This is a genomic window from Curtobacterium sp. PsM8, assembly GCF_030433875.1.
In the GTDB taxonomy this organism is placed as follows: domain Bacteria; phylum Actinomycetota; class Actinomycetes; order Actinomycetales; family Microbacteriaceae; genus Curtobacterium.
This window is the reverse complement of the sequence record NZ_JARUXD010000008.1, coordinates 1-56,075: the sequence shown is the minus strand read 5'-3', so window position 1 is coordinate 56,075 and position 56,075 is coordinate 1. Positions and strand designations below refer to the sequence as shown.

General features: G+C 68.2%; 57 protein-coding genes and 1 tRNA gene. 28 read left to right on the top strand and 30 right to left on the bottom strand.

All coding sequences use genetic code 11. The features are described from left to right. Positions 1-8: 8 nt before the first annotated feature. The 3 genes from QCD68_RS03150 to QCD68_RS03140 all read right to left on the bottom strand — a co-directional run bounded on the left by QCD68_RS03150 (position 9) and on the right by QCD68_RS03140 (position 2,444). Positions 9-950: an acetamidase/formamidase family protein gene (locus QCD68_RS03150; protein WP_301221988.1), complete on the bottom strand. Its 942-nt coding sequence runs from the start codon at positions 948-950 to the stop codon at positions 9-11. Positions 951-1,020: 70 nt separating this feature from the next. Continuing rightward, a complete protein-coding gene (locus tag QCD68_RS03145) occupies positions 1,021-1,290 on the bottom strand; it encodes a hypothetical protein (RefSeq protein WP_221852497.1) in 270 nt (89 codons plus the stop codon). A gap of 11 nt (positions 1,291-1,301) precedes the next feature. Then, positions 1,302-2,444 (bottom strand): inorganic phosphate transporter, encoded by a 1,143-nt coding sequence (locus QCD68_RS03140; protein WP_290157667.1) that lies wholly within the window; start codon positions 2,442-2,444, stop codon positions 1,302-1,304. Between the two features lie 79 nt (positions 2,445-2,523). Between QCD68_RS03140 and QCD68_RS03135 the strand changes: the two genes are divergently transcribed. The 3 genes from QCD68_RS03135 to QCD68_RS03125 all read left to right on the top strand — a co-directional run bounded on the left by QCD68_RS03135 (position 2,524) and on the right by QCD68_RS03125 (position 5,059). Next, positions 2,524-3,396: an alpha/beta hydrolase gene (locus QCD68_RS03135; protein ID WP_301221987.1), complete on the top strand. Its 873-nt coding sequence runs from the start codon at positions 2,524-2,526 to the stop codon at positions 3,394-3,396. Between the two features lie 71 nt (positions 3,397-3,467). Continuing rightward, entirely contained in the window at positions 3,468-4,517 is a 1,050-nt protein-coding gene (locus QCD68_RS03130) for a lipoate--protein ligase family protein (RefSeq protein WP_111074952.1), read from the top strand. 215 nt (positions 4,518-4,732) lie between these two features. Then, entirely contained in the window at positions 4,733-5,059 is a 327-nt protein-coding gene (locus QCD68_RS03125) for a hypothetical protein (RefSeq protein ID WP_111074953.1), read from the top strand. Between the two features lie 61 nt (positions 5,060-5,120). On the opposite strand, the gene QCD68_RS03120 is transcribed toward QCD68_RS03125, so the two are convergent. The 10 genes from QCD68_RS03120 to QCD68_RS03075 form a co-directional block, all read right to left on the bottom strand. Next, positions 5,121-5,405 (bottom strand): GNAT family N-acetyltransferase, encoded by a 285-nt coding sequence (locus QCD68_RS03120; protein WP_290157671.1) that lies wholly within the window; start codon positions 5,403-5,405, stop codon positions 5,121-5,123. Between the two features lie 104 nt (positions 5,406-5,509). Beyond that, entirely contained in the window at positions 5,510-7,933 is a 2,424-nt protein-coding gene (locus tag QCD68_RS03115) for an MDR family MFS transporter (protein ID WP_301221986.1), read from the bottom strand. A 146-nt stretch (positions 7,934-8,079) separates the two neighbouring features. Then, positions 8,080-8,973, bottom strand: coding sequence for a hypothetical protein (locus QCD68_RS03110; RefSeq protein WP_301221985.1), 894 nt, complete (start codon positions 8,971-8,973; stop codon positions 8,080-8,082). A gap of 32 nt (positions 8,974-9,005) precedes the next feature. Continuing rightward, a complete protein-coding gene (gene pgm, locus QCD68_RS03105; protein WP_290157674.1) occupies positions 9,006-10,625 on the bottom strand; it encodes a phosphoglucomutase (alpha-D-glucose-1,6-bisphosphate-dependent) in 1,620 nt (539 codons plus the stop codon). Positions 10,626-10,865: 240 nt separating this feature from the next. Beyond that, positions 10,866-11,114 carry a hypothetical protein gene (locus QCD68_RS03100; RefSeq protein WP_301221984.1) on the bottom strand — a complete coding sequence of 83 codons (249 nt, stop codon included), beginning with the start codon at positions 11,112-11,114 and terminating at the stop codon, positions 10,866-10,868. A gap of 121 nt (positions 11,115-11,235) precedes the next feature. After that, on the bottom strand, positions 11,236-11,904 hold the full coding sequence (locus QCD68_RS03095) for a class I SAM-dependent methyltransferase (protein WP_301221983.1): 669 nt from the start codon (positions 11,902-11,904) through the stop codon (positions 11,236-11,238). Next, complete coding sequence (locus tag QCD68_RS03090) at positions 11,901-12,539, bottom strand: TIGR04282 family arsenosugar biosynthesis glycosyltransferase (RefSeq protein WP_301221982.1); 639 nt, start codon at positions 12,537-12,539, stop codon at positions 11,901-11,903. The genes QCD68_RS03095 and QCD68_RS03090 overlap by 4 nt, the downstream gene beginning before the upstream one ends. Next, on the bottom strand, positions 12,536-13,291 hold the full coding sequence (locus QCD68_RS03085) for a glycosyltransferase family 2 protein (protein WP_367316824.1): 756 nt from the start codon (positions 13,289-13,291) through the stop codon (positions 12,536-12,538). Before QCD68_RS03085 ends, QCD68_RS03090 begins: the two co-directional genes overlap by 4 nt. A 288-nt stretch (positions 13,292-13,579) precedes the next feature. Next, positions 13,580-14,650, bottom strand: coding sequence for an NAD-dependent epimerase/dehydratase family protein (locus QCD68_RS03080; RefSeq protein WP_301221981.1), 1,071 nt, complete (start codon positions 14,648-14,650; stop codon positions 13,580-13,582). Then, positions 14,647-15,537, bottom strand: coding sequence for an MTAP family purine nucleoside phosphorylase (locus QCD68_RS03075; RefSeq protein ID WP_301221980.1), 891 nt, complete (start codon positions 15,535-15,537; stop codon positions 14,647-14,649). The genes QCD68_RS03080 and QCD68_RS03075 overlap by 4 nt, the downstream gene beginning before the upstream one ends. A 121-nt stretch (positions 15,538-15,658) precedes the next feature. On the opposite strand from QCD68_RS03075, the gene QCD68_RS03070 reads away from it, so the two are divergent. From QCD68_RS03070 to QCD68_RS03035, 8 genes are all read left to right on the top strand, one after another. Beyond that, on the top strand, positions 15,659-16,915 hold the full coding sequence (locus QCD68_RS03070; protein WP_301221979.1) for a molybdopterin molybdotransferase MoeA: 1,257 nt from the start codon (positions 15,659-15,661) through the stop codon (positions 16,913-16,915). Then, positions 16,912-17,382, top strand: coding sequence for a cyclic pyranopterin monophosphate synthase MoaC (gene moaC / locus QCD68_RS03065; RefSeq protein WP_301221978.1), 471 nt, complete (start codon positions 16,912-16,914; stop codon positions 17,380-17,382). Before QCD68_RS03070 ends, moaC begins: the two co-directional genes overlap by 4 nt. Continuing rightward, positions 17,379-17,894 carry a MogA/MoaB family molybdenum cofactor biosynthesis protein gene (locus tag QCD68_RS03060; protein ID WP_301221977.1) on the top strand — a complete coding sequence of 172 codons (516 nt, stop codon included), beginning with the start codon at positions 17,379-17,381 and terminating at the stop codon, positions 17,892-17,894. Before moaC ends, QCD68_RS03060 begins: the two co-directional genes overlap by 4 nt. Further along, on the top strand, positions 17,891-18,328 hold the full coding sequence (locus tag QCD68_RS03055; RefSeq protein WP_111074966.1) for a molybdenum cofactor biosynthesis protein MoaE: 438 nt from the start codon (positions 17,891-17,893) through the stop codon (positions 18,326-18,328). The genes QCD68_RS03060 and QCD68_RS03055 overlap by 4 nt, the downstream gene beginning before the upstream one ends. Before the next feature lie 50 nt (positions 18,329-18,378). Next, positions 18,379-19,017, top strand: a complete 639-nt coding sequence (locus tag QCD68_RS03050) for a hypothetical protein (protein WP_301221976.1) — start codon at positions 18,379-18,381, stop codon at positions 19,015-19,017. A 91-nt stretch (positions 19,018-19,108) separates the two neighbouring features. Then, the gene (locus tag QCD68_RS03045; protein ID WP_301221975.1) at positions 19,109-19,507 is read left to right on the top strand and encodes a PLD nuclease N-terminal domain-containing protein; all 399 of its coding nucleotides are present in this window, start codon (positions 19,109-19,111) and stop codon (positions 19,505-19,507) included. Beyond that, entirely contained in the window at positions 19,504-20,166 is a 663-nt protein-coding gene (locus QCD68_RS03040) for a hypothetical protein (protein ID WP_301221974.1), read from the top strand. Before QCD68_RS03045 ends, QCD68_RS03040 begins: the two co-directional genes overlap by 4 nt. Before the next feature lie 517 nt (positions 20,167-20,683). Continuing rightward, entirely contained in the window at positions 20,684-22,537 is a 1,854-nt protein-coding gene (locus QCD68_RS03035; protein WP_111076452.1) for an ABC-F family ATP-binding cassette domain-containing protein, read from the top strand. A gap of 54 nt (positions 22,538-22,591) precedes the next feature. Here the strand turns inward: QCD68_RS03035 and QCD68_RS03030 are convergent, their stop codons facing one another. Next, positions 22,592-23,086, bottom strand: coding sequence for a MarR family winged helix-turn-helix transcriptional regulator (locus tag QCD68_RS03030; protein WP_111076453.1), 495 nt, complete (start codon positions 23,084-23,086; stop codon positions 22,592-22,594). A 79-nt stretch (positions 23,087-23,165) separates the two neighbouring features. On the opposite strand from QCD68_RS03030, the gene QCD68_RS03025 reads away from it, so the two are divergent. Further along, positions 23,166-23,237, top strand: a tRNA-Gln gene (locus tag QCD68_RS03025). Between the two features lie 266 nt (positions 23,238-23,503). On the opposite strand, the gene QCD68_RS03020 is transcribed toward QCD68_RS03025, so the two are convergent. Both QCD68_RS03020 and QCD68_RS03015 read right to left on the bottom strand, forming a co-directional pair. Continuing rightward, on the bottom strand, positions 23,504-25,324 hold the full coding sequence (locus QCD68_RS03020) for a hypothetical protein (protein ID WP_301221973.1): 1,821 nt from the start codon (positions 25,322-25,324) through the stop codon (positions 23,504-23,506). Beyond that, positions 25,321-26,214 (bottom strand): site-specific integrase, encoded by an 894-nt coding sequence (locus QCD68_RS03015; RefSeq protein WP_301221972.1) that lies wholly within the window; start codon positions 26,212-26,214, stop codon positions 25,321-25,323. Before QCD68_RS03015 ends, QCD68_RS03020 begins: the two co-directional genes overlap by 4 nt. Before the next feature lie 453 nt (positions 26,215-26,667). On the opposite strand from QCD68_RS03015, the gene QCD68_RS03010 reads away from it, so the two are divergent. Then, entirely contained in the window at positions 26,668-27,237 is a 570-nt protein-coding gene (locus QCD68_RS03010) for a helicase associated domain-containing protein (protein ID WP_301221971.1), read from the top strand. Positions 27,238-27,252: 15 nt separating this feature from the next. Here the strand turns inward: QCD68_RS03010 and QCD68_RS03005 are convergent, their stop codons facing one another. After that, positions 27,253-28,110: a hypothetical protein gene (locus QCD68_RS03005; RefSeq protein ID WP_301221970.1), complete on the bottom strand. Its 858-nt coding sequence runs from the start codon at positions 28,108-28,110 to the stop codon at positions 27,253-27,255. 442 nt (positions 28,111-28,552) lie between these two features. On the opposite strand from QCD68_RS03005, the gene QCD68_RS03000 reads away from it, so the two are divergent. From QCD68_RS03000 to QCD68_RS02975, 7 genes are all read left to right on the top strand, one after another. Further along, on the top strand, positions 28,553-28,966 hold the full coding sequence (locus QCD68_RS03000) for a hypothetical protein (protein ID WP_301221969.1): 414 nt from the start codon (positions 28,553-28,555) through the stop codon (positions 28,964-28,966). A gap of 110 nt (positions 28,967-29,076) precedes the next feature. Further along, positions 29,077-29,643, top strand: coding sequence for a hypothetical protein (locus QCD68_RS02995; RefSeq protein WP_301221968.1), 567 nt, complete (start codon positions 29,077-29,079; stop codon positions 29,641-29,643). 1,051 nt (positions 29,644-30,694) lie between these two features. Further along, positions 30,695-30,997 (top strand): LacI family DNA-binding transcriptional regulator, encoded by a 303-nt coding sequence (locus QCD68_RS17475; RefSeq protein ID WP_367316823.1) that lies wholly within the window; start codon positions 30,695-30,697, stop codon positions 30,995-30,997. Between the two features lie 315 nt (positions 30,998-31,312). Beyond that, complete coding sequence (locus QCD68_RS02990; RefSeq protein ID WP_301221967.1) at positions 31,313-31,882, top strand: hypothetical protein; 570 nt, start codon at positions 31,313-31,315, stop codon at positions 31,880-31,882. Between the two features lie 35 nt (positions 31,883-31,917). Next, positions 31,918-32,652, top strand: coding sequence for a hypothetical protein (locus QCD68_RS02985; protein ID WP_301221966.1), 735 nt, complete (start codon positions 31,918-31,920; stop codon positions 32,650-32,652). Then, positions 32,649-33,266: a hypothetical protein gene (locus tag QCD68_RS02980; RefSeq protein WP_301221965.1), complete on the top strand. Its 618-nt coding sequence runs from the start codon at positions 32,649-32,651 to the stop codon at positions 33,264-33,266. The genes QCD68_RS02985 and QCD68_RS02980 overlap by 4 nt, the downstream gene beginning before the upstream one ends. A gap of 750 nt (positions 33,267-34,016) precedes the next feature. Further along, complete coding sequence (locus QCD68_RS02975) at positions 34,017-35,540, top strand: SIR2 family protein (protein ID WP_301221964.1); 1,524 nt, start codon at positions 34,017-34,019, stop codon at positions 35,538-35,540. Between the two features lie 506 nt (positions 35,541-36,046). Here QCD68_RS02975 and QCD68_RS02970 read toward each other — a convergent pair. From QCD68_RS02970 to QCD68_RS02945, 6 genes are read right to left on the bottom strand one after another with little or no spacing between them, the layout of a single operon-like run. Further along, entirely contained in the window at positions 36,047-37,075 is a 1,029-nt protein-coding gene (locus QCD68_RS02970) for a hypothetical protein (RefSeq protein WP_301221963.1), read from the bottom strand. Continuing rightward, complete coding sequence (locus QCD68_RS02965) at positions 37,075-37,320, bottom strand: hypothetical protein (protein ID WP_301221962.1); 246 nt, start codon at positions 37,318-37,320, stop codon at positions 37,075-37,077. Before QCD68_RS02965 ends, QCD68_RS02970 begins: the two co-directional genes overlap by 1 nt. Next, the gene (locus QCD68_RS02960; protein ID WP_301221961.1) at positions 37,317-38,168 is read right to left on the bottom strand and encodes an antitoxin VbhA family protein; all 852 of its coding nucleotides are present in this window, start codon (positions 38,166-38,168) and stop codon (positions 37,317-37,319) included. Before QCD68_RS02960 ends, QCD68_RS02965 begins: the two co-directional genes overlap by 4 nt. Positions 38,169-38,224: 56 nt before the next feature. Continuing rightward, the gene (locus QCD68_RS02955; protein WP_301221960.1) at positions 38,225-38,506 is read right to left on the bottom strand and encodes a hypothetical protein; all 282 of its coding nucleotides are present in this window, start codon (positions 38,504-38,506) and stop codon (positions 38,225-38,227) included. A gap of 10 nt (positions 38,507-38,516) precedes the next feature. Next, the gene (locus tag QCD68_RS02950) at positions 38,517-39,530 is read right to left on the bottom strand and encodes a hypothetical protein (protein ID WP_301221959.1); all 1,014 of its coding nucleotides are present in this window, start codon (positions 39,528-39,530) and stop codon (positions 38,517-38,519) included. After that, entirely contained in the window at positions 39,523-40,158 is a 636-nt protein-coding gene (locus QCD68_RS02945) for a hypothetical protein (protein ID WP_301221958.1), read from the bottom strand. Before QCD68_RS02945 ends, QCD68_RS02950 begins: the two co-directional genes overlap by 8 nt. A 408-nt stretch (positions 40,159-40,566) precedes the next feature. Between QCD68_RS02945 and QCD68_RS02940 the strand changes: the two genes are divergently transcribed. Further along, on the top strand, positions 40,567-40,725 hold the full coding sequence (locus QCD68_RS02940; protein WP_301221957.1) for a hypothetical protein: 159 nt from the start codon (positions 40,567-40,569) through the stop codon (positions 40,723-40,725). 8 nt (positions 40,726-40,733) lie between these two features. Here QCD68_RS02940 and QCD68_RS02935 read toward each other — a convergent pair whose 3' ends face one another. Further along, positions 40,734-42,860, bottom strand: coding sequence for a DEAD/DEAH box helicase (locus QCD68_RS02935; RefSeq protein ID WP_301221956.1), 2,127 nt, complete (start codon positions 42,858-42,860; stop codon positions 40,734-40,736). Positions 42,861-43,264: 404 nt separating this feature from the next. Then, the gene (locus QCD68_RS02930; RefSeq protein ID WP_301221955.1) at positions 43,265-44,206 is read right to left on the bottom strand and encodes a HamA C-terminal domain-containing protein; all 942 of its coding nucleotides are present in this window, start codon (positions 44,204-44,206) and stop codon (positions 43,265-43,267) included. Between the two features lie 107 nt (positions 44,207-44,313). On the opposite strand from QCD68_RS02930, the gene QCD68_RS02925 reads away from it, so the two are divergent. Further along, positions 44,314-45,018 carry a DCL family protein gene (locus tag QCD68_RS02925; protein ID WP_301221954.1) on the top strand — a complete coding sequence of 235 codons (705 nt, stop codon included), beginning with the start codon at positions 44,314-44,316 and terminating at the stop codon, positions 45,016-45,018. Between the two features lie 220 nt (positions 45,019-45,238). Here QCD68_RS02925 and QCD68_RS02920 read toward each other — a convergent pair whose 3' ends face one another. The 3 genes from QCD68_RS02920 to QCD68_RS02910 all read right to left on the bottom strand — a co-directional run bounded on the left by QCD68_RS02920 (position 45,239) and on the right by QCD68_RS02910 (position 48,365). Further along, positions 45,239-45,610, bottom strand: a complete 372-nt coding sequence (locus QCD68_RS02920) for a hypothetical protein (RefSeq protein WP_301221953.1) — start codon at positions 45,608-45,610, stop codon at positions 45,239-45,241. A 179-nt stretch (positions 45,611-45,789) separates the two neighbouring features. Then, positions 45,790-47,310 (bottom strand): SulP family inorganic anion transporter, encoded by a 1,521-nt coding sequence (locus tag QCD68_RS02915; protein ID WP_301221952.1) that lies wholly within the window; start codon positions 47,308-47,310, stop codon positions 45,790-45,792. A gap of 485 nt (positions 47,311-47,795) precedes the next feature. Then, the gene (locus QCD68_RS02910; RefSeq protein WP_301221951.1) at positions 47,796-48,365 is read right to left on the bottom strand and encodes a TetR/AcrR family transcriptional regulator; all 570 of its coding nucleotides are present in this window, start codon (positions 48,363-48,365) and stop codon (positions 47,796-47,798) included. Positions 48,366-48,480: 115 nt separating this feature from the next. Here QCD68_RS02910 and QCD68_RS02905 point away from each other — a divergent pair, with 115 nt between their 5' ends. Further along, positions 48,481-49,146, top strand: a complete 666-nt coding sequence (locus QCD68_RS02905; RefSeq protein ID WP_301221950.1) for an SDR family NAD(P)-dependent oxidoreductase — start codon at positions 48,481-48,483, stop codon at positions 49,144-49,146. Between the two features lie 10 nt (positions 49,147-49,156). Here QCD68_RS02905 and QCD68_RS02900 read toward each other — a convergent pair whose 3' ends face one another. Next, complete coding sequence (locus QCD68_RS02900; protein WP_301221949.1) at positions 49,157-49,792, bottom strand: hypothetical protein; 636 nt, start codon at positions 49,790-49,792, stop codon at positions 49,157-49,159. Positions 49,793-49,870: 78 nt separating this feature from the next. Between QCD68_RS02900 and QCD68_RS02895 the strand changes: the two genes are divergently transcribed. Together QCD68_RS02895 and QCD68_RS02890 are read left to right on the top strand one after the other, a co-directional pair. Beyond that, positions 49,871-50,986, top strand: a complete 1,116-nt coding sequence (locus QCD68_RS02895; protein ID WP_301221948.1) for a hypothetical protein — start codon at positions 49,871-49,873, stop codon at positions 50,984-50,986. 127 nt (positions 50,987-51,113) lie between these two features. Next, a complete protein-coding gene (locus tag QCD68_RS02890) occupies positions 51,114-52,154 on the top strand; it encodes an amidohydrolase family protein (protein WP_301221947.1) in 1,041 nt (346 codons plus the stop codon). A gap of 89 nt (positions 52,155-52,243) precedes the next feature. Here the strand turns inward: QCD68_RS02890 and QCD68_RS02885 are convergent, their stop codons facing one another. Further along, positions 52,244-53,599 (bottom strand): hypothetical protein, encoded by a 1,356-nt coding sequence (locus QCD68_RS02885; RefSeq protein ID WP_301221946.1) that lies wholly within the window; start codon positions 53,597-53,599, stop codon positions 52,244-52,246. A 171-nt stretch (positions 53,600-53,770) separates the two neighbouring features. On the opposite strand from QCD68_RS02885, the gene QCD68_RS02880 reads away from it, so the two are divergent. From QCD68_RS02880 to QCD68_RS02870, 3 genes are all read left to right on the top strand, one after another. Next, complete coding sequence (locus QCD68_RS02880; protein WP_301221945.1) at positions 53,771-55,030, top strand: FAD-dependent monooxygenase; 1,260 nt, start codon at positions 53,771-53,773, stop codon at positions 55,028-55,030. Positions 55,031-55,064: 34 nt separating this feature from the next. After that, complete coding sequence (locus QCD68_RS02875; protein ID WP_301221943.1) at positions 55,065-55,532, top strand: MarR family winged helix-turn-helix transcriptional regulator; 468 nt, start codon at positions 55,065-55,067, stop codon at positions 55,530-55,532. A gap of 119 nt (positions 55,533-55,651) precedes the next feature. Then, positions 55,652-56,075: fatty acid desaturase family protein (locus QCD68_RS02870; RefSeq protein WP_301221942.1), on the top strand; the 424-nt coding region annotated here is incomplete at its 3' end.

The window sequence follows — 56,075 nt, the reverse complement described above, 5'->3', positions numbered from 1 at the left end:
CGCCCGCGTCAGCCCGCCGCCCGCGTCAGGATCGCGTCGTGCGGGAGGAGCGCGTGCACACCCCAGGTGCGGTTCGCGACCTGGGTGACCCGCATGCTGACGGCGACGCTCGCCATGCCGAGCGCCTCGCCGCGCGTGAGGCCGTACGTGCCGGCGATCCAGTCGACCATCCGGTCGAGCGCCGTCGTCGTCGCCGCGTTGAGGTCGGCGTCGAACCCGAACGTGATGCGTCCCGCCGGGGTGTCGGCGTGGATGCCGTCGACCGGGGCCTCGTCGAGCAGGGTCAGCGTCATGGTGGTCGTCATGCCGCACTCGACGGCGGTGCCGGAGACCTCGCCGTCGCCCTGGGCCGCGTGACCGTCACCGATCGAGAGCAGCGCCTCCGGGACGGTGACCGGCAGGTACAGGGTGGCCCCGGCGACGAGCTCGCGGCAGTCGATGTTGCCGCCGCCGAGCGGCCGCGGGGGGATCGTCGAGTGCTCACCCATCGCCTGAGGCGGCAGTCCGACCAAGCCCAGGAACGGAGCGGTCCGCACACCGAGACCGAGCTGATTGTGCGCCGTGCCCGCGGTCGGGTCGACGTCCCAGAGCAGCGGGCCCCGCGTGGACGGGTCGGCCAGACCGAGGGCACGGTTCAGCGGGGTGTCGACGCCGCCCGAGCCGGTGTAGCCCCAGTCGTCCGGCACCAGCTCGTCGAACCGGACCGCGAGCACCTGCCCGGGCCGGGCGCCGGCGACGGCGATCGGACCGAGCAGGCAGTGGCCGCGGCGGGAGGCGATGAGCGTCGGGGCCTCGGCTCCCGGCTCCGACAGGCGTTCGGTGTACCCGGCGGCGCTGAGGGTGTGGACCGTGACGGTGTCGCCCGGTTCGACGGTCAGCACCGGTGCTCGCTCGGCGGTCAGGACGTCGACGGCGGTGTCGGAGGTGGTCTCGATGCGGTGGTGGGTCACCGGGCGATCATCCCAGGCGCGGCTCCGGGCGGGTGGAGCCGGACGCCGGACGCGGAGCCGGACGTCGGCGTCAGTGGAACTGGGGGATCGTCATCCAGATGCCGTACAGGACCGCCGCGATGCACAGCGCGAAGCAGACCCCCGCGCCCAGGTACGCGACCGGCGGCGTCGTGCCGGTCCGCTGTGTCTCCTCGGAGTACTGCGTCTTCTCGCCCGCGGCATCAGCGGGTTGACCGGTGCCGAGCAGTCGCAGCCCCAGCGTGTAGAGCAGCACCACGCCGACGGCGGCGACGAAGCCGACCCCCGCGACGGTGCCGATGGCGGTGAAGTCGATGTCCATCGGTGTCCCTCTCAGTTCCCGGCGGCCACGGGCTCGCGCTCCGCGGTGCCCTCGTGGACGTCGTCCGCGCTGATCGGCTTGCGCCGGGCGAGGACGTAGAACGTGAGTCCGCCGGCCAGGGCCAGCAGTGCCACTACGACCAGGCCGATCGACGAGGTCGAGGCCAGCCAGGTCGCGAGTCCGCCGACGACCGCGGCCGACGGCAGCGTGATGACCCACGCGATGACGATCTTGCCGACGACGCCCCAATGCACGTCCGCCAGCTTCTTGCCGAGGCCCGACCCGATGACCGACCCGCTCGTCACGTGCGTGGTCGACAGCGCGAAGCCCAGGTGCGAGGAGACCAGGATCGTCGCGGCCGAACTGGTCTCCGCCGCGAAGCCCTGCGGGGACTGCACGTCCGAGATCTTCTTGCCGACGGTCTGCATGATGCGCCAGCCGCCCATGTAGGTGCCCAGGGCGATCGCGAGACCGCAGGCCAGGATCACCCAGAGCTCCGGACCGGTACCGGCGCCCTGGTAGCCCGCGGCGATCAGGGTCAGCGTGATGACGCCCATCGTCTTCTGCGCGTCGTTCGTGCCGTGCGCCAGGGACACCAGCGACGCGGAGATCGTCTGCCCGTGCCGGAAGCCCGTCGCGGCACCGTGCGTGGTTGCGTTCTTGGTCAGGCGGTAGGCGAAGTACGTCGCGACGAGGGCGATCACGCCCGCGATGACGGGGGAGAGCAGTGCCGGCAGCACGACCTTCGACACCACCGTGGTCCAGTCGACCGAGTTCAGCCCGGCCCCGATGATCGACGCCCCGATCAGCCCGCCGAACAGCGCGTGCGTGGACGACGACGGCAGCCCGAAGTACCAGGTCGCCAGGTTCCAGAGCACCGCCCCGACCAGTCCCGCGAAGATCATCGTCGGCGAGATGTGGATGCCGTCCTGACCCTCGCGGATGATCCCCTGCGAGACGGTCTTCGCCACCTCGGTGGACAGGAACGCACCGACCAGGTTGAGCACGGCGGAGATGATGACGGCGGTGCGGGGCTTGAGGGCACCCGTGGCCACCGAGGTGGCCATGGCGTTCGCGGTGTCGTGGAACCCGTTCGTGAAGTCGAACACGAGGGCCACCACGATCACCAACACGACTGTGACGAGGACGTCCATGCGCGAGACGCTATGCCCCGGGGAGGCGACCCCGGGTGAACGCCGGGTGAACAGGTCCGGGGTCTGCCAGGATGCTGCCGTGCCCACGTTCTCCGCCGCCCGCGGCGACTCCTCGTTCGTCGACGCCCACGGTGTCGAGATCGTCTACTCGACCTGGCGTGCCGGCAAGCCGCGGGGCGTCGTGCAGATCGCCCACGGTGTCGGGGAGCACGGCCTCCGGTACGAGCCGCTCGCGCAGGACCTGGTCCGCGCGGGGTGGACCGTGCAGGTGAACGACCACCGCGGGCACGGCCGCACCGGCCTGGGGCAGTGGGACGGCGACCACACCAAGCTCGGTCGTCTCGGGCCGGGCGGGCTCCGGGCGGCCATCGCGGCCGTCGAGCAGATGACCGCGGTCGCGAAGGCCGACGACCCCGGCCTGCCCGTCGTGCTGCTCGGCCACTCGTGGGGCTCCCTGATGGCGCAGCGGATCGTGAACACCTCGTCCGAGCAGTACGCCGGCGTGGTCCTGTCGGGCAGTGCGCTCCGCGTCCCCGGGCTGATGAACGGCGGCGACCTCAACCGGCGGCACGCAGCGTCCGGCCCGACGAAGCACGAGTGGCTCACCCGGGACCGCGCCGTCATCGAGGCGATCGGGCTCGACCCGCTGGTCGTCGAGGCGGACGTCGTCGGCCTGTTCGGGCTGCCCGACACCCTGCGGCTGCTCGGCCTGCCGCGCCGACGGATCCCGAACGACCTGCCGGTGCTGCTGCAGGTCGGCTCGGACGACTCCCTCGGCGGGCCCCGCTCGGTCGAGCTGCTCGCCCGCGCGTACCGGCGGCGTGGGCGGCTCTCCGACGTCACCGTGCAGGTCTACGACGGGGCGCGGCACGAGGTCTACAAGGAGACGAACCGGGACGAGGTGGTCGCCGACCTCGTCGCGTGGCTCGACCGGGCCGTCCCGCGGCGCTGAGCACGGTCGCGCCTGTCGGACGGGAGGCACGTGTCGGGCCCGCCACGGGCCTCCCGGAATAGGGTGGCGGCATGCACGGTGAGTACAAGGTCCCCGGAGGCAAGCTGGTCGTCGTCGACCTGGAGGTCGTCGACGGCAAGATCGACCAGTTCCGCCTGGCCGGTGACTTCTTCCTCGAGCCCGACGACGCGCTGCCGCTGATCGACCAGGCCGTCGACGGCCTGCGCGCCGACACCGACGCGGCCGGCATCGCCGCCGCCGTCCGGCACGCACTGCCCGAGGACGCCGTCCTGCTCGGCTTCACGCCCGAGTCCGTCGGGGTCGCGGTCCGCCGCGCGCTGTCGCGGGCCTCGTCGTGGCGGGACTACGAGTGGCAGGTGATCCACGAGGGGCCGATCAGCCCGAACGAGCACCTGGCTCTCGACCAGGTCCTCACCGAGGAGGTCGGAGCCGGACGCCGCGGGCCGACGCTGCGGATCTGGGAGTGGGACCAGCCGGCCGTCGTGATCGGGTCGTTCCAGTCGCTGAAGAACGAGGTCGACCCGGCCGGTGCCGAGAAGTACGGCGTGCAGGTCGTCCGCCGCATCTCCGGCGGCGGCGCGATGTTCATGGACGCCGGCGCGATCATCTCGTACTCGCTGTACGTGCCGACCGAACTCGTGCAGGGCATGACGTTCGCCGACTCGTACGCGTACCTGGACGAGTGGGTGATCGAGGCGCTGAAGTCCCTCGGCATCGATGCGTACTACCAGCCGCTCAACGACATCACCTCGACCAAGGGCAAGATCGGCGGCGCCGCGCAGAAACGCCTGGGCACCGGGTCGCTGCTGCACCACGCCACCATGAGCTACGACATGGACGGCGAGAAGATGGTCGAGGTCCTCCGGATCGGTCGCGAGAAGATGAGCGACAAGGGGACGACGAGCGCTGCGAAGCGGGTCGACCCGCTGCGGTCGCAGACCGGGCTGAGCCGGGCGGAGATCATCGACCGGCTCGTCGGCACGTTCACGACGCTGTACGGCGCGACCGAGGGGCACGTGACGGACGCCGAGCGGCAGAAGGCGCAGGAGCTCGTCGACACGAAGTTCGCGACGCGGGAGTGGCTCGAGCGGGTGCCCTGAGCGTGGGGCCGCGGCTGCGCGGGCTGCCGCTGCGGCTGCGCCTGCGCCTGCGCCCGCCGAGTTTCGCGCTGGGCGACAGGGCTCGGGCGCGAGGAGGCGCGCGGTGTCGCTGGGCACGAATCTCGGTGCGGGCAGTGCGGTGCCGTCCGTGCGGATCACGAGGATCAGCCGCGCGGCGGATGTCCTCCGCCGGACGGCCACGTAACGTCGCTGCCGTGAACTGGTTGATCTTCCTGGGGGCGGTGGCCGCTGCGGTCGTCGTGATGTGGATCGCCGACCGCGTGGGCTGGATCGACCTGTCGAACAAGTCCACACGCGGGGGCGGATCCGGTGGCGTCGTGTCGATGATGGACGAGGTGTTCGCGCCGACCCGACACGAGACGCAAGCCGAGTACGAGCGGCAGGCGCGCCTCCCGCGAGAGGCGCCGACGCCGTCACGCGACGACCACGACCTGCTCAGCGGCACCGTGCTCATCCGGGTGCCGTCGGCGCGGGCCGGCAGCGGCGCGCACCGGGCCGGCACGCACGACCGCTCGTACTGAGACGTCGCGCGACCCGACGGGCGTCGCCGGCGGAGGCCGTCGGGCGCGATCCCGACGCTGCTCAGCGCGTGAGCAGGTCCTGGTGGTCCGGGTGCCGGTCCAGCCACGCGGCGACGTAGCTGCACTCGGCGACGACCCGGCGGTCAGAGTTCGCCCGCACGTCGTCCAGGGCGTGCTCGACGAGGATCGAGGCGTGCCCGCCACCCCGGTGTTCCGGGTCGACCTCGGTGTGCACGAAGTGGATCGCGTCGCCGTCGACCTCGTAGGCGGCGAGGCCGATGACGGTGCCGTCCTCGACGAGGGAGTACTGGTTCTGGTCGGTGTCGTTGCGGACTTCGAGACTCATCCTCCGGACGCTACGCCCGACACCTCCCGCAACACGCAATGTGGGCGGCTGCACACCGCGGAGTACCGCTGCGTGCAACCGCCCACGTTGCGTTCCGCGAGGGGCTAGCCGGCCGTGTGCCGACCGTGCGGGTGCTCGTCGGCCGGCGGTTCGGTGTCGCCGGCGGCGTGGGCGCCGTGCTGCGTCCGGATCGCACCGGTCGCTGCGGGAGGCTCGTCCACCGGTGTCGACGACGAGTGCGCTCCGTGGGTGGACGCGTGGGGCAGGAGTGCCCGGGTGTCGTCCGTCGACGTCGCGCTGGTGGTCGACGTCGCACTCGTGGTCGTCGTCGGCAGGACCGAGACCGTCGAGCCACCGGCCGAGCGGGCCGAGCGCGGCTGCGCGGGCACGTCCGGCAAGGTCGGCACGATCGACATCGACCCGGTGTCCGGCGAGACGAGCGAGCCGGAACCGGTCGCCGCCTGCTGGGCGTCGACGGTCAGACGGTCGTCATCGGCAGTCTTCCGCGCGGCATCGGCCTGCTCCTGCAGCGCCGAGGTCTTGCGGAGCGGCGGCACCTTGAAGAACCAGGTCAGGACGAAGGCCAGCAGGATGACCGCGAGGCCGACCCAGTAGACCGTGACCGCCGAGTCGCTGAACCCGACCAGGAACGGACGGCTCAGACGCTTGTCGGAACCGTTGAGGAACGACGTGTCGTTGGTGGACGACGTGCTCGTCGAGGTGCCGCCCTTGCCGTCGCGCAGCTGGTCGACGAGCTTCGGCGCGACCGTGTCGACGATGTTGCTGCGCTGCGAGGCGTTCGAGTAGTCGACCTGCAGGGTGCCGTCGACGACATCCGCGCCGACCTTGGCGGCCGCGGTCTGCAGCGCCTTCTGCTCGGCGTCGCCCTTCGCATCGGCGACCTGCTGGGCGATGACCGTGTCGGCGGCCGCGGCGGGGATGGTGCCCGCGTCGACCTGCTGCTGCACGGCGGCGGTCACCTGCTTCGTCACGGCCTGGTCGGCTGCCTGCTTCGCCTGCACGGCGCCCTGGTCGAGGCCGTCCTGGACGTTCTTCTTGATCGGGGTGACGATCGGGTCCCAGATCTGGTTCATCACGCCCTTGTTCGCCTCGGCGTTCGCCACCGCGGGGTTCAGGGCGGCGTTCAGGGCGCTCTTCAGGTCGGACTCGTTCTGCAGCGCACCGGTGATGTTCGTCGGCATCAGGCTGAACAGCACCGACAGCAGCACCGCGGTGCCCATCGTGCCGCCGATCTGACGGAAGAACGTGGCGGCACTGGTGGCGACGCCGATGTCCCGCGGGGAGACGGAGTTCTGCGCGGCGAGGGTCAGCGTCTGCATGAGCTGACCGAGCCCGAGACCGATGAGGAACATGCCGGTCATCAGGAACCAGAGCGGGCGGTCCGCAGTGAGGAAGGTCAGGACCGTGTAACCGACGGCGGTGAAGGCCGTACCGGTGACCGGGAAGATCCGGTACTTGCCGGTGCGGGACACGATCTGACCGGACGCGATCGACGAGATCATCAGGCCGAGGACCATCGGGAGCATCGCGAACCCGGACTCGGTCGGCGTCACGCCCTTGACGATCTGCAGGTACAGCGGGATGGTCAGCATCGCGCCGAACATGCCGAAGCCGATGAGCACCGACAGCACCGCCGCCATCGAGAACACGTGTGAGCTGAAGAGCTTCAGCGGCAGGATCGCGTCGTCGCCCATCGCCCGCTCGACGATGACGAACGCGATCAGCCCGAGCGCACCCACCCCGTAGCAGGCCAAGGCACCGGGGGAGCCCCAACCCCACTCACGACCCTGCTCCGCGATGAGGAGCAGGGGCACGAGCGTCACGATGACGAGGGACGCCCCCCACCAGTCGATGCGGGGCTTGCGGCGCTCGCCGTACTTCGGCAGGTGCAGGAAGGTCAGCACCATGAACAGCGCGATGATGCCGATCGGGACGTTGATCAGGAAGACCCAGCGCCATCCGGAGATGAAGAGGAGCTCGTTCGCGCCGGCGAAGACACCGCCGACGAGCGGGCCGATGACGGACGAGATGCCGAAGACGGCCAGGAAGTAGCCCTGGTACTTGGCGCGCTCACGCGGCGCGAGCATGTCGCCCATGATCGCGAGCGGCAGGGACATCAGGCCACCCGCGCCGAGGCCCTGCAGGGCACGGAACCCGGCGAGCATGAGCATCGACGTCGAGAACGACGCGGCGAGCGAGCCGAGGATGAAGATCGCGATCGCCGTGATGAACAGCGGGCGTCGACCGAAGAGGTCGGACAGCTTGCCGTAGATGGGCGTCGTGATCGTCGAGGCGATGAGGTACCCGGTGGTGACCCACGCCTGCTGGTCGAGACCGTGCAGGTCGTCGCCGATGGTGCGGATCGCCGTGCCCACGATCGTCTGGTCGAGGGCGCCCAGGAACATACCGGCCATCAGGCCGTAGATCACGAGCAGGATCTGGCGGTGGTTCATCACGACGTTCGACGTCGTCGTGGGGGCCGCGGGTGCGGTCGCGGTCTGTGTCATGTGCGGGACTCCCGAAGATTTTGCGCTGCGTGCAAAGTTACAACTCGGGCAACGGCAGCGCGCACCGGGAACGCGTTCCTGTGGAGATCGGCAGCCGTCCACAGCGTGATGTGGGGCAGACCTCCGGGGTGGCCGGCGGGGACCCGTCAGGCGACGGCTTGCTCCAGGGCCTCTTGGAACCGCTCGTCGACCTCGATGCGGAGTTCGCCGGTCTCCTGGTCGAACGACGAGACGGTGGACACCTGGTCGTGGCGGGAGAACAGCAGGTCCGGGCTGAGGAGCCCACCGGGCAGCCCGGCGTCCTCGTCGCCGAGGATCCGCACGAGCAGGCCGGCGAGCGTCTGGATCGCCTGCAGGCTGTCCGCGTCACGGATCGGGACGGCGAGCAGCAGGTGCCGGTGCGGGACGGCGAACACGGTGCCGAACGGGGCGGCACCGAACAGGGCGGGCAGGTTGACGGCCTTCGACGCGGTGAACAGCGACTCGCCCTCGACGAGGTGCACGCCCGGCGCGAGCTCGGCGTTCGCGTCCACCGGTTCGGCGTCCGTGTTGAAGCGGGCCATCGCCCAGAGTTCGTCCGCACCGATCGCGAGCTTCGGCAGCGTCTGCGTCGCCAGGGTGCTCACCATCGTCGGGTAGTCGACGCAGAGCCCGAGGACGAGCCCCGGGGCGAACGGTCGCGCGTACGTCAGGTCGGTCGGGTCGGAGCCGTCCTCCGCGAGCAGGCGGAGCCGGACGCGGTCCCGCAGCTCGTCGGCGCTCAGTTCTTCGGGTGTCGGCTCACGGTGCGCCTGCAGCATCCGGTCGAAGTGGGCCCGGACGATGGCCGTCCGGCGCTCGTCGTTCTCGCCGCGGACCTGGGCTGCGAGGTTCGCGAGCAGGTAGACCTGCCCGTCCGCCCCGAGCAGACGCACGTGTGCAGGGTCGTCGCCCGGCCCGTCCACCGTCGTCTCGACACCGCGCTCCGCCAGCGTGCGCTGCGCGAGCACGACGAGGGGCAGCGACTCCGACACCGGCTTCTTCCGTCCGAACAACGCCATGCTGCTCAGCCTTCCATGGAACCGAGCGCCTGTCAGGACCCGAGGGCGGCGTCGACGATCTCCTTGGCTTCGCGCTGGACCTGCTCGAGGTGCGCCTGCCCGACGAAGCTCTCGGCGTAGATCTTGTAGACGTCCTCGGTACCGGAGGGGCGAGCGGCGAACCAGGCCTTGTCCGTGACGACCTTGACACCACCGACGGCGGCGTCGTTGCCCGGCGCCTTCGACAGCTTCGCGGTGATCGGGTCGCCCGCCAGGGTCTCGGCGGTGATGGCGTCGCCGTCGAGCTTCGACAGGCGGGCCTTCTGCTCCTTGCTGGCGGCGGCGTCGACGCGCTGGTACACCGGGTCGCCGAAGCGCTCGGTGAGTTCGGCGTACAGCTGCGACGGGGTCTTGCCCGTGACGGCGACGATCTCGGACGCCAGGAGCGCCAGGATGATGCCGTCCTTGTCGGTCGTCCAGGCGGTGCCGTCCATGCGCAGGAACGACGCCCCCGCGGACTCTTCACCGCCGAAGGCCACCGAGCCGTCGATCAGCCCGGGGACGAACCACTTGAAGCCGACCGGGACCTCCCACAGACGACGGCCCAGGGACTCGGCGACGCGGTCGATGATGCTCGACGACACCAGGGTCTTGCCGATCGCGGCGTCGTCGCGCCACTGCGGACGGTGCGCGTAGAGGTACTCGATCGCGACGGCGAGGTAGTGGTTCGGGTTCATCAGACCGCCGTCGGGCGTGACGATGCCGTGCCGGTCGGAGTCGGCGTCGTTGCCCGTCAGGACGTCGAAGTCGTCCTTGCGGGCCACGACCGACGCCATCGCCGAGGGGCTCGACGGGTCCATCCGGATCTTGCCGTCCCAGTCCAGCGTCATGAACGACCAGGTCGGGTCGACGTCCGGGTTCACGACGGTGAGGTCCAGGCCGTAGTGGTCGCGGATGAGGTTCCAGTACGGCAGCGAGGCACCACCGAGCGGGTCGGCGCCGATCTTCACCCCCGCACGTTTGATCGCGGCGATGTCGATGATGTTCTCGAGGTCGGCGACGTAGTTGTGCAGGAAGTCGTAGCCGTCGTGGGTGGCGTGTTCGGCGCGCTGCACCTCGGCGTTGCCGCCCGCGATGATCGCGTTGGCACGGTCGGCGATCCACGAGGTGGCGTCGCTGTCGGCGGGACCGCCGTGCGGGGGGTTGTACTTGAAGCCGCCGTCGCGGGGCGGGTTGTGGCTCGGGGTGATGACGATGCCGTCGGCGGTGTCGTCGTGTCCGGCGGTGTTGTAGGCGATGATCGCGTGGCTCAGCGCCGGCGTGGGGACGTACCCGTTGTCGGCGTCGGCGAGGACGTGGACGCCGTTGGCGGCCAGGACCTCGAGCGCGGTGCGTTCGGCCGGACCGGACAGCGCGTGGGTGTCGCGGCCGATGAAGAGCGGGCCGTCGGTGCCCTGCGCGGTGCGGTACTCCACGATCGCCTGCGTGATGGCGGCGATGTGCGTGTCGTTGAACGCACTGTCGAGCGAGGAGCCGCGGTGCCCCGAGGTGCCGAACACGACCTTCTGCTCGGGGTTCGTGACGTCCGGGACCCGGTCGTAGTACGCCGCGGTGAGCGCATCGAGGTCGACGAGGTCGTCTGCGGTCGCTGGGGTTCCGGCACGGTCGTTCATGACCCCATCCTGGCATCGCCGTGGTGGATGCGCTCACGGTTGTGGAGAACCGTGCGGAGCCGTTGCGGGGAACCACGCGGGGGACTGCCGGAACGAACGCGAGCGGCCGCCTTCCTCGGGCTGGGGGGGGGGGAGCCGAGGAGTGCGACCGCTCGCGGTCTGGTTGCTCGCCGCGCAGGCGAGCCGTTCTGGGGGCGGGCCGAGGCGACTTGCCGACGGGAGCTGAGCCTCCCGACTGGTTCAGGCCGTGCGGAACGACCCGGTCGCGGTGCGGACGGACCCGGTGACGGTCCGCGTGCTCGAGGTCGCCGTGCTCGGACGACGGAACTCGGTGTCGACGAACCGACCGATGTGTCCGGCGGGGACGCCCGTGTAGGTGCCGGTCTCCGCGTCGACGCGCATCGCACGGCCGGTCGAGGTGTAGGTGCCGAGCTCGTCGTGCTGACGGAGTCCGCTGACGAAGGTCCCGCCGAGGGGGAAGGTGCTCATGGTGCTCTCCTCGCTGTCGTGCCGAGGCGCCGCGACCATCGAGCCGACGGGTCCGCGACACCATCGACTGCTGCGCACCACTCTACGTCGTTCTCTTGCATCATGCAAAAGAAGACAGGAGTCAGGCGATGAGCTCGCAGAAGTGCCGGCCGCCGTCGGTCCAGCTCTGGCGGGCGGTGAGCCCAGCCGTGGCGGCGTGGGCGTGCAGGGCGGCGAGCCCGACCTCGGCCCACGGGAACGCGGAGCTCGCGTGGCCGTCGGCGTCCGTCACGGTGGCGACGTAGGTGCGGTCGGCGTCGCCGTCGCGGTTCGTCTCGACGACGACACGGCCGCCGTCCCGGACGATCTGGGCAGCACGGGCGAGCAGGGCGACCGGGTCACCGCCGATGCCGATGTTGCCGTCGATGATGAGCGCGGTGTCCCAGTGGCCCTCGTCCGGCACCGGCTCGAAGACCGATCCCTGGACGGCCCGACCGCCGGAGCGGTTGGCGATCGCGACCGCTTCGGCCGAGACGTCGACACCAAGTGCCGGCAGCCCCATCCGCAGTGCCGCGACGAGCATGCGCCCCGGCCCGCAGCCGAGGTCGATGACCGGACCGTCGGCGCCCTCGAGCAGGGACCGGTCGACCCGGTCCGCCGCCGCGCTCCAGCGTCCGACGTCCATCGTGACGACCTCGCCCGGACGCTCGGGGTCGGTGAGCCGGAGTCGGCCGTCCGAGCGCAGGGCCCGTGCGTACGGTTCGTCGCCGCCGGCCCCGAAGGCCTGCAGGGTGCTCGTCGTGTCGGTCATCGGACACCTCCGGTGGTCGTCGTGGTCTCGTCGGCCAGGGCCGCCGCGAACCGCGTGGTGGGGGCGAGCGCTGCGACGCGCTCGGCGTCGGGCAGCGTGTCGACGTCGAGCAGTTCGGCCAGGAGGCCCGTGTCGAGCCCGGCGGACCGCAACCGTTCGAGCTGCACGGCGCCGGTGTCGTCCTGGGACATCGGGACGCCACGGATCAGGTCGCCGGTCGGCTCGCGCATGAACAGCGACCAGAAGCCCCCGTCTTCCGCCGGACCGAACCACGCGTCACGCTCGGCGCTGTCGAACACGGGGGCGAGGGCGTCGACCGAGACCTGCGGGGTGTCCATGCCGACCAGCAGCAGGGGCTCCTGCACGGTGTCGAACAGGAAGCCCAGGCGCTCGTCGAGTCCGCCGCCGGGCTGGTGCAGGACGTCGAAGCCGTCCGCGCCGTCGGGCAGGACGTCGCCGTCGTAGAAGAGGACCCGGCGTGCTGCCGGCAGCGCCGACACCGTGGCGAGCGTGTCCGCGAGGCTGGCGGCGGCGACCCTGGCAGCACCCTCAGGGGTCAAGGCCGGGGTCAGGCGTGTCTTCACCTTGCCGGGCAGGCACTCCTTGGCGACGACGGCCACCGTGATGCCGGTCACGAGCGGGCCTCGGCGGTGGTGGGTTCCGCAGCCGCGGAGGTGGCGGCGACCCGCTGGCGGACCGACACGGGTGCGACGGTCCGGGTGCGGGCCTCCCGTCGGTAGGCGCGGAGCAGACGTGACATGTCCTTGACGGCGTTGACGGTGCCGCGGAGCGTGCCGGTGACCTTGCTGTCGCCGATGCGCTGCGCGTAGCCGATGTCCGACTCGTCGACGCGCCAGCCGGCGGCGTGTGCGGCGAGGACCATCTCGAGCGGGTAGCCGCTGCGGCGGTCGCGGAGGTCGAGGGCCACGAGGTCCTCGCGACGCATCACGCGCATCGGGCCCAGGTCGGTCAGTCGGTAGCCGGTCGCGCGGCGCATCAGGACGGCGAGGACGCGGTTCGCGAAGCGTGCGTGCGGTGCCCAGGCGCCGCGGCTGGTGGGGACGCGGCGACCGAGAGCCAGGTCGACCCGGCCGTCCGCGACGCGCTGGACGAGGGCGGGGAGCTCAGCCGGGTCCATCGACGCGTCGGCGTCGCAGAAGGCCACGTAGTCGGCGGTCGCCGCGGCGACACCGGCCGCGCAGGCGGAACCGAATCCGCGGACCGGCTCGGTGACGACGAGGGCGCCGTGCGCACGGGCGACGTCGGCCGAACCGTCGGTGGAGCCGTTGTCGACGACCACGGCCCGGTACCCCTCGGGGAGGCGGCCGATGACGGACGGCAGCGCGTCCGCCTCGTCGAGGCAGGGGAGGATCACGTCGACGCTCATGGAGACCATTCGGTGCGGGTGCTCCGAGCGATGGGTCGCGGTGGTCGCCTCGTCAGTCGGGCGCGTCGGTTCCGGCCCGACGGCGTCCGCTGCGGGGTGTTGTGTCATGCACCCAACCCAACACGAGGTTGCTGACCGGGGTACGTGTCGGCGCGTCCGGCTGGCCGTTCTCCGCACCGTGGCGGTGGTCGCGACCGGGTGTCGGACGGGAGGCGTGCCCCGAGTGGGGGACGCGCCTCCCGTCCCGCGCGTGGCCGGGTCCGACCGGTGTGGCCGTGGGGCGTCCGGTCAGCGCACCGCGGCGCGGAGCGGGGCCGTCGCGAAGTCGCGCATGCCCGCGGCGAAGTCGACCTGCGCGTGCCAGCCGAGCTCCTCGGCGATGCGGGCCGAGGACGCGGTCACGTGGCGGACGTCGCCCAGGCGGTACTCACCCGTGACGACCGGCTGCGGACCGTCCGGACCGGCGATCGCGGCCGCCATCTCGCCGATCGTGTGGACCGTGCCGGAACCGACGTTGAACGCCCGGAACGACTCGGCCGGGGCGGACTCGGTCGCGGCGATCGCCGCGAGGTTCGCACCCGCGACGTCGTCGACGTGCACGAAGTCGCGACGTTGCGCGCCGTCCTCGAACACCCGGGGGGCCTCGCCGCGGGCCAGGGCCGAGCGGAACAGTGACGCGACGCCCGCGTAGGGCGTGTTCGCCGGCATGCCCGGGCCGTAGACGTTGTGGTAGCGGAGCGCGACCGCGCGACCGCCGGTGGCGCGGGTCCACGACGAGGCGAGCTGCTCCTGCGCCACCTTCGTCTGCGCGTAGACGTTCCGCGGGTCGAGGGCGGCCGACTCGTCGATCAGGCCCGGCAGCAGCGGACGGCCGTCGGGGCCGATCGGGTCGAACTGCCCGGCGTCCAGGTCCTCGCGGCGACGGGCCGGCGGGCGCAGGGGTTCGCCGTCCGCGGTCGTGTACGCGCCCTCGCCGTAGACGACCATCGAGCTGGCGACCACGAGGCGGCCGAGGTCCAGCCGGTCCATCGCGGCCAGCACGTGCGCGGTGCCGGCGTCGTTGCTCGACACGTAGTCGGGCGCGTCCTGGAAGTCGACACCGAGCCCGACCTTCGCTGCCTGGTGGCAGACCACGTCGACCTGGTGCAGCGCGGCATCGAGCGCCACCCGGTCGCGGACGTCGCCGTGCACCAGCTCGATGCCGGCGGTGCGGTGGGCGGTGACCACGGCCTCCGGATCGCCGTGCACGTCGGTACGCAGGGAGTCGAGGACGCGGACCTCGTACCCGGCGGCCAGGGCCTGCCGGACGATCGTCGAGCCGATGAACCCGGCGCCGCCGGTGACGAGCAGGCGGGTCACGGGCGGAGCTCCAGCACGCGGGCGGAGGCGCTCGCCGGCACGAGCTCACGCGGGGCGTAGTCGTCGGGGATCGCGGCCACGATCGAGCCGATCGCGCGGACGATCACCTCGTTCGCGCGGGCCAGGCGGTCCATCACGGCCTGGTGGGTGACCGGGGCGTCGGTGCTGGTTGTGCTGGCGGTGCTGGTGCTGGTGCCGGTGCTCGTGTTGGTGCTCGTGGTCTCGTCGGTGGCCGGGGCGAGGCCCGCGTCGGCGTCGGTGACGAACGACAGGTTGACCGTGCCGATGCCGAGCTCGGCGGCCAGCGGCACCTCGGGGGACATCGTCATGTTGATCGTGTGGCCGCCGGCTTCGCGCATCCACACGGACTCGGCGCGGCTCGAGAACCGCGGGCCCTGGATGACGACGCACGTGCCGGTCGGGCGGAACGGCACGTCGAGCGCGGCGATGGCGTCGATCGCCGCACGACGGAGCACCGGGTCGAACGGATCGGCGAAGGAGAGGTGCTGCACCTCGTCCTCGAAGTACGTGTCGGCGCGGCCCCAGGTCCGGTCGATCAGCTGGTCCGTCACCACGAAGGTGCCGGGGGCGTAGTCGGGGTGCAGGCCGCCGACGGCGCTCGAGGACACCACGGCCCGGACGCCGAGTGAGCGCAGCGCCCAGAGGTTCGCGCGGTGCTCGATGCGGTGCGGGGCGACCGAGTGCGCGCGGCCGTGGCGCGTCAGGAACGCGACCCGGCGGCCGGACATCGTGCCGACGCTGATCGGGCTCGAGGTCGCACCGAAGGGCGTCGGGACGTCGATCTCGTCGGCGGTGCCGGGCTCGAACAGCTCGTACAGGCCGGATCCACCGATCACACCGATCGTTGCCGTCTTCTCGTTGTCCACAGGTCCTCCGGTCGTCCTCGGCGCTGGTCGGCGCCGTCGTTACGCTACAGATGCAGGCCAGGAACGGCCCGCGAGCGGTGCGTCGTCCGATGCGCCGCGTCAGGACCATTCGGAGGCGCGCGTGCGAACGATCGGTCAGCACCGGGAAGCAGTCCAGGCGCTCGTCGAGCCGGCCCTGCCGGGTGGGCGGGGAGACGCCGAGTCAGTGCCGGTCGTCGACCTGGCCGTGGCGTCCGGCGCCGGACGCGGGTACCGGGTGCTCGCGGCCTCCGTGCCCGCACCGACCCCGCTGCCCGCGTTCGACAACAGCCAGATGGACGGGTTCGCCGTCCGCGCTGCCGACGCCGGTACCACCCTGCGCGTCGTCGCTCCGATCCCCGCTGGCCTCGTGCCCCCACCCCTCGAGCCGGGTACCGCAGCCCCGATCATGACCGGGGCGCGGATCCCGGACGGTGCCGATGCCGTCTTCCCCGTGGAGTCGACCCCCGCCGGTGCCTTCCCCGCCGCGCTCGACGCCGAGGTCGTGCCGGTGCCGGACGACCTGGTCGCGGGCACGTTCGTCCGCGTCGCCGGTTCGGACCTCCGCGCCGGGTCGGCCATCGCCCGCGCCGGACAGGCCGTCACCCCCGCCGTCCTGGGCGCCCTCGCCGGGGCGGGGGTCGCCACCGTCGACGTGTTCCGTCGTCCGCGGGTGCTCGTCGTGTCGACCGGCAGCGAACTGCTCCACGACGGCGGTGCCGCCGCGGCCGGTGACCTCCGCGCCGGGGCGGCCATCGGCGACGCGAACGGTGTCGCACTGTCCGCCGCGCTCGCCGAGGTCGGCGTCGAGACCCGTCGCGTCCGGGTGCCCGACGACGCCGAACGGTTCGTCGAGGCGCTCGACCAGGCCGTGGGGGAGTGGGCGGACCTCGTCCTCACCACGGGCGGCATCAGTGCCGGAGCGTACGAGGTGGTCCGCCAGGCGCTCGAGCCGCGGGGGCTCCAGGTGACACCGGTCGCGATGCAGCCGGGCGGTCCGCAGGCCCTCGGCAGCGTGACGATCGCCGGTCGGTCGGTGCCCGTCGTCGCCTTCCCGGGCAACCCCGTCTCGGCGCTGGTGTCGTTCGAGGTGTTCCTGCGCCCGGTGCTCGCCCGCGCCGCCGGACTGCCCGAGGGCCGTCCCAGTGCCGACCTGCCGAGTGCCGACGCCGCGACCTCGCCCGCAGGCAAGCACCAGGTCCGGCGCGGGACCATCGTGGACGGCCGTGTGCAGTTCGTCGGCGGGCCGAGCTCGCACCTGCTCTGGCACTACGCGGAAGCCACGCACCTCGTCCACGTCCCGGTCGGCACCAGCCAGGTCGACCCGGGCGACGTCCTGACCGTCTGGAGCATCCGATGACCGACCTGTCCCACGTCCGCGCCGACGGCAGCGCGCACATGGTGGACGTCTCCGACAAGGACGTCACCGCACGCTCCGCCACCGCCACCGCGACGCTCGTCACCCGACCGGACGTCGTCGCCCGGATCCTCGACGGCTCGCTGCCCAAGGGCGAGGTGATCGGCACCGCCCGCATCGCGGCGATCATGGCGGTGAAGAAGACCGCCGACCTCATCCCGCTCTGTCACCCGCTGCCGATCGCCGGGGTCGAGGTCGACATCACCGGCACCGGGGACCGCGTCGTCGTCAACGTGTCCGTCCGCACGACCTCACGCACCGGCGTCGAGATGGAGGCCCTGACCGGCGCCAGCGTCGCCGCCCTCACCGTGTACGACATGGTCAAGGCCGTCGATCGTGCAGCGTCGATCACGGACGTCCGCGTCCTCGAGAAGCACGGCGGACGTTCCGGCGACTGGATCGCGTCATGACCCTCGACACTCCGGACCGCGGTCGCGCCGCCGTCCTCGTGGTCTCCACCTCGGCCGCCACCGACCCCGCGCTCGACCGCACCGGACCCGTCATCGCCGAGTGGCTCCGCACCCGCGGGTTCACCGTCGGCGACCCGGCGATCGTCCCCGACGGCGGCCCCGTCGCCGACACCCTCACCGCAGCCGTCAGCGGTGGTGCCCGCGTCGTCATCACCACGGGCGGCACCGGCGTCACCCCGACCGACCGCACCCCCGAAGCCGTCGCGCCGCTGCTCGACCTGGAACTCCCCGGCATCGTCGAGGAGATCCGCCGCCGCGGTCTGGCCGGTGCCGGACCCACGGCACTCCTCAGCCGCGGAGTCGCCGGGGTCGTCGGCGGTCGGGCGTTCGTCGTCACGCTGCCCGGGTCCCGCGGCGGGGTCGCCGACGGGCTGGCCGTGCTCGACGGGCTCCTCGACCACCTGCTCGCCCAACTGCACGGCGACGGGCACGCCCCGCGGAGCGCCCCGTGAGCGGCACCGCAGCCGAACGGGTCGTCGTGGCCGACGTCGTCGACCGGGACATCACCGTCGACGAGGTGTCGGCGGTCGTCGCCTCGGACCAGGACGGAGCCGTCGTCACCTTCGCCGGGGTCGTCCGCGACCACGACGGCGGCAAGGGGGTCACCGCCCTCGAGTACGAACGGCACCCGAGCGCCGGTGACGTCATCGCCTCGGTCGCCCGCAGCATCGCGGAACAGCACCCCGAGGTCCGCATCGCCGTGCTGCACCGTGTGGGCGCCCTCGGCATCGGGGACGTCGCGCTCGCCGCGGCCGTGGCATCGGGACACCGGGCCGAGGCGTTCGCGGCCTGCGGTGCCCTGGTCGACCTCGTGAAGGAGCAGGTGCCTATCTGGAAGCACCAGCGCTTCACCGACGGGTCGGACGAGTGGGTCGCGGCCCTCTGACCGTGGGTGATGCGTCCTCTGAGGTCGCGGACGGTGTTCGATCGGGAGACGTGAGCATCGACCAAGACCTGGTGTCCCGACGATGGGCGGCGGCTGCCCACGACGCGGAAGCGGTGCTCGCGGACGAGGGCTCGCTCCTCCGGGTCAGTGCGTGGTCGCGGTGGAGTCTGTGCCTCGGCGTCCTGGCACTGCTCGTCGTGACGGTCGGGTTCGTCGTCCTGCCCCGCGGAGACGACGACACCCTCCACGTAGTCGCCGGACTGTCGGTGGTGGTCGTGGCCCTGGGCGTCGTGGTCGTCCGCACGATCCAGGGGAACCGGGTCCGCGGACGCCTGGGCATGGCGTACCCGACGGTGACGACGGTGTTGACCAGCCGGGAACGCCAGGCCGTGCAGCGAGCGGTCACCGGTCGGACCCCGGTACCGGCCGATCGGCGTCGGGTCGTCCGCGCGGTTGCCCTGCTCCGTGCGGACCTCCTGCGCGTCGAACAGCCGCTCTGGTACGCGACGGTCTGGAGTGCCCTCGTCCTGGCAGCCGGGTCCTCGGACTTCCCGCTCGGTGCGTTGTACGCGGTGTCCGCCGTCCTCGTCATCGTCGGAGCCGGGGTCGTCGGGGCCGATGTGTTCCGGGTGCGCCGGGTGCTCCGAGCCGGGCCGACTCGGAAGGACGCCCCCGGCTCCGCCGCGTGAGCCCGTCCGCGGGAGCGACAGGTGCGTGCCAGCTCGGACCGCGACGGTGGGAGTAGCGGGAGGACACAGCGGGCCCATAGGATCCGAGGCCATGGGAATCCTGCTGTCCGGCGTGAGCGTCGTCCTGCTCGTGTTCGCGTTGATCGACATCATCACGCGGACCGACAGCGAGGTGCGTGGGCTGCCGAAGGTCGCGTGGATCATCCTCGTGATCCTGCTGCCCGTCGTCGGCAGCATCGTCTGGTTCACGATCGGGCACGACTGGGCTGCCGGCCCGCGGAACCACGGCCGGTACCTCGAGCCCGCGCGTCACGAGGACCGGTACGCCACCCTCGGCGCCGCGAAGAGCGCGCACGGGGACAAGCGTGTCTCGAGCACCGAGCAGGAACTCGCCGAGCTCGAGCGAGAGATCGAGTACTGGGAAGCGCAGGCGCGCCTGAAGCGGGCGAAGGACGCGGCCGGCGAAGGCGACCCGACCGCGGCGACGTGAGTCGGGCCTCCCGGCCGGACGCCTGGGCCGACGTCCCGCCGCTCTCGTTCGACGACCGGCGTTGGGAGTTCGTCGACCAGCGCTCCGCCTTCCTGGCGGACGGTGCCGAACCGCGGGAGGTGCAGCGCAGCGGAGCACGTCTCCGCAGCCGGTTGGTCGCGGCGGCCGCACTGATCGTGCTCGCCGGTGCGCTCGGGTGGTTGCTGGCCGTGCAGACGACGACGCCGGCTCGGCAGCCGTCGGACACGTCGTCCCTGATCGGCACCGGCGCCTTCGTGCTGGCACTGGTCGTCTGGGCGGTCGGGGTCGTGCGGATCAGCCGCGCACGCTCGTGGCGGACGATGTGGTCCGATCCGCTTTCCGGGATGACGATGCGGGAGCGACGCGGGATCGAGCGGGTCCTCAGCGGTCGCGCGCCGGCTGAGCCGCACCGCATCCGGGTGCTCCGACGGCTGGCACAGCTGCGGCTGGTGCAGAGCGAGTGGACCCTCTGGTTCACCGCGGGGTGGGTGCCGCTGGCGGTGGGGCAGTCCCTCGCGGCGGGCAACGGCGTCATGCTCTGGTTCGAAGCCGTCCTCGCGCTCGTGTTCGGGGTGATGTTCGTCGTCGTGACGAGGCAGCGGGAGCGGTGGCGGGCGTTCCTCGAGCGGACGGCGTGAGCGGCGCCTCCAGGCCGGGCTGACGGGAGGCGCGGGCTCGCGCTCCTGGGCACCCTGGCTCGCGGGCTCGGCCGCGGGGCGGACCCGGCGCGGGTCGGACGTGGCGCCGGCCGGACCCGCCCAACGACATCCGGCTCGCGCCACGGGATCAGCCGGTTCGAGCGGGATCCCGTTGCGCTCAGCCAGCCGGAACCGGCGGAGCCCCGTGCGCCCCCGCGCCCCCCGGGCGACCGCCGGGGCACGGCGACGGCTGAGCCCGGCGGACCCGGGGCGGCCCGGACCGGGTGCCGCCCGAGCCGGCGCGAACCGGACCCGCACAACCGCATCCGGCTTGCACCGTGGAATCCCGTGGTGCGAAGGAGATCCCGTTGGGTGCAGCCGATCGGAACCGGCCGCGCGCCCGCCGGCCCGCCTGCCCGACGGCAGCGCCGCCGCCCCGCTCAGCGCCGTCCCCACGCGCTCCGCCGCCCGCACCCCCTGGCACCCCGCACCCCCGCGACCCGCCTACCCTGGTCAGGTGGCTCATCTCCTCGGCGCCGAGAACGTGCATCTCGAGTTCCCCACCCGTGTCGTCTTCGACAGCGTGACCATCGGCCTCGACGAGGGCGACCGGATCGGCGTCGTCGGCCGTAACGGCGACGGCAAGTCGACGCTGCTCGCGCTCCTCGCACAGCGCCTCGAACCGGACGACGGCCGCGTCACGCACCGACGCGGGGTGACGATCGGCTACCTCGACCAGCGCGACATCCTGCCCGAGGGCATGACCGTCGGGCAGGTCGTCGTCGGTGACCTCGCCGAGCACGAGTGGGCCGGCGACGCGAAGATCCGCGACGTCATCGGGGGCCTCGTCTCCGACATCCCGTGGGACGTCACGGTCGACGAACTGTCGGGCGGGCAGCGACGTCGGGTGGCGTTGGCGCGCCTCCTGGTCGGCGACTGGGACGTGCTGTTCCTCGACGAGCCGACCAACCACCTGGACGTCGAGGGCATCCAGTGGCTGGCCGAGCACATCAACCGCCGCTGGTCCGCGAACCAGGGCGGCATGGTCGTCGTGACCCACGACCGGTGGTTCCTCGACGCGGTGTCGACCGACACGTGGGAGGTGCACGACGGCGTGGTCGAACCCTTCGAGGGCGGCTACGCGGCGTACATCCTGCAGCGCGTCGAGCGTGACCGGCAGGCCGCGTCGAGCGAGCAGCGCCGCCAGAACCTGGCCCGCAAGGAGCTCGCCTGGCTCCGCCGCGGCGCCCCCGCACGGACGAGCAAGCCGAAGTTCCGCATCGACGCGGCGAACGCCCTGATCGACGACGTGCCCCCGATCCGCGACACTGTCGCGCTGTCGCAGATGGCGACGGCGCGCCTCGGCAAGGACGTCGTGGACCTCCTCGACGCGGGTGTGTCGTTCGACGGCACGATGATCATCGAGGACATCGAGTGGCGGATCGCCCCGGGTGAGCGGACCGGCATCCTGGGCCCGAACGGTGCCGGCAAGTCGACGCTGCTCAACCTGGTCTCCGGCAAGCTCCAGCCGACGACCGGCCGGGTGAAGACCGGCAAGACGGTGCAGATCGCGGTCCTCGACCAGCAGCTCGCCGACCTCGCCCAGTTCGCCGAGGACCGCGTGCGTGAGGTCGTGGCGCGCAAGAAGACGAGCTACGTCGCCGACGGCAAGGAGATGACGCCGTCGCAGCTGCTCGAGCGCCTCGGGTTCACCTCGGAGCAGCTCTCCACCCCGGTGAAGGACCTGTCCGGCGGGCAGAAGCGCCGCCTCCAGCTCATGCTGATCCTGCTCGACGAGCCGAACGTGCTGATCCTCGACGAGCCCACGAACGACCTCGACACGGACATGCTCGCCGCGATGGAGGACCTCCTCGACACCTGGCCGGGCACCCTGCTCGTCGTCAGCCACGACCGGTACCTGCTCGAGCGTGTCACCGACCAGCAGTACGCGGTCCTCGGCGGGCACCTCCGCCACCTGCCCGGTGGCGTCGACGAGTACATGAAGCTCCGGGCCGCGGGCACCGGTGGCGGGACGGCGTCGGCTGCTGCCGCGGCATCGGCCGGGAGGCCCGACACGGCCGGGTCGTCCGCCGTCGCCGCCGCCTCGGGGCTGCGTCCGGCAGGGACGGCGGCTGCGCCGACGCTCTCCGGCGCGGAGCGTCGCGTGGTGGAGAAGGAGATGTCGGCGCTCGACCGCCGCATCAGCAAGCTCGCCCTGGACCGGAAGAAGCGGCTCGAGGCGTTCGGTGCGCACGACCAGTCCGACTACGAGGGGCTCGGGAAGCTGCAGGCGGAGTTGACGGCGTTGGACGCCGAGGTCGAACAGCTCGAGGAGCGGTGGCTCGAGGTCGCGGAGCAGCTCGGGGTGTAGCGGGGCCCGGACTGCCTGCTGCGGTCTGCCGGACGTGCTCCTGCGGGGTCGGCGCTAGTCGCCGAGACCCAGGATGAGCCGGCGCAGCAGTCCCGCCAGCTGGCCCTGGTCGGCGTCGGACACCCCGGCCAGGATGTCCCGCTCCGCCCGGAGCAGGTCGGCGATGGCAGCGTCCACCGCCTGACGCCCCACGGTCGTCAACGACACGAGGATGCCGCGGCCGTCCCGGGGGTCGGTCCGGCGTGCGACCAGCCCGCGTGCGGCCAGCCGGTCCACCCGGTTCGTCATCGTGCCGCTGGTCACCAGGGTCTGCTGCAGCAGGGCCTTGGGGCTCAGCTCGTACGGGTCGCCAGCGCGCCGCAGTGCCGACAGGACGTCGAACTCCCACGGCTCCATGCCGCCCGCATCGAACGCCTGCCGCCGAGCCCGGTCCAGGTGCCGGGCCAGCCGGTCCACCCGGGACAGCACGTCGAGCGGCGCGAAGTCCAGGTCCGGACGCTCCCGGCCCCACGCCGCGACGATCCGGTCGACCTCGTCCTCTGGCGGCATCCGTCCATCATGGCGTGGATCGGCGGCGCACGACCAGTGTCGGGCACATGGGAGGATGGTCGGGCTCCTCCGGGGGCGTTCCGCCTTGGTGTAATGGCAGCACGACGGCCTTTGGTGCCGTTAGGTCCGGGTTCGAATCCTGGAGGCGGAGCTCCGGACCGATCGGCCTATCGACCGAATCGGTTCGGTGTATCCGATTCGACCCTCCTTGAGGCCTGCGCGGACCCTCTGCAACGCCTTCAGCTTGGCTCTGAGGAGCCCAAAAGTGTGCATCGGGGGCGCGAACGTCGTCGACGGACGTCGTCAAGGACGCAAAAAAGCCCCCCACCCGATTTTCGGGTAGGGGGCACCGACTCGGGTGCTTTTTGCTCACGCCGAGCGGCTGGGGTTGGTCTGTTCAGTTCGGAGCGGGCCTGGTCAGGCCGCTACAGGTATGTCCGGCGGCGCGGTCGTGATCTGGAAGTCGGCCCAGTACTTCGCAGGGTCGCGCTGTTCGTAAACGGCTGGGTGCGATCGGTTTTTGCGATTCCGGTGGGCGAGGTTGAGTCGTTCCTGGTACCAGTCGACGATGCGGTGGATGTTCTCGCAGGCGGCCGCCATCGCGGCGCAGAGGGCCGCGAACCATGGGCCGCGCACGAGGCGCTTCATCGCGATGCCGAGTGCGAGGTGCTCCGGGTTCTTCACAGAAGCATTGCCAGACTCGACGGTGTTGCGCAGCCCGTACATGCCGCGCCACTTTTCGGACTTGTACTCGAACTCTTGGCCGTACTTGAGGTGCTTCGTGTTCTCCTCGTTTCGGCTGCCGCCGCCGAGGACGCCGGGGATGAGGACGGTCTTGCTCGGCACGGTGATCTCGACGATCGATCCTGTGTTGGGATCGATATCGACGGAGTCTTCGAGACTGAGGGTCGGGTAGAAGTACTGCCGTGCGCCGTCGGCTCGGTGACGACCACGCGGTTCCAGGCGGAAGCGGGAGCGGCGGCTGCGCTGCTGAACGAGCACGTCGTGCGCGGCAGCAATGTGTGCCTCACGAGTGGCTTCGTCTGCGATGTTGTCGGTCGCCGCCTTCTTTGCGTCGGCATAGGTCTTCTCGGCGAGCTGAAGCATCTCGGGCATCGAGGCGAGATACCAGCTTCCGTCGCACATCACGAGGTCATGCTTGCCGTCGGGGCTGGCCCAGAAAGCCTGCTTGCCCTTCTGGTCGATGCCGTAGTCCATGATCAAGCTGACGCCATGCTGTGCGAAGGGCAGCTGCAGGTCCTCCACCTTCGCGTTGGGCGTGTAGGCGCGGTCGGCGATGAGGGTCTTGATCTTGATGTCGCGGGCGATGAGGGACTCAAGCAGCTTGCGACCGTGTCCGACGAGCTTGCCGGGCTTGTGGTCGCCAATCGCCGTGAAGAGAAGCGGAAAGTCCTTGTCGGCGTCGGGGCTGTTGCGGGTCCAGATGCAGTACTCGATTTCCTGACCGTACTTGCGCTTGCCCGGTCCCTTCTTGGAACCGTCGTGGTCTCCGTTACGCACGTAGAGGCCGCCGCCGTGGTTGGTCGGCATCTTATCGCCGGGACGCATGTTTTCGAAGGCTTTGTGCATCCCGACGAGCTCGAGGATGGTGGCGTCGATTGCGTGTGCTCCGTCTGAGCGGTCCCGAATCTCCTTGGGGAGGAGGAGTACGGAGCCGTGCAGGATAGCGGTCATGAGCTCCTCGCGCCGTCGGGTTCGCGCACCCATCTCCACAGGGTCCCGCTTTGCCACAAGCTCGTTGTAGAGCTCGAAGGTCATGCCTTCGTGGCGGTCGCCGGGCTCGTCGTCGACCAGGTCGCGGAGGCGAGCAAGCGCCGCCCAGACTCGGTCGTACATCAGCTCCTGGCGGTTCTCCACAACTTCGGTGATACCGAGGCGTTTCCGCTGCTTCCACGGCATGACCATCAGCATCTCGACGGCTGCCAGGAGTGACATTTTTCGGTTCGCGCGCAGGGACACGAAGACGAGCATCAGGGCGCTCGCTTCGCTGAACTTGCTCTTCTGACCGGCGTTTGATTTCCGCGTCTCTGCTTTGAAGCCGTCGATGACCCGCTGCACGTCGCCGTGCCTGCACACAAGGGATACCTCGTGAACGGCCCGCTTGACGGACTTCTTCGTGCCCATTGTGACCCAGTCGCCGAGGGTCATCTCGAAGCCCTGCTCGAACCATCGATCGACGTGTTCGGCGTCGTGGTACTTCGTCAATGCTGCGGTCATCGTGTGACCTCCTGCACGCGAAGCTGCTGGCGATAGGACGCAGTGTCGAGGGCGGGGACGTGTGCGACGAGTTGGTCGAGGTGTTCGAACTTGGTGACGCCTGCGGCGGTCATGAGGGCGCGCATGTTGCTGCCGGCGATGAGGTGGGTGATGAGCCACGTGTTGCGCATGCGGGGCGTGACCGGGTCAGGCTCGCGGCCCCGGTCGGTGTCGTAGAGGAAGGTGGTGAGGGTGCTGATGCCGTGCTTGATTCGCTTAGGCGAGCCAAATACCCAGTGGTCAGCTTCGACATCGGCGACCGAGTCGAGGAGCAGCTGTTCGAAGCGGGCGAGCAGCGGAACGGCCCGGCCACCGTTGGTCACGGTGACGACGATGCCGTGGGCGTCCGCCGTGATGTCGGAGCGGCGGACCTGGAGGAGTTCGCTCGCCTTTAGTCCGGCGCCGGTGCAAAGCGCGAGGACGGCACCGGCGCTACGGCGGCGCGCGGCGGTTGACTGTCCACGCGCCCAGCTTTCGAGCAGGTGCAGGTCGAGGTCGTCGTAGGGGGCGGCGGTGTTCTGAGGTGTGGTCGGTGCGAACTGCAGCGACACGTCGCCGATGAGGACCTTGGACATCCGGAGGAGCGCTGACCGGTAGGTACGGCGGGTGGTGTCCGACCATGCGACGTCGTCGCGGGCGACGTAGCGGCGGACCATAACGGGGTGGAACACGACCGCGGTCGTCGTCGGGTAGCCGTTGACGTTGACCACCCAGTCAGCGAACGGCGCCGCGATCATCATGAGCCGGTCGCGCTTGAGCCCGGTCGCTCCGGCGACTGTCGTGGCCGCCTCCACCACGAGTGCACGAAGGGTCTCCCAGCGGTCGCGGGGGAAGGTCGGCTGGTAGCTCATCGCGCGGGCAGACCGAACGGCCGCAATGACCGTGAGACTGTAATCCAGGAGCGCGCCGTGACCCGGAGCGGTCTGGGGAATCGTTCGCATGCGGGGCCTATGCCGCGGTGACGAAGCCGGGTCCGATCTTGGATCCAAGATCGATGATCCTGGCCGCTCACTTCCGCACCAGCTCGCGAGAGTAGGTCCGACACGCCCGGGATCCGCGGGTGGCTCTAGCAGCCGCCGTGAGTAGTGCTGGCGAGGTCCGGGTCGCCTGACGCGGTCGGTGAGCGTGCAACGGCTTCAGCGCCCCTTTCCTGTTGCGCGGCCTCAGCCACCGTAGGGAGCGCGCGTTCGGAGTGGGTCCTGTTCCTGGACCCGGTTCTCTCCGGCCCCGCCGTGGCGCCACGTTTTTCGTGAGTCCGCGCATACCGACTCCGCGACCGATGGCCGGTCGCGGAGAGGATCCGCATGTCTACCCCCACGGCAGCGCTTGCTGCGTTGTGGTCCGAGTACACCGCCCTGAGCGATCAGCCCTCCCGGCTGCTGTCGCTCGAGCAGCGCCGCGGAGTCGAGTACTACCTGGCCGACATCAACCCGGACGCTGCGTCACGGCCGTTCGTGCGGCGGTGGATCGATCGTGTGCACGAGCTCGAGTCGTTCGCCGTCGCGTCCGGCCGGATGCCGTTGGCTGATCGTCGCCGTCCACGGCCCGCGACCGCGGAACAGTCGTTGGTCGACGCGGTCGCCTACTTCCGGCAGGTCCACGTCGCGGGTGGCTACTGCGACTACCAGGTGCGTCGCCTTGAAGCGGTGCCCGGCTTTGCATGGTCGCCGCGAGACGCGCGCTGGGCGACGATGCTCGCTGCGCACCAGCAGTTCTGGGCCGATCACGGCTTCGCGCCACGACGGCGATCATCGGATCCCGCTGAGGTCGCGATCGGACGGTGGGTCGCCCAGCAGCGCGCTCTGCACTCGCGTGGGCGGCTACAGCCAGCACGTGCTGACCGTCTGCGACACGCCGCGTTCCGGGTGCTGTGACCGCGGCTCCCCGCGTCAGGGCTGGTGGTGCCTGTCCGCGCGAGCTTCGCGGATGACGCGGCGACGCTCGTCCGAGCCCTGCAGCGCCGGGATGTGGATGAGCGAAGTCGCGAGGTGTTCCGGCTTGGTCAGGCCGCCCGCGGTCATGATCAGGTCCGCCGGTGTCCGGGCGGCGAGGTGCGTGACGATCCATGTCTGACGCATCCGAGTGGGGACAGGCGTTGGCTCGTTCCCGCGGTCGGTCCGTCGAATGAACGGGGTGATGGCATTGAACGTGCTTAGGCGTGTCGCCGGGCCGAACACCCATTCCCGACCGGACCGACCCGTCAACGAGTCGCGGACGAGATCCTCCCAGCGCTGCAACACTGTGACGTCGCGGGGAATCGAACCGGCGACGGTCACCCGCACCCCGGCGCTGCCGACCTCGACGTCCTCATCTCGAAGATGCTGGATCTCCCACGGGTCGAGTCCCGCTCCGGCGGCAAGACCGAGGATCAGCCCAGCGTCCCGACGACGCTGGGCTGAGCTCTGCCCACGAGCCCAAGACTCAAGCAGCCCAAGCTCGCAGTCCGTGTATGGCAGGGTTGGTGTCTCCGTGTTCAGCGATCCGAACGGGATGGCGCCAGCATCGGGCACGACGACCTCTGCGATGCGGAGGAGCAGGGAGCGGTAGTCGCGTCGGGTCTTGTCCTGCCATTGCTTGTCGTCTCGGCCGATGTAGCGGCGGATCAAGACGGGGTGGAAGACGACGTGCATCTTCACCGGGTAGCCGCACACATTCACGACCCAGTCCACGAAGCCACCGACCACCACCATGAGCCGCTCGGCTAGGTAATGGCAGGCGGGGGCGATCAGAGCGACTGCGTCGGTCACGAAGAGCCGAATGTGCTGCCAGCGCTCCGCGTCGAACTGTGGACGAAAGCTTTCAACCGCTCGCGCCGCTCCCGGTTGCAGAAACGCGACAAGAGTCCCCCGCAGGTATCTCTCGTCCTCGAGAACACCCTTTCCGAGGGGCTCGGGTTCCCAGCATTGCGTGTGCGCGCACTCGGCAACCGGACCGGGGCGCCTGAACGGCTTGCCGTACGCGGCTCCGGTCGGCCGGCCCGGAAGTCTGGGGGAGTGCGGGCTTCGCTGAGCCGGAACGATCTGCCCGTCGGGGACGCGGGCAAGTCGGAGAGCGGCGTGTTGACTCTCGGTGAAGTGACGCATGTAGGTGCCTATGCATCCTCCGCGGCTTCGGGTGCTGCTCGGCGTGTCGCTGCGGCGAGCGCTTTGGCGGTCACGAACTGCGACGGAAGGGGGTGAGCATGGAGGGGTGATTACGAACGAAGATCAGAACGACATCGAAGAGCAGGAACCCGCACTGGATCCGGTGCTGCTGCACTACCGAGAGAGCAAGCTCACTGCAGCCATCAGGAGTGGCGACGTGGAGGCAGTCGACCGTGTTCTCGCGGAAAACTTCGTCGCCTTCGATGGTGACGAGCGGCTCGGTCGCCGTGAGTTCCTCCGACGTGTGCTCTACTCCGAAATCCTCGAACCCGAGGGGGAGCCTGTCTGGGGCGTCCGAGACGAGGAGACGCCGGCGAACGGTGTGGCCCACGACTGGACGGACGCTGATGGCGTCCGCCACGTCCGCGTTTCTTTCTGGACGGACAACGAGGAGGGTCTGCAGCTGCAGAAGCACATCTCCTTGATGCGGCACTTCAACGGCGCAGCGATCCGCCGATAAGGCGCGCCCGCGACGTCCCACGGCCACTGTGGGACGTCGCGACACGCCGACAACGCGGCCGAACAGAGGGTCGCTGCATAGGGACCAGGACACCTACTCCTGGAGGACCCTTGGACTACCGCACCGCCACCCGCGAAGAACGAGCCGCCGAGTTCATCGACTTCGCAACGAGGCTGCACGATGGCCGCTATGACTACACCAACGTCGAACGGAACTACGTCAACGGCGACACAAAGGTGACGATCGTCTGTCCGGACCACGGACCCTTCGAACAGACGCCTCGAGAGCACCGTCGGGTCCGCGAGACTCCGTGGGGCCCTCAGCGTGGGCAGGGATGCCGCGACTGCAAGGGCTTCAACGCGAACGTCGAACTCCGTCGCGAACGCTTCATCGCCAAAGCCGTTGACATCCATGGTCGCCGCTACGACTACAACGAAGTCGTCTACGTCGACGCGAAGACCGACGTGACAGTGCTGTGCGCTGAGCACGGCCAGTTCTCTGTGCGCCCCGACAACCACACCTACAAGCATCCCGCCGGGTGCCCAGACTGCGCTCTTGCCGGCCACCGAGCGGCAAAGCGGTCTAAGAAGACCAACCAGAAGGGTCAGTGGAGAACCCGCCCCGTTGGCGCAACGACCGGGCGGAAGCGGCCTCCCCGCAGTCGGACGGCCAACTGACAATCGCACAGGTCTTCGACTCGCAAAGCCCAAGCCGGCGAAGTCGCTTGCCCTCTGTGGGGCTGACCGCAGTCGCAGGCTGACACCATCACGGTGGCGTTCCAAGGGATGTTCTCGCGGTTCGTCGACATGCCGCAGTAGGCCGGTTGTTGTGACTGCTCGCGAAAACCGTCGCCTGCTCTCAAAATCGTTGCTAGGGCCGGTCGGCGACAACTTCACTGAGCAGCGTTGTCCGGGAGGAGAGGTGACGGGGCATGACGGCTTAAGGGAAGCCGCGCAGATCCCGCGCCGGCGGCCACATGCCGGTCCAGATCAGGGGGCGGGGCTTCATACTGCCGCCAGGGTGACGACTCACATCGGCACTTCGGAGTGCTCACTCTTGGGCACCGGTAGCCGAGCCGGCGCTCAACTGCACGAACGCAACTGCTCGCTCGGCACTAGCCCTCGTCTGGAACGTGCTGCCGGAACGCGCGAGGTTGAATTGACGACGGCACGCCCGCCAACGCCACTCTCCGACTGGATTGACGTAAACCACGAATCGAACGTTCGAGGAGACGGCCTTGAAGGCGGCCGCTGCTCGTTGCGCGCCGACGAGTGTGTCAAATCCAGTCCCGGCGCGAGCGACCAGTTCGTTCTCGGATGAGTGCAAGCGCCAGGTGTACTGGCCATTTTGCATCGGAACCGAGGTGAATCGAAGGGACATCGTGTCCCTACTTCCGTTGCGACGAGGCTGAATGCCTCGAGTTGCGATGCTGTCGCGGCGGACAGCGGACGGACGTCGCGCGAGGCGGCGGGCGGGCACAGTCAAAGCAAGCTCCAGACGGGCCTACGAGTGAATCCAAGGACACTCGACCAGCCGTCGGGCTTCCCCGCTCGTCGGGCTGGTGACCTCATCGGTAACCGTGTGACCTGTTGCAGTCGACCCGGAGGTCGTGGGCGTTCGCCGGTGCGCCTCTCACAGAACACGATCGTTTTCGTCGCCGGTGAGTTGCCTCTTCCTCCGCCCCATACGCTCATAGCTGCACAAACTGTCGAAGGGTGGCGAATCGACATGTCCACCGTGCAGGATGTGGCGGAGCTGGCAGGCGTATCCGTCGCATCGGTCCCATGTGTCCTCGCCGGCCGTGGCAGCGTGTCAGCCGGCACCCGAGCACGTGCGCTCGACGCTGCGCACCGGGTCGGTTATCGGCGTTCGTGGACAAGGCAGGGGCGACCGGCGACGGAACGACTCGGAGTCGCTCTCGTCATCGGACGAGTGGGAAGCGCCTGGACCGAACGTGTTATCAGTGGGGCGTGGCGAGCCTCTGCACGAACCGGATACGGCCTGACGATCCTCGTCGAAAGCTCCAACTAAGAAGACCACTGGCCTCGACGACTTGCTCCGTATCGCCCAACTGGCGTGGTGTGCGGCGTCGTTCGACCGCTGCAAACGCAGCTCTAGAAGTCTCGACGGGTCCGCACGCACGTGGCTTCCGGCCGACGCCTCTTCGGCGCACCTGCCTGGATGGCGGAAGTGACCTGTTCTGAGTCGTCGTCCTGCTCGTCGTCAGCGCCCAATGGCTGATCTTCGTATCCGACCCGTAAGCGAACCTCCCAAAGAAACGACTTTTTATCCATATCAATTGAACGCAAAGCCGAGACTCCCTCATTGCTCTGCTAGAGTCGCCCCATGCTCACGCCCGGGACGGCCGTTCATCTGCACGCGGCCGGACAGGCCGCCTCCCCTACCGCCCCTTGGTGGGGCGTTCCTGTCGTCGCTGGCTGCTTCCTGATTGTCGGTGCAGTGCTTGGGTTCTTCTTCAATCGGCTTCAGGACAAGCACCGGGCCGATCGCGAGAAGCTTCAGCGCTGGGATCAGAACGTTCTGGACCACACGTCACGCGTCGTCCTCCTAGCAGAGCGGTTCATCAGCGAAGCACACGACCACGAACGGTCGGAACGGACCATGGCCGAAGCGGGGATCGCGCAGATGCATGCGGGCCAATCGGTCGATCCCCCACCTGTGCCCGCGACCCTTGCCCGGTTCATGGACACCTACGAGGAGATCTTGAGCGAACTGACGTCGCTCCGTCTGGTGGCGACAACCAACATCCGCGACGAAGCCCAGGAGGTGAAAGATGAGGTCTGGCAGCTGATGATGGTGTCGACGATGGAGGACATCTACGCCAGAGAGAAGCTCGTCCGGGGAGCAGTCAAATCGCTCGAAGCTGCCGTTCGAGACCACTTCGAAATCGAGTGATCGAGGAGGAATAGGTTGCGCGCTATAGTCGCCGAGTGAGCCTCACTTCGGTCGCTGGTGCAGCGACGACTCCGACGTCCGGTCCTTCTTCAAGCCCATCCCACATCGTCGTCGAGCTGGTTTCAAACGCTGGCAGCACGCCGTGGTGGGGCGCCGCGGTGATCACTGGCAGCTTCCTCCTGGTCGCAGGCTTTTTCACCTACCTCTTCGCCAAGAAAAATGAGACGACTAAATTCATGCGTGAAACGGCCGCGAGAAAAAATGCGGAAGTGGCGGAACTCGGTGCGGAATTGATCACATCCGGCAACAAGGTCAAAGACATCGCGCTTCTCGCATTAAGTCACCCCCTGACTGAGTTTATGCAAGTATTGGTTAATCAAGGAAAACCGGCGTGGGATACATTCACCCTTGCCTCCAATCGCTTCCAGCTTGCCTACCCGCGAAGCATGGAGGGCGACTTTAAGCGGTACTTGACGACGACGATGTCCCTCATGCTTCCGCCGTTCGAACAGCCCGGACAGTTGCACGCCATTGAAGAACAAGCCAAAGCTTCGCTTGCGCTGACGAATGCACTCCGCATCCTTCAAGGACGCGAGCCGATCGAGGCTGAGATCGATAAGTCGACCCTGATCGAGAACACGAAACAGTCCACCTCCGTTCTCATCGATGAGATGGTGGGTGAAGCGCTCAAGTTCAAACATGCGAGCCAAAAGACCCGCCCGGAACAACGGGATGGGGCAAACCACGAGGAAGCGGTGCAGCAACCATGAGCGAAAACCTGGTCAACCTGCTATCCGTAGCTGAGCCGGCCAGCCCCGCAATACCTGCGTGGCTACTGATCGTTGGAACAGTCGTCACCGTTTGCGGCAGCGTACTCACAGCGATAGCAACATACTACGGCGTTCAAAAAGCGCGGCTCGATATAGAAGAGAAACGTCGAGCGCTCTACCCATCACCGCCCGCGCCAATAGTCGCGCCCGCTCAGAGCGGTCCGCCCCAGCCGCTTATGGACAATCAGCGAGTTCAGGACATGATCTTGCGATTCATTGTGCTGTTCATAGTCCTAACCGCCTGGAATGTGATCGGGGGCCTCTTCGACTTTCTATCGCGGTCACCTGTCCTGTTGGCCCTTTTCGATACGGACTGGCTGAGTGTAGTTGCCTACTTCCTCTCGCTAGTCATCGCAGCGATCCCTTCCATCGGCAGCGCGCTCATCGCTCTGGCGCTGGGCGTTCCGTTGGCGTTCGATCTTGCACAGCACTACAACTTCGCGGTTCCCGCTCGCCTCAACTTCCTTCAGAACCCTCGACGACGCGTATTTGTGGCGGTTGCAACCGCCGCCCTCGTTGTCGACGTCGGCTCGAAGGTCCTGAACTCCTGGTAGAAAGACAAGCCTCGTGGGCTCTGGTCGGAGCGTAGCGAGAACTAGTTGCTTTTTTTGGATGTTACGGTGCTCCTGTCGGCCTGCGCTCGCTCGGCTCCTCTGGCATCGGTCCGCTCACACGTTCCTTTAGGTAATGGCGGCAGCCACGGGCTTCACGCGTTGGCCAACGCTGCTGGCCGCGACCGTCGCCGTCGCTGTTGCAGAAATCATTCTGATCTCGTTCGGACCGGGAGTTGCGCGACAGCAGGAACGGGAGCGCCGTGCGGAGCAGACCAACGCGTCCGCTAGCCGGTTGCCCCGCGGACAGCGGAGATGCTGACGGCGACTACCGCGAGCGAATCACTGACCGTCCCAATAGCCGATCGGCGAACGAGGCGCACTCAGCGGCGGATCCCGTAGCGCCGCCCCCGCGCCGTCCCGTGAGGTTCAACACGAATCAGTCGCCGGTCCGACCGATGCAGTGACGTTCCGCGTATTGCTCTCCCGGAGCTGGCGCGGCGGGAGAGTGAACCGAGAACGGACGTGGCGGACGTTCATTGACCCACGCACATCGATGACATGCCCAAGCCCTCCTGCGCTGACAGAACATTCTTAGCGTACTGCGACTCACCGAGCAGTGATGGACAGGCAGTAGATCGCTGGCCACTTCAAGAACTGGGCCTTGGGTCCGAGATGGGCACTTCAGCTGGTCTTCAAGTGCCGCGCGCGCCGAACCGGAGGTACCAAGTCGTTCTGCTCTAGAGTCTGCACATGGGTAAGGTCGACGACTTCCTTAGCGAGCACCTTCACGGTCTTGCCGGTCCGTACCTCTTTGTCGGCGCGGGCCTCTCCCGGCGGTATGTGGGGCTCGGGGACTGGAAGGGGCTGCTCACGCACTTCGCCGACCTCACTGGTCAGCCGTTTGCGTACTACCTCGGCGCCGCAGGCGGGGATTTTCCGATGGCGGCTACGCTCATCGCGGACGCCTTTTACGACTCGTGGTGGTCTGACGCCGCGTTCACGTCTTCGGTCGACGAGTGGAGAGATTCAGTAACATCCCGCGCTTCGCCACTTAAGTTCGAAGTAGCTAGATACGTGCGGTCGGCGATAGATGGATTCGCCCCGCCCGCTTACCTTCTTGAAGAGTTCGAGTTGTTCAAAGATTCCATTGTCGATGGCGTCATCACAACTAACTTTGATTCGCTACTCGAGCACGTATTTCCGGACTTCCGCCCTTACGTTGGTCAAGATGAACTTGTCTTCTCCGACACGCAGGGCATTGCGGAAATTTACTATATTCATGGAGGCGAACGGCGCCCCAACTCGTTAGTGCTCACCGCGGAGGACTATGAAGACTACAACGCGCGGAACGCGTACCTGGCTGCAAAGCTGGCGACCATATTCGTCGAGCATCCCGTTATATTCCTTGGCTACAGCCTGGGCGATTCGAACATACAAGCGTTGTTGGATTCGCTCATCACTGGTCTCCGCCCCGAGAATGTCTCCAAGTTGCAGGATCGACTCATCTTCGTCGAGTGGGTACCCGACCAACCGGCGGACGTAAGCTCCACTGTGATGAATGTGAACGGGGTGTCTCTCCCGATCATTCGCGCAACTGTCCCAAACTTTCTGGAAGTGTTTAGCGCTCTCGGGCAGCGTGAGCGTGCGATGCCAGCACGCATCCTGCGGCTGCTTAAGGAGCAGGTTTTCGAGCTCGTGCAGAGCAATGATCCGGACGGGCGACTCGTCGCCGTCTCCGACATCGACGACTCGAGCGCCAGCGGCTTGGACGTCGTCTTTGGCGTTGGAGCGAAGATGACCGCAGTCGGTATCGTCGGACTCACACGTCAGGACCTGTTCGATGACGTATTGCAGAGCCCCGCTCGCGACTTGCCAGCAGATCTAGTGATCTCGAAGGTCTACCCTAAATTTCCGGTTGCGACGTATGTGCCCGTTTTCAAGTATCTCGTCGAGGCTGGTTTGTGGACGGGTGGCTCATGGCAAGGAGGCTCTTCGCTCGAGACTGCAGCCAAGAGGCGGGCGGATAGATATGCGGAGCTATTCGCGAAGCTTGAAGAGCCGGGCGTGCTGATGTCGGTGGCTGACCTCGAGGCGAACATGGGCTGGGACCGTCTTCTGAACAGCGCAATGCAATTGCCTAGACTGACAAACGATGTCGACGGTCTGCGAGCGTTCCTGATGGAGTATCGCGAGAAGCGCTCTGAGCCGTGGTGGTCCACGCAGTACGCGAAAGCGGTCGTCGCGTACGACTGGATGCGCTTTGGCCGCGCCTAAAACGCCTCCTTCCGGGATTTCTCTTCAGCTCATGCAGGTGTCTTGGGCCGCCCCGGCCCCTTGTGTCACTGACCGGCAGCCGGTCGCTCACTGAAAGCGCCGGCGAGGTGTGGCCCGCCGCGACTGCATTTGTCGCAGAAGACTAGTCCGGTGATGTTCTCAATGAAGGACCCGTATGTGAACGTCGGTGCAGGTTCCTACTGTCGCGGTCCTGGGCCGTCGTCGTTCGGATCGCTGCGTGTCGGCTTCGCCGTTCGCGCACTCGTTAGTGATGCGCGCGGCTCTAACGTGCGTGAGCTCCCCGAGCCACTGCCGGTGTACGCCTGGTTCCAGCTGCCCGATCATCTCCTTCGTCGAAGTGACACCCACGCGTACCGCCTGAGCCGGGATGCCGTCTGGGGCGAGGCCGGTCGCGATGACACCAAGCTCGCTGCGTGACTCTGGCGCAGTTCGGTGAGGCACCGACGGCAGGTTGGTGCGACTCCGGTCTGATCGGTGGCCCGCCGTCAGCTGGGCAGGTTGTGGCGGAGGTCGTAGCCGGTGTCGGCGAGGAATTGCAGCCGGTCGCGTACTTCTTGCAGGGAGGCTGCGTCGTCGGCGTTGCGGTAGTCGGCGCGGAGGAGTGTGTTGGCGGTGATGATGTCGTCGGTGCTGTCGGTGTATCCGGTGGCTGCTGCGGTGAGGAAGATGGTGGGGTCGGCGGGTCGGATGAGTTGGGTACCGGAGAAGCCGATCGTGTCGGGTTCGAAGCCGAGCGCTGCCATGTCGACCTGCTGCTCGGTGAACGCGACGACCCGGTAGGGCATGTCCCGTCTGCTGATGGCGGGGTAGCCGGGCCGGTCGGAGATGGCGCGGCCGGAGATACGGCAGCCTGCTGCGATGAGCCGTTTCGCTTGCTCGACGAGCGGCAGGTCGGACGTCCATCGGGTCCGAACGCCCCCTGGTCCGGGGTAGCAGGCGATGGCGAAGTCGACGAGCCCTCCGACGTGTCGTGACTCCCACCCGACGTCGGTGCGGTGCACGCGCTTGCCGAGGCGCGCGAGCCCGTCGTCAACCTGCCCCGGCGAGAGCCCGGACTGCACAAGCCTGTCGAAGGTGGCGCCGTTGACGGCGAGCATGCGGGCGACGGCGAACGTGACGTAGATCGGGGCTGCGTCCTTCCATCGTTCCTTCGTGCCAAGGGCTTGTCTGCCGTCGATCCAGACGCGGCGCCGGTCAACGTCGACCAGTAGCACTGTCGCGGTCTGTTCTGCGAGCGCGATCTGCGTGGCAGTCACGGTCCGCGGCGCCAGCAGGAGTAGTTCGACGTCGTTCGGGTCGTCGTCGCGGGGGCGTTGGGTGAGGGTGGGGAAGCGTGCGCGGCGGCCGTCGGCGAGGCGGATCGTGTCGTGCGACTCCACGACCGCGCGAAGCCCCGCAAGCTTGAGGACGGACAGGGTGTCCGTGAGGTCGGTAGTGTCACCGAGCCCGTACGGCATCGTGATCTGCGGCCGCCCGGAGTACGCGGCGGCAACCCATTCGAGTCTTGGCCCCATCAGCTGCGCGCTTCGAGGGTGTCGGGCCGGGTGAGGGCGATAAGCCAGCGGGTCTCTTCGAGGAACGGTTCCCACCCGGTGCGGGTGTCGCCGTGGGCCGCTTCGCAGATGATGCCGATGTCGGTGCTGCGGATGGTGACCTGCCGCAGCTCGGTGCTGGGTGGGTCGCGGAAGAACACGTGCCCGTGCACGCCGGTGGCGTCGTAGGCGACGTTGAGGAGGAACAGGTCCGGCCGGCGGGTCATGGCCGCCACCGTCGTCCGCGGAACAGGGCGATGATCGTCGTCAGCGGCCGTCCTTCTCGCATCCAATCCAGCGGCGTCAGGACCCGTTCGTCGACGGTGAGGAAGTCCAGGGGTGTGGTCATGAATTCTGTCATCGCTGCCGCGTCGAGGAGCGGTTGAGGGGCTGCCGCGTAGAGGACGTCGAGGCCTGGCAGGAGTGACGACGGGTCTCCGAAGTCGGGGAGGCCGGGCTTGACGAGTTGCCAGTCGGGGATGCGTTCTTCGCCGTCGAGGTCGAAGCTCGTCAGCTGGTTCGCTTCGAACAGCTCACCGACCTCCTCGATGCTGATCTGCAGGGCGGCAGCGACTTCCGGTTCGGTGAGGGTGGTGTTGAGGAGGTGCCGGCGGATGCGGGCTTGCGTGGTCTGCCACCAGTCCTCGGGAACGTCCGCCGGACCAACCGCGGAGTGTCCGCGTTGGCGGGAGATCTGTCGGCCTTCATCGGCGTACGCGGACAGCTGCTCGCGGGTGACTTCCCCGCGGGCGTACATCCACAGCTGCGACTGCCACGGCATGTCGTCCGGGAACCCTTCCAAGTAGCCCGAGTGGATCACCGCCCGGACGGCCTTCTCGCGGCGTGCGATCTCGGACGCGGGGATGAGCAAGGTCTGCACGATGCGGTTCGCTTCCCGAACCGCCGGCACGCTCAGGTCCGACAGGACCGTGTTGGTCCTGTCGTAGAGCTCGTACCCGGGCTCGACGTCAATGGGGCGGACGAGGATCTGCGCCAGGTGCGCGTCCGGGTTCTCGGTGTCCTCGAGGAGCACATGCCCCCAGAGGATCCGGTCGTTCGACACGTGCATGGACACCAGACGCATCATCAGCAACTACCTCCATGGGGAATGGGTGTGAGTAGGGCGGGTGGTCAGGGCTGCGGGAAGTCAGCGGGGGTTCGGCCGATGCGGTCGGGGGCGTAGCGGAGGAGGAACCGCATGATGCGGTCCGCTTCGACCATCGCCGGCACCGACGGGTCCTGCGCAGTCGGGTCGACGTTGGTGAGGCGGAACCACGGCCGTCCGTCGGCGCGGTCGATGAGGACCGTGGCGGGCTTGTCATCGAGATGATCGGGGTCGGTGAACATGACGGAGCCGAAGAACCGGGTGTCGTCGTATGCCAACGTCAGCGACAGCAGCTGCAAGGTCATCATCGGGCTCTCGTTAGCGGCTGTTGGGGTGCCAGCGGAGGTCGTGGGCGAGGTCGGATTGGAAGTGCAGCAGCTGCCGCAGCCCGTTCACCGCGTCCGTATTCGCGGCAACCCAGCTGTCGGAGTAGATGACGTGCGCGGTGACGAAGTCGTCCGTGCAGCACCCCTCAGCACCGGTCAGGATCGTGGTGTCCTGCGGAATGACGACCGACACCGTCGCCTCGTCTACTGTGGCGGGCTCGTAGCCGAGCGCTGCCATGTCGGGGTGCTGGGCGAAGAACGCCGTCAGCCGGTTCGGTGGGACGATGACGCCCGACTGCTGCGCCGCCCACCGGTCCGACATCACCCCACCTAACGCAATCAACTGGTCCGCTTGCTCGTCGACGGTGGTGTCGCGGCGCCAGCAGGTCCGGACTCCGCCGTAACCCGGGTACGCCGCCAAAGCCCAGTCGCAGAGGGCGGCCCGGTCGGCTGCTTCCCACCCAATCGGAGTGTGAAAGACATGCGCCCCGAGAGCGGGCATCGCGGCACGCACCTCGTCGAATGGGATGCCGATGCGGTCCGCGATAGCGCGTGTGCCCCCGCCGTGCAGGGCGATGGTGCGGGCGATTGCGAACACGGTCCGCCATCCAGGGGTTGCGTCCCGCTCCATCGACGACCCGTACACCTGCCGACCGTTCGCCCAGACGCGTTGCCGTTTCCCGTTCACGAACACCAGGTCCGGGTACCGGCGGGCGAGGGAGAGCACGCCGCCTTCTGATCCGCCGGGGATGACAATCAGGTCCTCGATCCGTTCGGTCGGGGTGCCGTCGTCGTTAATGGTGGCGGTCGGGTTCGGGGTGGACAGGAATGCAGACCGGCCGTCGTCGAACCGGAGCCGGTCGAACGCCTCCACACGCGCGGGCATCCCCGCAGCCGCGAGCGCGACCAACGTCTGCGTGATGTCGATCGTCCATCCAAGCCCGAACGGCAACGACAGGATCGTCTGCTGGTGCCGGATGTCCTGCACCCACTGCCGGTCACCCATCAGCACTGACCCCGCCCGGCCTCGACGGCGGGCGGGCATCACGGCCGGCGAGCCGCGGGTCGTCTTCGGAGAGCCGCTCAAGGCCGAGCCCGGACGCGTCGAGGATCGCGTTCTCGGACTCCTCGGTGCCGACGAACGCCCCGATCTCCGCGTTCACCGCAACAAGCGTCCCGATCCGACTCCGCGCATCCAACACCACCGCGGCGACCTCCTCAGCCGCGCAATCAGACGTCAGCTCCGGCTTTGACGGATGCAGGGCAGGGAACTCGAGCTGCTGCACCGGCGGATGCCACTTCACACCGACCCTGAGCACGCGGCCGTCGGCGTCGTTGCGGTAGAACATCGACCCGAACGGATGACCCATGTCGAGGGTGAGCTCCGCACCGTGGAGGGTCCAACCGTTGGCCGCGTAGGCGGGATCCCACCGCTGGACGGTGAGAGCCCCAAGCCCCATCTTCAAGCCCGGGATCAGCGCTTGCCCGTCCTGCAGTTCGGCGTAGAGGGCCTGGAGGTTCGGGGGACTCTGGTCGCGCAGGTCCGATAACGGGATGCGCGCCATGTCACGAATCGCGGCGAGCTGCTGACGCTGCTTCGCGGTCAGCGCCGTCTCGTCGGGGCTGCCATTCACGAAGCAGACCCGCCACCGGTCTCGGCAGTCCTCTCGGGACGCCCGGTCGGACTGGTGATGGCACTCCTGGTGTGACTCGCGATGCGACGCATGTTGCGCACGCTACGAGGCCCGCGCCACTCACGGGGCCGTTCGAACGGCGCCGAGTCCACTAGCAGGAAAACCCGTCGCCGCCATGCGCTTCAGCGACTCCTCAGTCCCGGTCCGAACTCCCAGCCCGGACTCCCCACTCCGGGGGTCAGAAAACGCCGAACGGGCAACATTCTGGCCCACGAACGAGGGTAAAAACGGCTCTTAGAGTCCCAAATCCGGTCCGCGAACAGTGTCGGCGCCCCGCTCGCAAGCACGAGCTCGCATAGGGGTGGCGCAAGCGAGCAACCGCCTCGCTCCGACCTGAAGGACACCACCATGGACCGCAACCTCACCATCAGCAACACCCCCATCACGACCTGCACGCAGACGACGCACCACATCCATAGCGCCGAGGAGCTGCAGCAGCTGCGCATCGCCCTCCGCCGAGCCGGCCGCCGAGGGCGGCAGGAGTTCACCAGGATCAGCGCACTTTAGAGGGAGCGCTACGTTTGCCGAAGTTCGGCCCGCATGAGAGCAGCTTTGATCTCTGCCGAGACGAGCGCCGGGAATCCCAAAGCGTCGAAATCGTGCTCGCGTAGCCATACCACGCACGCCTCGATGTCGAGATCATCGGGCACTACATGTTCTGCCAGCGACACCACCGTGGTCCGCGATAGCCCAAGGCCCATCATCGAGACTTCGGTAGTCCTCGATACACCAAGTTCCATAAGCATTGCAATATCGGGTGGCGCAGGTGCGTCTTGGGCTGCTGGGAACGCTGCATTCAAGACGTCGGCGTAGCAGGCTAGATAGAGCGGTCCCTCAAATCGAGCGTATTGCTCCACATCGGTCAGAACTTGTCGAATCTCTTGCGGAAGGCGTATTTCGCGGTTGTTGCGACGAAGCCAGCCGAGCCTCTTGGACACCAGAAGTGATAGTGGACGGCCGCGCATCCAATCGATGAAAAGTAGCGCAAGTGAGAAGTGTCGACCAGGAATGTTTGTGAAGTCGGCGCCGAGGTATTCGGCGCAAAGAGATATGGCGCGCCTATAACTATCGAGCGCGTCATCAGATTCAGGCGGGGGCAATTCGAACGTCTCGCGCTCGCCTGATTGGACGAAGTAGTCAAAGAGACGCTGAAGGGCGAAAGGACTGATGCCCGCATGCATTTGCTGAAGATCCGGAGGTAGATGCACTTTCGCGAGTGCGTCGTCAACGATCTGATCGGCAGCCTCGGCCTCCTGCTCAGTCAAAGACAGCCAGGAAAGTGAACTGATCGATTGCGATCGTCGTCGCGTGGAGGCCAAAATGCCGAAAAGCGACTGTAGCAAGGGGTTGGCGGTAGTGTCCGAAACTGCCGTTTCCGTTCCTATGTATTCGAGGAGTGGCACGAACTCCCGCTCAACAGCATCTGTTGCACGACTGATGTGTTGGCGTTCGCGCCGGATAGGTGTCTGCGTCCAACCCGCACGATCGGTGTCGACGCATATGACGTTCCCCTGAAACTCCACGCCCCAGCGACCCGCGCGACCGGCGAGGTTCCAGAAGTCGGACGGAGACATTGGTGTGTTGTTGCCCTTACGCGGTTCTCGGACGAAGAGGTTCTGGCAGGGGAGGTTCACGCCCTCGAGCAGGGTGGAGGTGCACACGAGGTAACGGATCGCCCCGTCACGGAACAGGCGTTCAACAGCTTCGCGTATAAGGAGAGGGAGATTGCCGTAGTGAAAAGCCACACCCCTCAGTAAGTACGCGGCTAGAAGGAATTGGGGATGAATCGTTTTCTTAATGAGATCGATGACGTCCAGGACTGATTGGTCAGGTGCCCAGTTGTCGTTCAGTGCGTCCGCGATTTGACCCGCAGTTTTTTCGGCATCCGAAGGTCGATTGGCATATACCACATTGCCGGAGTGTGAGCGTCCGAGTGCGACCGCAACAAGCGCAAGGCGTTTGCTCTCGGGCACAGGTCTGGCCGGGAGATCGAACTCACCGACAGGCACGGCCTGGCCATCGATGAAAGCACGCATGTCCCAGAGGGTCGGCTGCCTCGGCCGCTGGTTGACATGCAACAGCGTCTGATTGACCGTGACAGTCTCACTCAGGAGCGCGGTTCGAGACCCGTCGGTGCCGTCGACTAGGAGTTCCGGGTTCGATGTCAGCGGACTCGCAAAGACCACCTGCGGGTCCCCTCGAAGTGTGGCTTCGTCGAGGGCGCGTTGAAGCAGGACGCCGCGCATCCCGTCAGCTAACTTCTGCGCCTCGTCCACGAAGATGAGGTCGAAGTTCAAATCCTGCTTCTGCCGAAGTAGGAGATGGAGGCGCTCTTGGGTGAGAACAAAGATTTCGTGGGGCCGAGTCCCAATGCGCGAGTCCCAAGGTAGTGTTGTAATAGTGGCGCGAGTACCCAAGGTGCTCTCGAGCTCACGACTCACTTCTTCAATCAACGCTCGGGTCGGCACTATGTAGGCTGCGTGGAAGTCATCACGGCTCTCAATGAGAGCCTCAAGCCACACGCGGACAATGTGAGACTTTCCGGCTGAGGTTGGAGCGGAAACGCTCATCCATTTGCTCGAGTTTGCGCTGTCCCAAAACTGTCGTTGAAACTCGTTCACGCGGACTCGCTTGTCACCCACGGCCACTGACAGTTGGAGATTCCTCTTGAAGAGGTCGAGTGCTAAAGGGCCAAGCGGGAGCTCTCGCTCGGGAGATAGTCCACGAGAGCGGGCAAGACTGCTAGCGCGCTCATTGCCCAACCTCTCGAGCAAGTACGAGGCGGCATCCTTTCTGTCCGAATCCGCGTCGGGGTCCTGCAGGCAGCCTTGTGCAATTCTGAGGGCACCATCTTGTAATGTTTCTGGAGCCCCTAGTGTGACGAGGCTTGCGGCCATCAGGTGTGGGCTCCAGTCCAGTGCTTCGGGCTTCTTTACTGGACGTATAGAACCGAAGAATCTCAGTGCCGACCGTATTGTCGATTCGCGAATCCCGATATGGAAGGCCCTTAGGGCTTGTACCGCGGTCCAGTACTCTGTGTCGTCCACTACATGCCAATCAGTGTCTTGAATTCGTCGCGGAGCTTCTTTACAGAGGGCAGTGGCAAGCAGAAGAACTCGATTTCGACCGTGTCGATCTTCCGGTTTGCTACGCGGGTGCCAATGCTGCTTGACCAGCTTTCGATCCGTGCTCCGACCGTGTCAACCAGTTCTGCTGGGGAGTTGAAGAAGGGGTGCTCGTGTGGATCGTTGTCGAAACCGACGAGGCAAGCGCCGCGTATCTCCAGGAGATTTCGTTCAGGGGCGTCGTCGGTGAAGTATCGAACGAGCTTGAGTGCTAGATCGCGGTTCTTCACATCCAGATTGTCGCGGACCAGTGTGAGGTCGCGATGGGCAATCCCAGTACCATCATCGAGAAGGAATGGTTCGATGCTGTCGAAACATGACGTCATTGCGCTTTGTACGTCTTTGTAAAGTTTGGATTCGCCCCAGTAGACTGCAAGTTTGCCGTCTTCAAGCAACGATGCATGTACGCCATCCACGCCGTGGATAGGCATCTGCGAGTTGGTCTTGAGCGGCATCTTGCAAAGAATCTGCGGAATGCGGAGTTCCGCCTCGAGGAGGAAGAACAGGAGCAGCTCACCCCCTTCGCCCGAGGCGTCTGCATCAAGAAAAAGACGGCGGGCTTCGTCCTGCAGTTGCGAGAAGTGCATGTTGCCGCCCTCGAGTGCGTCGAGGCGGTGAGCTTCGTCAATCCGCGACCGTGGCGTGCAGTAATCCGTGATGCGGTAGTAGATGTGGCGTGCGAGCGCGTTCGTTCGGTCATTGCCGTTGGCGTCGGTCATCAGCCAGTACACGCGGTAGCTCGTTGAGGTGCCGGGGATCAGTCGTTCGCCAAGGACGTGGAAGAACGAGCGCACCTGGCTTTGTGCACCGCGCGACAAGCCGTCGAGGTCATCCTGGCCAGTGGTGACCTGATCAACGCTCATGCTGAGTAATGTACAGCTAAAGAGGGCAGCCACTGCGTTGGTCCGACGTGATCGCGCCGCTGCGCGGTCTGCCGCCCCATCAGCTACGACGGAGAGGCGGACGGTGCATGGTTCATGCGGTCGAAACGGCTAGTCATAGGTGGCCAAGCAAGACTGCGGCTAAGGCGGACTTCAAGCGAATCAAGGACACGCTCGCTGTCGGTGACCGCGTGGTTGATCCAATCGACGACAGCAAGCTGCGCGAGATCTTGGAGCGTCACCCCGACTACACCGAGAAGGTTGGCGACGGCATCGCCTACTTCTTCGTTGACCTCACAAGCCGAGGCGACAAGTGGAACGTTCGACGTGAGGCGAAAGGGATCTGGATCCATCGGACCGACGGCTCGGATGTTGACTTCAGCTATGTGACCTGTGTGGATGGTCACTCGCCTCGGTCCGATGCGAAGGAAGCGCTCCGCGAGGCTGTCGAAGATCGGCGACTGGCCTACCGAGCGTCGCGGTTCAGCGGCGCAGGCCCGGTCTACTCGGACCTCGGCGGAGCGCCGATCTCCGAACCTCATGACGCCAGCGTCGTGTACCTCGACCCGACGTGGGAGCAGCTGACGTTTCGATTCGCGGAGTCTGAAGGGGGCTGGGCTTCGGTGCTTGTGCACGGTGGGGGTGCCGGGGTCCAGATCGGTAGCAGTTTGCTAGACCCTCGTGTCGCCAAGCGCTGGGTTGAGTTCTATGAGACGTACGCAAAGCCTGCGCTCGCGCTGCCCGGCGAGGCTGCACGCCGCAAGCGCAGCGACGAGACTGCTTGGATTCCGTAGAGGTCAGGGTTGCTCGAGGCCTGGACGAGCGGGCGAGCCAAGCTTCGTTCCGCACCCTCGAAAGTGTTTGGACCGGCAGTGCTACCCCGGATCGAGGGTTCTTCGGCCCGTGGAACAGAATCCCAAAATCCGTGGAACGCCCGTCAGCACTGGGATCCGCCATCCCCGCCACCACTGGCATCCGCGAATAAACCGAACACCTGGCTCCTCGACGTGTGGATCACTCCACCGAGGAGCGCGGGCGAGTGCTCATCTCGTGGGCGGTCGCGTCTGCTTCGGTCTCGTAGATCTCGCCCCAGGCGATGCTCGTGGGCATGGCATCGACACTCAGTTCCACGTCAGGCAGACAGATCTGCACGAAGTGCGGGAACGCGGGGAACGTCCACAGGTCTTCGTCCGCGAACCGACTCCAGAGCAACAATCCTCTGATGCCGAGCGGGTGGCCGAGTTCCTGACCGTTCAGCGGCGGATCGCAGCTGACCATCAGCGCATGGTGGCCGTTCGGCAGCTCGATCGGTCGTTCCACTTCGCACCGGAAGACGGACGAGAACCGCTCGCTGTCCATGGACGAGAGGAAGAAGACTTCTTGCATGTCGTCACTCCGGGTTGATGCCGTCGACGCGATCGACGCGGAACGCGCCCGTTCCCCCCGTGGTGTGACGCGACCGCGGAGTGACGTGCCCGCGGTGTGACGCGACCGCGGGCTGACGCGACCGCGGGGTGACGCGAGCGGCGTCTGTCGGCGTCCCCACGGTCCTCCCGTGCAGGAGATCAGTGGCCGGCGCCGAGGTTCCCGGCGAGGCGGCCGTGGAATGCCTGGCTGGCGTCGTTCATGCCGCGGATGTCGACCCGCTTGCCGTGCTGGTGGTACTTCGTCTCGATCGCGTCGAGCGCGGCGACGGTGGAGGCGTCCCAGATGTGTGACTTCGTCATGTCGATGACGACGAGGTCGGGGTCGTCGACGTAGTCGAACTGCGTGGTGAGGTCGTTGCTCGAGGCGAAGAAGAGCTCACCCTCGACCGTGTAGAGGGCGTGCTGCTCGCCGCTGTCGGTCGCCTCGATGCTCCGGGTCACGGAGGTGAAGTGCGAGACCCGTCGGGCGAAGACGACCATCGCGGCGATCACGCCGATGACGACGCCGATGGCCAGGTTGTCGGTGGCGACGACGATGACGACGGTGAGGACCATGACGATGGTCTCCCCGACGGGCATCCGCTTGAGCGTCGAGGGCTTGATGCTGTGCCAGTCGAAGGTGCCGACGGAGACCATCACCATGACGGCGACGAGGGCGGCCATCGGGATGATCGCGACCACGTCGCCGAGCCCGACGACGAGGACCAGCAGGAACACACCGGAGAGGAAGGTGGAGATGCGGGTGCGGGCGCCGGAGGCCTTGACGTTGATCATCGTCTGGCCGATCATCGCGCAGCCGCCCATGCCACCGAACAGCCCGGAGGCGATGTTCGCCACCCCCTGCCCGAGGGCTTCCCGGGTCTTGCGGGAACCGGTGTCGGTGACCTCGTCGACGAGCTTCGCCGTCATCAGCGATTCGAGGAGTCCCACGAGGGCCATCGCGAGGGCGTAGGGGGCGATGATCGTCAGCGTCTCGAGGTTCAACGGGACGTTCGGGATGAACAGCGTCGGCAGGCTGTCCGGCAGCTTGCCCTCGTCGCCGACGGTCGGGATCGCGAGGGATGCGAGCACGGTGACGAGGGTCAGGACGACGATCGCGACGAGCGGTGCGGGGATGGCCTTGGTGAGCCGGGGCAGGAGCACGATGATCGCGATCCCGGCGGCGCCGATCGGCCAGACGAGCCAGTCGACGCCGATGATGTTCGGCAGCTGCGCGGTGAAGATCAGGATCGCGAGCGCGTTGACGAACCCGACCATCACCGACCGTGGCACGAACCGCATCAGCTTCGCCGCTCCCAGTCCGCCGAGGACGAGTTGGAAGACCCCGCCGAGCAGGACGGTGGCGATGAGGTAGTCGAGGCCGTGGTCCTTGACCACGGGGGCGACGACGAGTGCGATGGCGCCGGTCGCGCCGGAGATCATCGCGGCACGTCCGCCGACGAACGAGATCACGACGGCCATCACGAACGCCGAGAACAGGCCGACGCGCGGATCGACGCCGGCGATGATCGAGAACGAGATCGCTTCCGGGATCAGCGCGAGGGCCACGACGAGGCCGGCGAGGACCTCACGGAGCAGGATCTTCGGGTTCCGCAGGGCGGACAGGACGGTGGGACTGTGGTGCACCTGGACGGGCACGGACTGCGTGACGGTCGTCACGGTTCTCCTTCGGTGAGGGAAGCGGACGCTCGGCGCCCGCGGGGGAATGTCGTGGGGCGCTTCGTCGCGCACGCTGATCGCAGGAGGACCGGCGGGATCTCAACTCTCCCGTGACGAGAGGGTTGGCTGGTTCCGACTCTAACGCAACGGAAGGGTTGGTGCGCAAGTGGGCGAGGGAGACGCGACGGCGACGATCGGGGTGCTGATGTCCCTCGGCGAGGTCGCCGAGCGCGCATCGGTCTTCGCGTCACGGTGACACGACGTGCCGCGGCTGCCCTCCGCAGCGCCTCCGCGAGCCAATGAGCGACGGATGCTGCTCGTCTGCTCAGGAATGTCAGTGGCGTCCGGCATCATGGGCAGCAGTTCGCGAAGCCCGTTCGGGTCGGGTCAGCGAGCACCCCGGAGCTGGTACCTGTAGGGCAGGTACCAGTTCCGCCCAGCTCCGTGATCGGTGCGGCGCCGGTCGGTCGGTCAGCGACCAGCCGTCATCCCTCGGCGGTCCACGCGGCGGCGACGCTGCGATCGACGGCCCGGCGCCAGCCCTCCGGAGCGCCAGGGTCGTGGCAGGCCATCCCCGCCATCCAGAGCACGGTCATCAGGTCATCGGCGGTGAAGTCCGGGGAGAGCACTCCGGCGGCGTGGGCGTTGTCCACGAGTTCCGTTCCGAGTGCCATCGACCGTTCACACGCGTTGATGAGGAGGACGGCGTCGGGGTACCGCCGGAGCATCGCGTCGTTCATGGCTGGGTCGCTCCGCTGCAGGTCGATCATCTCGGCGATGAAGGTCTCGAGCTGCGCGCGCGGAGTGTCCTGGGCCAGTGTCCGTTCGCGGAGGGTCCGGAGCTTCGCGCCCGCGATGTCGGGCACGACGGCGTCGATGAGGTCTTCGCGCGACCCGATGCGGTTGTAGAGCGTCCCGATGCTCACACCGGCTTCGCGGGCGATGTCCTCCAGCGGCGCGGAGAGCCCTCGCTGTGTGAAGACCGCGATGGCGGCGGCGCGCAGCTTCTCGACGTTCGCCTGCGCATCTCGACGCAGGCGGGGGGCGGTGCTCACAGCGACTCCGAAGGATCTTGAGGGCAGCCTCAACATAGGCTCGAGTGGATTTGAGGACGACCTCAACTTACCGCACCGACACGAGCTCCCCCAGTGGGCCGCGGAAGGACACACCATGCCCCTCATCACGATCATCGGAGCGGGACCCGGCCTGGGGCTCGCGATCGCCCGGGCGTTCGGGCAGAAGGGCTTCGACGTCGCTCTCGTGGCCCGCGACCGATCGAGGGTGGACGCCCTCGCCGCACAGCTCACCGCGGAGGGCGTCCAGGCCAGCGGGTTCACGGCCGACGTCGGCGCGCCTGACACGATCCGGGCCGCACTCCGCTCGATCCGGGAAACGCTCGGCCCGATCGACGTCCTGGAGTTCTCCCCGGCCGACCGGACTCTGGAGTCGGTCGATGCCGTGGACGTGACGATGGAGAACCTGCAGCCGCAGATCGACTTCTACCTCGGAGGCGCCATCGCGGCCGTCGGTGAGGTCCTGCCGGACATGGTCGCCGCGGGTTCCGGCACGGTACTCGTGACGACCGGCGGCGGTGCACTCGCGCCGACGCCGGTCCGCGGGAACGTCAACATCGCCGCGGCGGGGCTCCGCAACTGGACGCTCAACCTCAACGCGGCCCTGGCGGAGAAGGGTGTCTACGTCGGCTTCGTCGCCATCACGGCACTGATCGGAGGTGGGCGACCGGATGCCGAGCCGGCGGTCATCGCGCAGTCCTACGTGACGCTCCACGACGAGCGGCGGGACGCCGAGCTGCACTACGTCGCTTACGACGGCTGACGCCTGGTGATCACTCGCCGCGGCTGCCGCTGTCGCCTGCAGTGCCTGCGGCGGCCGCGGCGAACGATCGGAGCGTGGCGACCTGCTGCGCGGTGCTCGGCGGATCGGCTGACATCTGCCACGTCGACACCAGCGCGATCATGCCGCCGATCGTGAAGGTCCGAGCGTCCCCGGTGAGTGCGATCTCCGGTCGGTGACGACCGTGATCCGACTCCGTCAGCCACGTCGTCATCGCCGACGCCAGCACCTCGGCGACGCGCTCGCCGCGTGGGATGGCGCGGAGCTTGTCGAAGAACTCCCGATCCGCGCGCCCTGCGGTGAGCAGCGGTTCGATGCCGCGTGCCCGGACCGCGTCGGTGAGGGCCTGCGGGAGGTTCGCCGCACTCTGTTCGAGCGGCAGCCAGTCATCGAGCAGGCGGCTGATCCAGAGGTCCGTGGCCAGGTCCCCGACGTTGCCGTAGTGGTTGTGGAGTGCCTGTCTGCTCAGGCCGGCTCGCTGCGCCACGGCGCTCATCGGGATCGTCTCGCCCTTCGGTGCCTCGGATACCAGGGCTGCCAGTGCCCGGATCAAGGCCGCGCGGGTGCGAGTGACACGCGGGTCCACGCGCTGGGCCCCGAGTGTCGCCGTCTTCGTCGGGTCGGGCATGACTCCATCTTGCCAGAGCTCGACCACTGATGTACGTTCGTCATCTATTGGACAAATGTAAAGGAAATGATGACGTACGTGACTGAGACGGCACCTCGCCGGGGAGACGTTCCGCAGCACCCCGAGTTCGAAGCGGCGGTCGCCGGCGGTTCGCTCGGCTCCGAAGGGCCGGGCTCGGCCCATCGCTACCGCAACCTGGTCCTCGGTGGGATCGCGATCCTGCTCCTGGCGATGGCGATGCTGACGAGCTACTCGAGCGCGTTCGGCAACCCGACGCCGAACAACGTCCAGCTCGCGGTCACCGGCGACGCCGACGCGATCGTCGCGCTCGAGCAGCAGGGATCGCTGGACCTGACGGTCGTGGCGTCCGCTCGACAGGCGCGCGCCGCAGTGCTCGACCGTGACGTCGACGGCGCCGTCGTCCTGCCGGCACCCGGCAAGGGCGGCGTCACCACCTACATCGCCAGTGGTGGTGGGCGCGGCCTCGGCCAGGCGATCTCCGGTGTCGGCGACTCGATCGCGGCGAAGCTGCAGACCACCAACACGGCCACCGACCTCGCACCGCTGCCGAAGAAGGACCCGGTCGGATCGGTCGAGTTCTACGCGATCCTCTTCGCGGGGCTCGGCGCCGCCCTCGGCGCGACGGTGTTCGGACGCATCCTCGGCACGGTCGACACGGCGACGAAGTTCGTCGAGCGCAGTGTGGTCCTCGTCCTCTACGCCGGTCTGCTCGCCGGTCTGATCACCCTCTGGATCGACTCCGGTCTCGGGGCGGTCGCGGTCGGTCCCTGGGCCGTGTTCGGCGTCCTCTGGCTGACCGGGGTCGCGATCGGGGGAGCGGTCACCGGTGTGGCCGCCCTGGGCGGGACCATCGCTGCACTCGCCATGACACTCGCCCTGGTGATCCTCGGCAACACGTCCTCCGGCGGTCCGCTCGGCATCCACGTCCTCAACGACTTCTTCCAGGCACTCTCGTACGTCTTCCCCCAGGGCGACGCGCTCGACCTGCTCCGGTCCGTCCAGTACTTCGACGGCGCGGCCGTGGCCGTCCCGATCATCCGGCTGGGGATCTGGGCAGGAGCGGGCATCCTGCTCACCCTGACGGCGATGCTCATCCGGACCCGGCGAGAGGCTGCGGCGCGTTCCGGAGCCGGTCGCGGGACGGTGGTCCTGCCGTCGACCTCGTCGTCCTGAGGGCGGCGGGACATCGGCGTCCCCGACCGCTCGGACAGCTTCCTGGCCGAGCGGGAGGGGCCACCAACACCACCACTGCAGAACCGCAACCAGCCCTCGTCAGCGAGGGCGATCGGAGGACCGAATCATGCCAGGGAAGATCGACGTGCACCAGCACCTGCTCCCGCCCCGCTACTTCGAGGCGCTCGCCGCGGCAGGATCGCGAGCGATGGGCGTCGGCGCCCCGGGGCAGGCGCAGCCCGCGACGGGCGGGAGCGCCCAGTGGGATCCGTGGGGGGACAGCGGCGGGACGGCGCCGCGACGCGGTCCTCGGGCCATCGGTGGCTGGTCGATGCCGGAGTGGAGCCCCGGGGCGGCGATCGCGATGATGGACGAGGCGGGCATCGAGACGGGCATGCTGTCGATCAGCGCCCCGGGTGTGCACTTCGGTGACGACGCCGCGGCCCGCGAACTCGCCCGCGAACTGAACGACCACCAGGCCGGACTGGTCCGGGAGCAGCCGGACCGCTTCGGACACTTCGCGGTGCTGCCGCTGCCGGACTTCGACGGTGCCGTCGCCGAAGCCGTGCGCGCACTCGACGAGCTCCACGCAGACGGTGTGCTCCTGCTGTCGAACGCGCACGGTCGGTACCTCGGCGATCCCGCGTACGAGCCGCTGTGGACCGAGCTCGCGGCACGCTCGGCCGTGGTCTTCGTCCATCCCACCGCTCCGCCGATCCAGCAGTTGCCCGGCATGCCCACGGCACTGCTCGACTTCCCGTTCGACACCACCCGGACCGCCGTCGACCTCGTCGCCCACGGCGTGTTCGACCGGCACCCGGAGCTCCGAGTGATCCTCTCGCACGCCGGCGGGTTCCTGCCCTACGCCGCGAGTCGGTTCAGCGCCGCCGCGATGTTCAACCCAGGCACCACACCGGAGGGCATCCAAGCGGGGCTGCGCAAGTTCTACTTCGACACGGCCCTGTCGGCGACACCCACGTCTCTGCCGTCACTCCTGGCCTTCGCGGAGCCGGGTCACGTGCTCTACGGCAGCGACTTCCCCTACGCGCACCCAGACTGGACCGCTCGTTTCGACCACTGCCTGGAGACCTACGACGGCCCTGGCGCGGAGCGGCTCGGGGACGTGGACCGTTCCGCTGCCGAGCAGCTCTTCCCCCGCTTGGCGTGACCTGACGCCACGGTCGCACAGGCCGTCGCCGCACGGGCCGTCGCCGCACTCGGCAACGACGGCCCGGCGGCGGTCAGCACCCGCGGATGTCAGCGCCCGCTGAGGTCGTACGGCGTCGCCGTCGAGTCGACCGTCGTCAGGTACCCGCCGTCCGACAGGTCCGTCGGCAGGCTGATGGTGCGCGTCACCGACGGCGCCGCGCCCGCCGTGTCGACCTGCGTGATCGTGCCCTCCCCACCGCGCGTGACGAACACGCTCGTGCCGTCGTCGGTCGCCGCGGTGAAGCGCACGGCCGTCCCGGTCGCCGACTGTCCGGCGACCGGACCGTGTCGCAACGGCTGGAGTGCGACGGACGTCCTGCGGCCGTCGTAGATGCCGTCGGCCTGCTTCTGCACCAGGACGAGCGAGTCGCCGGAACCCGACGTCAGTGCGACGGCGGCGAACCGCGACGTGACGGCCGCGCGGGTGAACAGCCCCGTCCCGAGTGCGACGCTCCGGATGCTGTCCGACGACGTCGACGACGCGGTGAGGTACGCGGGTACCCGGTCCCAGCTGGTGCCCGCGGTCGTGGTGCCGGCCTGCGCGCCGATCGCGGTCGTGCCGTCGGGAGCCATCCGTGGGCGGTAGCTCTGCACGCTCGGCTGCGGGTACGCGGCGGAGCTGGAGCCCGTGAACCCGTTCTTCGTGACCCGGACCGTCTGCACGCCGGTGGCGAGGTCGGAGCCGATGACGGTACCGGTCGCGTTGACGACCGGGCCGTGCGGGTACGCGCCCAGCGGTGTCGTCGCGATCCGGTGCGGCCGCGTCGCACCCCGCATGATGTCGGACACGGAGTAGGCGTCGAGCCGGCCGCCGGCGGTGACGACCAGGCGCAGGGGGCTGCCGACCAGGAAGGTCTCGACCTCCTCGGTGCCGCGCTTGCCGGTCGTGGCCAGTGTCACGGCGGAGGTGGTGATGTCGGCCGTGTGGGCGACCTCCCGTCCGAGGTCGATGACGGTGACGCGCTGGTGTGTGGAGCCGTCGAAGTCGGAGCCGACCGCGAGGTGGCGGCGCGAGGTGTCGGTGGCGAGCCAGCCGGCGCGTTCCCAGCGGCCGTCGGCGTTCGGGACGGCGTAGTGCTGCACGATCCGCGCTGTGCCTCCGGAGCCGATGGCGAGGACGTCGAGCTGTGGCTTCGACTCGTCCATGAACGCGATCCGCCCGTGGCCGAGCTGGACGGTGCCGGCGTGCGTCCCGAGCGTGACACCGCGGAGGGTCGCGGTGCGTCGGCCGGTGACGGCGTCGTTGACGTAGAGGCGTCCGGCAGGTGCGTCCGCGGTGACGAGCCAACTGTGGTGGGCCCTCGGTGCCGCGGTGGCCGGACTCGCGGGGGCGACGGTGGCGACGAGGGGCAGGACGCCGGCCAGGACGAGGGCGGGGACGAGGAGGGTGTGGCGGGGCGACATGGAACTCCTGGAGATCGGGATGGGCGAGGTCTAGATGATAACCGTTATCAACAAGCCCGACCCCGATCGGCGAGAGAGCAGAACATTCAGCTTTGCTGTGGAGTCATATCGCTGTGATGCTATTGTTCGATTCGGGGAGACACTCCTCTTCCCCGGATCGAAGGACACCCCATGTCGACCACCCCGCACCACCGCCCCCGCGTCCTGGTCACCGGCGCGAGCATCGCCGGCCCCACCGTCGCCTGGGGCCTCGACCGCTCCGGGTTCGACGTGACGCTGCTGGAGCGCTCGCCGGAGCAGCGGACCACCGGCCAGAACATCGACATCCGCGGCCTCGGGCGGGACGTGTTGCGGAGCATGGGTCTCCGCGACACCGTGATGCAGCACCTGACCGGCGAGCAGGGCACCCGCTTCGTCGGCGAGGACGGGAAGCCCTACGCGGTGTTCCCCCGCGCGGAGGGTGAGGACGGACCCACCGCCGAGATCGAGATCCTCCGCGGCACGTTCGCCGGCATCCTGGTCGACGCGCTGCCGGAGTCGATCGACCGACGCTACGGCGACTTCGTCGTGGGCGCCGAGCAGGACGACTCCGGTGTGCGGGTCCGCTACGACCACGGGGCTCCTGAACGCTTCGACCTGGTCGTCGTCGCCGAGGGCCGCAGCTCCCGCACCCGGCGCATCCTGTTCGCGGACGAGACCGAGTACCGCGACTTCGGCGTGAGCATCGCCTACGGCACGATCGACCGCACCCCGGACGACGTCGACCTCTGGGACTGGTACACGGCATCGCGCGGTCGGGTCGCCTCGATCCGCCCGGACAACGAGGGCACGATCCGGGCGAGCCTGTCCTTCGAGTCGGAGCCGATGGGGTTCGAGCGCCTGCCGGTCGACGTGCAGCTGTCGATCCTGCGCGAGCGCTTCCGCGGCGCGGGATGGCAGTCGGAGCGCATCCTCGACGGCTTCGCGGCGCGTCCGGACGAGTTCTACACGCAGCGCATGGAGCAGGTCGTCGTGTCGCGCTGGAGCAAGGGGCGGGTGGTCCTGCTCGGTGACGCCGCGTGGGGGTCCGGCCCGACGGGCATGGGCACGACCCTCTCGTTGGTCGGCGCGCACGTGCTGGCCGGTGAGCTGGCCGGCGAGCTGACCCGAGCCGGGCGGGACGGTGACGGCACCCTCGCCGCGAGCGCGGTACGCCGAGCTGCCGGACGCTACGAGGGCCTCCTGCGCGGGTACGCCGACAGCGCGCAGGGGCTGCCGCGCGGCGGCGCGAAGCTCATGCACCCGTCGTCCCGTCTCGGAGTCCGCGCCGTGCAGACAGCCCTCCGGATCGCTGCGTCCGCCCCGGTGCGGAGGTTCGCGCAGGCGAACCTGCTGACCAGCGAGAAGCACGTGCCGGTGCTGCCGCAGTACCCGACCCTCCAGATGGTGTGACGGTCGCCCGCCGGGATCGGCCAGGATTGCGGACATGAGCGAGCTGCGGACCCAGACCCTCGAAGCCCTCCGCCACTACGCGGTCCGCTACCAGGAGTCGGCGCACCGCTTCGCGGCCTGGATGGACCTTCCGATGTCGGACGGCGCGGCGCTGGGCGAGGTGATCTGGGCGGAGAACGAGGGCGACCCGCTGTCGGCCGCGCGCCTCCGGTGGCGGATCGGCATGACGTCCGGGGCGACCAACGCGCTGGTGAAGCGACTGGAGGAACGTGGCCTGGTCACACGCACGCGCGAGAGCGTGGACCGACGGATCGTGACGCTCCGCGCCACCGACGCAGCCCGTCGGCGAGCCGACGGTTTCTTCGGGACGCGGGTCCAGGGTCTGGAGGTCGCGCTCGGCCACTACGACGACGGAACGCTGGAGGTCGTCCGTGAGTTCCTGGACCGTCTGGCGGCGGTGTTGCCCGGAGACCCGGGCAGGACCGGGGATCCGGACGCCTGAGAGGCTCGATCTGAGAAACGGGCACGTTTGCGGTGGGTGTCGCGTCCTCAGTAGCGTCGCTCAGAACACGATGCGAGACGTTGCCGAGGGACGGCGCCGTCGTCGACAGGAGCACCCGAATGACCACCGAATCCGTGATCACCAGCCCCTACCGGAAGACCGGAACCGCGACCGGCCCCCGCACCGGCGGCACGTCGACCTACTCGTCATTGCTGCAGCAGGTGAAGGACGCCGGGTTGCTCAAACGCCGTCGCGGTTTCTACTGGTCGATGTTCGCCGCCCTCGTCGTCGCGACCGCGGCGTGCTGGGTCGTCTTCGCGCAGCTCGGTGACTCCTGGTTCCAGCTGATCGTGGCGGGCGCGCTCGGCGTGCTGTTCACCCAGTTCGCGTTCCTGTCGCACGAGGCCGCGCACCGGCAGGTGTTCGACTCCAGGAAGTGGAACGACCGCGCGGGCCGCTGGCTCGGCACGTTCGTCGTCGGGCTGTCGTACTCGTGGTGGATGAACAAGCACACCCGTCACCACGGCAACCCGAACACCGTCG

Coding starts and splice junctions, on each gene's coding strand:
- QCD68_RS03145 (WP_221852497.1), bottom strand. CDS start 1,290: ATGGACATCGACTTCACCGCCATCGGCACCGTCGCGGGGGTCGGCTTC.
- QCD68_RS03140 (WP_290157667.1), bottom strand. CDS start 2,444: ATGGACGTCCTCGTCACAGTCGTGTTGGTGATCGTGGTGGCCCTCGTG.
- QCD68_RS03130 (WP_111074952.1), top strand. CDS start 3,468: ATGCACGGTGAGTACAAGGTCCCCGGAGGCAAGCTGGTCGTCGTCGAC.
- QCD68_RS03120 (WP_290157671.1), bottom strand. CDS start 5,405: ATGAGTCTCGAAGTCCGCAACGACACCGACCAGAACCAGTACTCCCTC.
- QCD68_RS03115 (WP_301221986.1), bottom strand. CDS start 7,933: ATGACACAGACCGCGACCGCACCCGCGGCCCCCACGACGACGTCGAAC.
- QCD68_RS03110 (WP_301221985.1), bottom strand. CDS start 8,973: ATGGCGTTGTTCGGACGGAAGAAGCCGGTGTCGGAGTCGCTGCCCCTC.
- pgm (WP_290157674.1), bottom strand. CDS start 10,625: ATGAACGACCGTGCCGGAACCCCAGCGACCGCAGACGACCTCGTCGAC.
- QCD68_RS03100 (WP_301221984.1), bottom strand. CDS start 11,114: ATGAGCACCTTCCCCCTCGGCGGGACCTTCGTCAGCGGACTCCGTCAG.
- QCD68_RS03095 (WP_301221983.1), bottom strand. CDS start 11,904: ATGACCGACACGACGAGCACCCTGCAGGCCTTCGGGGCCGGCGGCGAC.
- QCD68_RS03085 (WP_367316824.1), bottom strand. CDS start 13,291: ATGAGCGTCGACGTGATCCTCCCCTGCCTCGACGAGGCGGACGCGCTG.
- moaC (WP_301221978.1), top strand. CDS start 16,912: ATGACCGACCTGTCCCACGTCCGCGCCGACGGCAGCGCGCACATGGTG.
- QCD68_RS03060 (WP_301221977.1), top strand. CDS start 17,379: ATGACCCTCGACACTCCGGACCGCGGTCGCGCCGCCGTCCTCGTGGTC.
- QCD68_RS03045 (WP_301221975.1), top strand. CDS start 19,109: ATGGGAATCCTGCTGTCCGGCGTGAGCGTCGTCCTGCTCGTGTTCGCG.
- QCD68_RS03030 (WP_111076453.1), bottom strand. CDS start 23,086: ATGCCGCCAGAGGACGAGGTCGACCGGATCGTCGCGGCGTGGGGCCGG.
- QCD68_RS03020 (WP_301221973.1), bottom strand. CDS start 25,324: ATGACCGCAGCATTGACGAAGTACCACGACGCCGAACACGTCGATCGA.
- QCD68_RS03015 (WP_301221972.1), bottom strand. CDS start 26,214: ATGAGCTACCAGCCGACCTTCCCCCGCGACCGCTGGGAGACCCTTCGT.
- QCD68_RS03010 (WP_301221971.1), top strand. CDS start 26,668: ATGTCTACCCCCACGGCAGCGCTTGCTGCGTTGTGGTCCGAGTACACC.
- QCD68_RS17475 (WP_367316823.1), top strand. CDS start 30,695: ATGTCCACCGTGCAGGATGTGGCGGAGCTGGCAGGCGTATCCGTCGCA.
- QCD68_RS02990 (WP_301221967.1), top strand. CDS start 31,313: ATGCTCACGCCCGGGACGGCCGTTCATCTGCACGCGGCCGGACAGGCC.
- QCD68_RS02980 (WP_301221965.1), top strand. CDS start 32,649: ATGAGCGAAAACCTGGTCAACCTGCTATCCGTAGCTGAGCCGGCCAGC.
- QCD68_RS02975 (WP_301221964.1), top strand. CDS start 34,017: ATGGGTAAGGTCGACGACTTCCTTAGCGAGCACCTTCACGGTCTTGCC.
- QCD68_RS02970 (WP_301221963.1), bottom strand. CDS start 37,075: ATGGGGCCAAGACTCGAATGGGTTGCCGCCGCGTACTCCGGGCGGCCG.
- QCD68_RS02965 (WP_301221962.1), bottom strand. CDS start 37,320: ATGACCCGCCGGCCGGACCTGTTCCTCCTCAACGTCGCCTACGACGCC.
- QCD68_RS02955 (WP_301221960.1), bottom strand. CDS start 38,506: ATGATGACCTTGCAGCTGCTGTCGCTGACGTTGGCATACGACGACACC.
- QCD68_RS02950 (WP_301221959.1), bottom strand. CDS start 39,530: ATGGGTGACCGGCAGTGGGTGCAGGACATCCGGCACCAGCAGACGATC.
- QCD68_RS02940 (WP_301221957.1), top strand. CDS start 40,567: ATGGACCGCAACCTCACCATCAGCAACACCCCCATCACGACCTGCACG.
- QCD68_RS02930 (WP_301221955.1), bottom strand. CDS start 44,206: ATGAGCGTTGATCAGGTCACCACTGGCCAGGATGACCTCGACGGCTTG.
- QCD68_RS02925 (WP_301221954.1), top strand. CDS start 44,314: ATGGTTCATGCGGTCGAAACGGCTAGTCATAGGTGGCCAAGCAAGACT.
- QCD68_RS02920 (WP_301221953.1), bottom strand. CDS start 45,610: ATGCAAGAAGTCTTCTTCCTCTCGTCCATGGACAGCGAGCGGTTCTCG.
- QCD68_RS02905 (WP_301221950.1), top strand. CDS start 48,481: ATGCCCCTCATCACGATCATCGGAGCGGGACCCGGCCTGGGGCTCGCG.
- QCD68_RS02900 (WP_301221949.1), bottom strand. CDS start 49,792: ATGCCCGACCCGACGAAGACGGCGACACTCGGGGCCCAGCGCGTGGAC.
- QCD68_RS02890 (WP_301221947.1), top strand. CDS start 51,114: ATGCCAGGGAAGATCGACGTGCACCAGCACCTGCTCCCGCCCCGCTAC.
- QCD68_RS02885 (WP_301221946.1), bottom strand. CDS start 53,599: ATGTCGCCCCGCCACACCCTCCTCGTCCCCGCCCTCGTCCTGGCCGGC.
- QCD68_RS02880 (WP_301221945.1), top strand. CDS start 53,771: ATGTCGACCACCCCGCACCACCGCCCCCGCGTCCTGGTCACCGGCGCG.
- QCD68_RS02875 (WP_301221943.1), top strand. CDS start 55,065: ATGAGCGAGCTGCGGACCCAGACCCTCGAAGCCCTCCGCCACTACGCG.